59 protein-coding genes and 1 pseudogene (2 of these 60 running past the window's edge) are annotated in these 56542 nt (G+C 71.8%); 38 read left to right on the top strand and 22 right to left on the bottom strand.

Annotation, left to right across the window (positions count from 1 at the left end):
- From clpB to V6V47_RS05090, 9 genes are all read left to right on the top strand, one after another.
- Positions 1–849, top strand: the 3' portion of a protein-coding gene (clpB, locus tag V6V47_RS05130; protein WP_334626794.1) for an ATP-dependent chaperone ClpB. The gene continues 1743 nt to the left of window position 1, outside the view; 849 of the gene's 2592 nt are visible here — the last part of the coding sequence; the start codon falls outside the window, past its left edge; the stop codon is at positions 847–849.
- Positions 850–962: 113 nt separating this feature from the next.
- Positions 963–1343: a hypothetical protein gene (locus V6V47_RS05125; RefSeq protein WP_334626793.1), complete on the top strand. Its 381-nt coding sequence runs from the start codon at positions 963–965 to the stop codon at positions 1341–1343.
- A 69-nt stretch (positions 1344–1412) separates the two neighbouring features.
- Positions 1413–2258, top strand: a complete 846-nt coding sequence (locus V6V47_RS05120) for a hypothetical protein (RefSeq protein ID WP_334626792.1) — start codon at positions 1413–1415, stop codon at positions 2256–2258.
- An 82-nt stretch (positions 2259–2340) separates the two neighbouring features.
- Positions 2341–2955: a DUF4178 domain-containing protein gene (locus V6V47_RS05115; protein ID WP_334626791.1), complete on the top strand. Its 615-nt coding sequence runs from the start codon at positions 2341–2343 to the stop codon at positions 2953–2955.
- A 90-nt stretch (positions 2956–3045) separates the two neighbouring features.
- The gene (locus tag V6V47_RS05110) at positions 3046–3897 is read left to right on the top strand and encodes a hypothetical protein (RefSeq protein WP_334626790.1); all 852 of its coding nucleotides are present in this window, start codon (positions 3046–3048) and stop codon (positions 3895–3897) included.
- A 72-nt stretch (positions 3898–3969) separates the two neighbouring features.
- Positions 3970–4635: a hypothetical protein gene (locus V6V47_RS05105; protein WP_334626789.1), complete on the top strand. Its 666-nt coding sequence runs from the start codon at positions 3970–3972 to the stop codon at positions 4633–4635.
- A 9-nt stretch (positions 4636–4644) separates the two neighbouring features.
- Positions 4645–5454 carry an SDR family NAD(P)-dependent oxidoreductase gene (locus V6V47_RS05100; protein WP_334626788.1) on the top strand — a complete coding sequence of 270 codons (810 nt, stop codon included), beginning with the start codon at positions 4645–4647 and terminating at the stop codon, positions 5452–5454.
- 169 nt (positions 5455–5623) lie between these two features.
- Positions 5624–6163, top strand: coding sequence for an orotate phosphoribosyltransferase (pyrE, locus tag V6V47_RS05095; protein ID WP_334626787.1), 540 nt, complete (start codon positions 5624–5626; stop codon positions 6161–6163).
- A gap of 57 nt (positions 6164–6220) precedes the next feature.
- Entirely contained in the window at positions 6221–6598 is a 378-nt protein-coding gene (locus tag V6V47_RS05090) for an ArsR/SmtB family transcription factor (protein WP_007454255.1), read from the top strand.
- 168 nt (positions 6599–6766) lie between these two features.
- Here the strand turns inward: V6V47_RS05090 and V6V47_RS05085 are convergent, their stop codons facing one another.
- Together V6V47_RS05085 and V6V47_RS05080 are read right to left on the bottom strand one after the other, a co-directional pair.
- Positions 6767–7588 carry a DedA family protein gene (locus V6V47_RS05085; RefSeq protein ID WP_334626786.1) on the bottom strand — a complete coding sequence of 274 codons (822 nt, stop codon included), beginning with the start codon at positions 7586–7588 and terminating at the stop codon, positions 6767–6769.
- Positions 7589–7710: 122 nt separating this feature from the next.
- Positions 7711–7827: an LPXTG cell wall anchor domain-containing protein gene (locus V6V47_RS05080; protein ID WP_334626785.1), complete on the bottom strand. Its 117-nt coding sequence runs from the start codon at positions 7825–7827 to the stop codon at positions 7711–7713.
- A 168-nt stretch (positions 7828–7995) separates the two neighbouring features.
- On the opposite strand from V6V47_RS05080, the gene V6V47_RS05075 reads away from it, so the two are divergent.
- Together V6V47_RS05075 and V6V47_RS05070 are read left to right on the top strand one after the other, a co-directional pair.
- Positions 7996–8475, top strand: a complete 480-nt coding sequence (locus tag V6V47_RS05075; RefSeq protein WP_334626784.1) for a SigE family RNA polymerase sigma factor — start codon at positions 7996–7998, stop codon at positions 8473–8475.
- Positions 8476–8477: 2 nt separating this feature from the next.
- Positions 8478–9548: an LCP family protein gene (locus V6V47_RS05070; RefSeq protein ID WP_334626783.1), complete on the top strand. Its 1071-nt coding sequence runs from the start codon at positions 8478–8480 to the stop codon at positions 9546–9548.
- A gap of 17 nt (positions 9549–9565) precedes the next feature.
- Here the strand turns inward: V6V47_RS05070 and V6V47_RS05065 are convergent, their stop codons facing one another.
- A complete protein-coding gene (locus tag V6V47_RS05065; RefSeq protein WP_334626782.1) occupies positions 9566–9778 on the bottom strand; it encodes a hypothetical protein in 213 nt (70 codons plus the stop codon).
- A gap of 123 nt (positions 9779–9901) precedes the next feature.
- On the opposite strand from V6V47_RS05065, the gene V6V47_RS05060 reads away from it, so the two are divergent.
- Entirely contained in the window at positions 9902–10285 is a 384-nt protein-coding gene (locus tag V6V47_RS05060) for a phage holin family protein (protein ID WP_334626781.1), read from the top strand.
- A gap of 146 nt (positions 10286–10431) precedes the next feature.
- Complete coding sequence (gene fbaA, locus V6V47_RS05055) at positions 10432–11457, top strand: class II fructose-bisphosphate aldolase (protein ID WP_334626780.1); 1026 nt, start codon at positions 10432–10434, stop codon at positions 11455–11457.
- Positions 11458–11508: 51 nt separating this feature from the next.
- Here the strand turns inward: fbaA and V6V47_RS05050 are convergent, their stop codons facing one another.
- The gene (locus V6V47_RS05050) at positions 11509–12702 is read right to left on the bottom strand and encodes an LOG family protein (protein WP_334626779.1); all 1194 of its coding nucleotides are present in this window, start codon (positions 12700–12702) and stop codon (positions 11509–11511) included.
- A 247-nt stretch (positions 12703–12949) separates the two neighbouring features.
- Between V6V47_RS05050 and V6V47_RS05045 the strand changes: the two genes are divergently transcribed.
- The gene (locus V6V47_RS05045) at positions 12950–13378 is read left to right on the top strand and encodes a DUF3151 domain-containing protein (protein ID WP_334626778.1); all 429 of its coding nucleotides are present in this window, start codon (positions 12950–12952) and stop codon (positions 13376–13378) included.
- A 49-nt stretch (positions 13379–13427) separates the two neighbouring features.
- On the opposite strand, the gene V6V47_RS05040 is transcribed toward V6V47_RS05045, so the two are convergent.
- Complete coding sequence (locus V6V47_RS05040) at positions 13428–15608, bottom strand: MinD/ParA family ATP-binding protein (protein WP_334626777.1); 2181 nt, start codon at positions 15606–15608, stop codon at positions 13428–13430.
- Between the two features lie 70 nt (positions 15609–15678).
- Positions 15679–16761: a diacylglycerol kinase family protein gene (locus V6V47_RS05035; protein WP_334626776.1), complete on the bottom strand. Its 1083-nt coding sequence runs from the start codon at positions 16759–16761 to the stop codon at positions 15679–15681.
- 124 nt (positions 16762–16885) lie between these two features.
- On the opposite strand from V6V47_RS05035, the gene V6V47_RS05030 reads away from it, so the two are divergent.
- The 4 genes and pseudogenes from V6V47_RS05030 to purD all read left to right on the top strand — a co-directional run bounded on the left by V6V47_RS05030 (position 16886) and on the right by purD (position 20673).
- Positions 16886–18175, top strand: coding sequence for an adenylosuccinate synthase (locus V6V47_RS05030; protein WP_334626775.1), 1290 nt, complete (start codon positions 16886–16888; stop codon positions 18173–18175).
- Between the two features lie 203 nt (positions 18176–18378).
- Positions 18379–18522, top strand: a pseudogene (locus V6V47_RS05025) (type IV toxin-antitoxin system AbiEi family antitoxin domain-containing protein); the annotation flags it as partial.
- A gap of 216 nt (positions 18523–18738) precedes the next feature.
- On the top strand, positions 18739–19308 hold the full coding sequence (locus V6V47_RS05020; protein WP_334627069.1) for a DUF559 domain-containing protein: 570 nt from the start codon (positions 18739–18741) through the stop codon (positions 19306–19308).
- A 114-nt stretch (positions 19309–19422) separates the two neighbouring features.
- The gene (gene purD / locus V6V47_RS05015) at positions 19423–20673 is read left to right on the top strand and encodes a phosphoribosylamine--glycine ligase (RefSeq protein WP_334626774.1); all 1251 of its coding nucleotides are present in this window, start codon (positions 19423–19425) and stop codon (positions 20671–20673) included.
- Positions 20674–20766: 93 nt separating this feature from the next.
- On the opposite strand, the gene V6V47_RS05010 is transcribed toward purD, so the two are convergent.
- From V6V47_RS05010 to V6V47_RS05000, 3 genes are all read right to left on the bottom strand, one after another.
- Positions 20767–22329, bottom strand: coding sequence for an AMP-binding protein (locus V6V47_RS05010; RefSeq protein WP_334626773.1), 1563 nt, complete (start codon positions 22327–22329; stop codon positions 20767–20769).
- A 107-nt stretch (positions 22330–22436) separates the two neighbouring features.
- Positions 22437–23651 carry an acyl-CoA dehydrogenase family protein gene (locus V6V47_RS05005; protein WP_334626772.1) on the bottom strand — a complete coding sequence of 405 codons (1215 nt, stop codon included), beginning with the start codon at positions 23649–23651 and terminating at the stop codon, positions 22437–22439.
- 1 nt (position 23652) lies between these two features.
- Entirely contained in the window at positions 23653–24105 is a 453-nt protein-coding gene (locus V6V47_RS05000; RefSeq protein WP_334626771.1) for an SCP2 sterol-binding domain-containing protein, read from the bottom strand.
- 68 nt (positions 24106–24173) lie between these two features.
- Between V6V47_RS05000 and V6V47_RS04995 the strand changes: the two genes are divergently transcribed.
- Positions 24174–24812, top strand: coding sequence for a TetR/AcrR family transcriptional regulator (locus V6V47_RS04995; RefSeq protein ID WP_334626770.1), 639 nt, complete (start codon positions 24174–24176; stop codon positions 24810–24812).
- A gap of 9 nt (positions 24813–24821) precedes the next feature.
- Here the strand turns inward: V6V47_RS04995 and V6V47_RS04990 are convergent, their stop codons facing one another.
- The 7 genes from V6V47_RS04990 to V6V47_RS04960 all read right to left on the bottom strand — a co-directional run bounded on the left by V6V47_RS04990 (position 24822) and on the right by V6V47_RS04960 (position 31793).
- Positions 24822–25433, bottom strand: coding sequence for a DedA family protein (locus V6V47_RS04990; RefSeq protein WP_334626769.1), 612 nt, complete (start codon positions 25431–25433; stop codon positions 24822–24824).
- A 75-nt stretch (positions 25434–25508) separates the two neighbouring features.
- Positions 25509–26771: an adenylosuccinate synthetase gene (locus V6V47_RS04985; RefSeq protein ID WP_334626768.1), complete on the bottom strand. Its 1263-nt coding sequence runs from the start codon at positions 26769–26771 to the stop codon at positions 25509–25511.
- Complete coding sequence (locus tag V6V47_RS04980) at positions 26768–27727, bottom strand: hypothetical protein (RefSeq protein ID WP_334626767.1); 960 nt, start codon at positions 27725–27727, stop codon at positions 26768–26770. The genes V6V47_RS04985 and V6V47_RS04980 overlap by 4 nt, the downstream gene beginning before the upstream one ends.
- Before the next feature lie 9 nt (positions 27728–27736).
- Positions 27737–28711: a serine/threonine protein kinase gene (locus V6V47_RS04975; RefSeq protein ID WP_334626766.1), complete on the bottom strand. Its 975-nt coding sequence runs from the start codon at positions 28709–28711 to the stop codon at positions 27737–27739.
- Positions 28708–29463: an NUDIX hydrolase gene (locus V6V47_RS04970; protein ID WP_334626765.1), complete on the bottom strand. Its 756-nt coding sequence runs from the start codon at positions 29461–29463 to the stop codon at positions 28708–28710. The genes V6V47_RS04975 and V6V47_RS04970 overlap by 4 nt, the downstream gene beginning before the upstream one ends.
- Positions 29464–29556: 93 nt before the next feature.
- Entirely contained in the window at positions 29557–30423 is an 867-nt protein-coding gene (locus V6V47_RS04965; protein WP_334626764.1) for a MaoC/PaaZ C-terminal domain-containing protein, read from the bottom strand.
- Positions 30423–31793, bottom strand: a complete 1371-nt coding sequence (locus V6V47_RS04960; RefSeq protein ID WP_334626763.1) for a 3-oxoacyl-ACP reductase — start codon at positions 31791–31793, stop codon at positions 30423–30425. The genes V6V47_RS04965 and V6V47_RS04960 overlap by 1 nt, the downstream gene beginning before the upstream one ends.
- Positions 31794–31848: 55 nt before the next feature.
- Here V6V47_RS04960 and V6V47_RS04955 point away from each other — a divergent pair, with 55 nt between their 5' ends.
- The 6 genes from V6V47_RS04955 (at position 31849) to purB (ending at position 39380) form a co-directional block, all read left to right on the top strand.
- The gene (locus V6V47_RS04955) at positions 31849–33141 is read left to right on the top strand and encodes an acetyl-CoA C-acetyltransferase (RefSeq protein ID WP_334626762.1); all 1293 of its coding nucleotides are present in this window, start codon (positions 31849–31851) and stop codon (positions 33139–33141) included.
- Between the two features lie 98 nt (positions 33142–33239).
- Positions 33240–34058, top strand: a complete 819-nt coding sequence (locus V6V47_RS04950; RefSeq protein WP_334626761.1) for a TNT domain-containing protein — start codon at positions 33240–33242, stop codon at positions 34056–34058.
- A 15-nt stretch (positions 34059–34073) separates the two neighbouring features.
- Entirely contained in the window at positions 34074–34325 is a 252-nt protein-coding gene (locus V6V47_RS04945; RefSeq protein WP_334626760.1) for a hypothetical protein, read from the top strand.
- 223 nt (positions 34326–34548) lie between these two features.
- Complete coding sequence (locus V6V47_RS04940; RefSeq protein ID WP_334626759.1) at positions 34549–35532, top strand: glycosyltransferase family 2 protein; 984 nt, start codon at positions 34549–34551, stop codon at positions 35530–35532.
- Positions 35525–37888, top strand: coding sequence for a hypothetical protein (locus V6V47_RS04935; RefSeq protein ID WP_334626758.1), 2364 nt, complete (start codon positions 35525–35527; stop codon positions 37886–37888). The genes V6V47_RS04940 and V6V47_RS04935 overlap by 8 nt, the downstream gene beginning before the upstream one ends.
- A gap of 67 nt (positions 37889–37955) precedes the next feature.
- Positions 37956–39380 carry an adenylosuccinate lyase gene (gene purB / locus V6V47_RS04930; RefSeq protein WP_334626757.1) on the top strand — a complete coding sequence of 475 codons (1425 nt, stop codon included), beginning with the start codon at positions 37956–37958 and terminating at the stop codon, positions 39378–39380.
- A 173-nt stretch (positions 39381–39553) separates the two neighbouring features.
- Here purB and V6V47_RS04925 read toward each other — a convergent pair whose 3' ends face one another.
- Positions 39554–40117: a YbjQ family protein gene (locus tag V6V47_RS04925; protein ID WP_334626756.1), complete on the bottom strand. Its 564-nt coding sequence runs from the start codon at positions 40115–40117 to the stop codon at positions 39554–39556.
- Between the two features lie 23 nt (positions 40118–40140).
- Complete coding sequence (locus V6V47_RS04920) at positions 40141–40824, bottom strand: S1 family peptidase (protein WP_334626755.1); 684 nt, start codon at positions 40822–40824, stop codon at positions 40141–40143.
- A 354-nt stretch (positions 40825–41178) separates the two neighbouring features.
- On the opposite strand from V6V47_RS04920, the gene purS reads away from it, so the two are divergent.
- From purS to V6V47_RS04895, 5 genes are read left to right on the top strand one after another with little or no spacing between them, the layout of a single operon-like run.
- Positions 41179–41442, top strand: a complete 264-nt coding sequence (purS, locus tag V6V47_RS04915) for a phosphoribosylformylglycinamidine synthase subunit PurS (protein ID WP_334626754.1) — start codon at positions 41179–41181, stop codon at positions 41440–41442.
- Positions 41439–42122, top strand: a complete 684-nt coding sequence (purQ, locus tag V6V47_RS04910) for a phosphoribosylformylglycinamidine synthase subunit PurQ (RefSeq protein WP_334626753.1) — start codon at positions 41439–41441, stop codon at positions 42120–42122. The genes purS and purQ overlap by 4 nt, the downstream gene beginning before the upstream one ends.
- Positions 42119–42253 (top strand): hypothetical protein, encoded by a 135-nt coding sequence (locus V6V47_RS04905; protein WP_334626752.1) that lies wholly within the window; start codon positions 42119–42121, stop codon positions 42251–42253. The genes purQ and V6V47_RS04905 overlap by 4 nt, the downstream gene beginning before the upstream one ends.
- Positions 42250–44928, top strand: coding sequence for a phosphoribosylformylglycinamidine synthase subunit PurL (purL, locus tag V6V47_RS04900; RefSeq protein WP_334626751.1), 2679 nt, complete (start codon positions 42250–42252; stop codon positions 44926–44928). The genes V6V47_RS04905 and purL overlap by 4 nt, the downstream gene beginning before the upstream one ends.
- On the top strand, positions 44867–45688 hold the full coding sequence (locus V6V47_RS04895) for a 2-phosphosulfolactate phosphatase (RefSeq protein WP_442934185.1): 822 nt from the start codon (positions 44867–44869) through the stop codon (positions 45686–45688). Before purL ends, V6V47_RS04895 begins: the two co-directional genes overlap by 62 nt.
- A gap of 96 nt (positions 45689–45784) precedes the next feature.
- On the opposite strand, the gene V6V47_RS04890 is transcribed toward V6V47_RS04895, so the two are convergent.
- Positions 45785–47875, bottom strand: a complete 2091-nt coding sequence (locus V6V47_RS04890) for a hypothetical protein (RefSeq protein WP_334626750.1) — start codon at positions 47873–47875, stop codon at positions 45785–45787.
- Positions 47876–47977: 102 nt separating this feature from the next.
- On the opposite strand from V6V47_RS04890, the gene V6V47_RS04885 reads away from it, so the two are divergent.
- The 5 genes from V6V47_RS04885 to amcA all read left to right on the top strand — a co-directional run bounded on the left by V6V47_RS04885 (position 47978) and on the right by amcA (position 52743).
- Positions 47978–48331 (top strand): sterol carrier family protein, encoded by a 354-nt coding sequence (locus V6V47_RS04885; protein WP_334626749.1) that lies wholly within the window; start codon positions 47978–47980, stop codon positions 48329–48331.
- A 168-nt stretch (positions 48332–48499) separates the two neighbouring features.
- Positions 48500–50038 (top strand): amidophosphoribosyltransferase, encoded by a 1539-nt coding sequence (purF, locus tag V6V47_RS04880; RefSeq protein ID WP_334626747.1) that lies wholly within the window; start codon positions 48500–48502, stop codon positions 50036–50038.
- A gap of 61 nt (positions 50039–50099) precedes the next feature.
- Positions 50100–51254 (top strand): phosphoribosylformylglycinamidine cyclo-ligase, encoded by a 1155-nt coding sequence (gene purM / locus V6V47_RS04875; RefSeq protein WP_334626746.1) that lies wholly within the window; start codon positions 50100–50102, stop codon positions 51252–51254.
- A 180-nt stretch (positions 51255–51434) separates the two neighbouring features.
- Positions 51435–52538 (top strand): cyclophane-forming radical SAM peptide maturase AmcB, encoded by a 1104-nt coding sequence (gene amcB / locus V6V47_RS04870; RefSeq protein ID WP_334627067.1) that lies wholly within the window; start codon positions 51435–51437, stop codon positions 52536–52538.
- Entirely contained in the window at positions 52507–52743 is a 237-nt protein-coding gene (amcA, locus tag V6V47_RS04865) for a multiple cyclophane-containing RiPP AmcA (RefSeq protein ID WP_334626745.1), read from the top strand. The genes amcB and amcA overlap by 32 nt, the downstream gene beginning before the upstream one ends.
- 143 nt (positions 52744–52886) lie before the next feature.
- Here the strand turns inward: amcA and V6V47_RS04860 are convergent, their stop codons facing one another.
- The gene (locus tag V6V47_RS04860) at positions 52887–53102 is read right to left on the bottom strand and encodes a DUF3073 domain-containing protein (RefSeq protein WP_334626744.1); all 216 of its coding nucleotides are present in this window, start codon (positions 53100–53102) and stop codon (positions 52887–52889) included.
- 301 nt (positions 53103–53403) lie between these two features.
- On the bottom strand, positions 53404–54486 hold the full coding sequence (locus V6V47_RS04855; protein WP_334626743.1) for a Glu/Leu/Phe/Val family dehydrogenase: 1083 nt from the start codon (positions 54484–54486) through the stop codon (positions 53404–53406).
- Between the two features lie 194 nt (positions 54487–54680).
- On the opposite strand from V6V47_RS04855, the gene V6V47_RS04850 reads away from it, so the two are divergent.
- Entirely contained in the window at positions 54681–55520 is an 840-nt protein-coding gene (locus tag V6V47_RS04850) for a hypothetical protein (RefSeq protein WP_334626742.1), read from the top strand.
- Between the two features lie 251 nt (positions 55521–55771).
- Complete coding sequence (locus V6V47_RS04845; protein WP_007073996.1) at positions 55772–55981, top strand: BldC family transcriptional regulator; 210 nt, start codon at positions 55772–55774, stop codon at positions 55979–55981.
- 95 nt (positions 55982–56076) lie between these two features.
- Here V6V47_RS04845 and V6V47_RS04840 read toward each other — a convergent pair whose 3' ends face one another.
- Positions 56077–56466, bottom strand: coding sequence for a PPOX class F420-dependent oxidoreductase (locus V6V47_RS04840; RefSeq protein ID WP_334626741.1), 390 nt, complete (start codon positions 56464–56466; stop codon positions 56077–56079).
- Positions 56467–56520: 54 nt separating this feature from the next.
- Between V6V47_RS04840 and V6V47_RS04835 the strand changes: the two genes are divergently transcribed.
- Positions 56521–56542, top strand: partial view of a class I SAM-dependent methyltransferase gene (locus V6V47_RS04835; protein WP_334626740.1) — the beginning only. Its footprint extends 758 nt past the window's final position; only the first 22 of its 780 coding nucleotides appear in the window; its start codon is at positions 56521–56523; its stop codon lies off the right edge, out of view.

The following is a 56542-nucleotide window of genomic DNA, read 5'->3' as shown; positions in this document are numbered from 1 at the left end:
GTCGGCGCGGTCTCCGACGCGGTACGCCGGGCTCGGGCGGGCGTCGCCGACCCGGACCGCCCGACCGGCAGCTTCCTCTTTCTCGGCCCGACCGGTGTGGGTAAGACCGAGTTGGCCAAGGCGCTCGCCGAGTTCCTCTTCGACGACGAGCGGGCGATGGTCCGCATCGACATGAGCGAGTACGGAGAGAAGCACTCCGTCGCTCGCCTGGTCGGCGCCCCGCCCGGCTACGTCGGCTACGAGGAGGGCGGTCAGCTCACCGAGGCGGTGCGTCGCCGGCCGTACTCGGTGATCCTGCTGGACGAGGTGGAGAAGGCCCACCCGGACGTCTTCGACGTGCTGCTCCAGGTGCTCGACGACGGTCGACTGACCGACGGCCAGGGCCGCACGGTGGACTTCCGCAACGCGATCCTCATCCTCACGTCCAACCTCGGGTCGTCGGTGATCAGCGACCTGACGCTGGCCGAGGAGCAGCGCCGGGAGGAGGTCCTCGCGGTGGTCCGCGCGCACTTCAAGCCGGAGTTCCTCAACCGGCTGGACGACATCGTGGTCTTCGCCGCTCTGCACGGTGACGATCTGCGCTCCATTGCGGACATCCAGCTCGACCGTATGCGGAACCGTCTCGCGGACCGCCGATTGGCGCTGGACGTCACCGAGTCCGCGCGTCAGTGGCTCGCCGAGCATGGCTACGACCCGATCTACGGTGCCCGTCCCCTCCGCCGCCTGGTCCAGACGGCCATCGGCGACCAGTTGGCGAAGGCTCTGCTGTCCGGAACGATCCGCGACGGCGACACGGTGAAGGTCGACCTCGCAACCCAGACGAACACCCTGTCCGTGACCCCCGCCTGACCCTCCGACCGCTCCCGGCACCGGTGGTCAAGAGGTTTGCGTCAAGTCTTCCCATGACGCAAACCTCTTGATCAACAGGGTGGGGCGGGTGCGGACGGGGAAAGGATGGGGGCATGTTCGGCATCGGAAAGAAGTGGGAACGGGAGTTGGGCGCCGCGGTCGACGAACTGGCTGCGGCCGACACGCTCGCCTTTGGCGGGGTGGGCTTCGCCGGCACGCTGCTGCCGGTGACCGAGGCGTACCACCGGGTCGAGGCTGCCCTCGACGAGCACCCCGAGGAGGTCCGCCGGCAGCTCGACCGGCTGCTGGCCGAGGGCTCACCGGCCGGCCGGGCGTACGCGGCCAGTCTGCTGGAGCGCGCCGACCCGGATGCTGCCCGAGCGGCCTGGGCGTCGCTGCGGGACGACCCGACCGAGTTCACCACCTTCGTCGGCTGCGTCATGGGGCGCGAGACCCTCGGCGGCTACGCGACCCAACGACTCGACGCAGCATGATCCATTCGCCGGCCGGGGCTGCCCGATCGGTCCTCCCGGCGATTGCCAGCCCCTCGTACCTTGCGAATCATGAGCGCGCCGGCACGCCCACCCCGCCCCGGCACCGTGACCGTCGCCTTCTGGCTGCAACTCACGATGGTGCTGATCCTGGTCGCCCTGGCCGCTATGGCGGTCGCCGAGGCGGTGCACTTCGACGACGAGATCAGCCGCGCGGCACGGCTCGTGTCGGACGCCGACCCGGCCGAGGTGGCCGGCGAGCGGAAGAGCAACGTCGCGATAACGCTCATCATCGCCGTACCCGCGCTGTTGCTCGCGGGATGGCTGGCGGCCACGGCCGGCCCGGTCCGGCGGGGCCGCAACACCGCGCGGATCATGGTCTTCGTCGCCAGCGGCGCTCAACTGCTGGTCTGTTTCGCCCAGTGCTGCTCCGGTGGGCTCATCGTGCCCACGTTGTTCCAGCCGGAGACCGTGGCGGAGCCCGGTTCGGACGACGTCTGGCAGGAGTCCAGGTTCTACGACACGCTCTACTCGAACGCCGACCCTCTCGACAACCTGTTCGTCCCGGCGGCCGGGGTGACCGTGCTCGCCGTCCTGATCATGACCGCGGCCCTGGTGCTGCTGCTGGCGCTGCCGCCGGCTCACCGCTGGTTCGTGCCACGTGCCGCATCCACGGAGGGGCCACCCGCCCCGGTCGCCCTGGCCTGGTCCCCACCGTCCTACCCGGCGATCCCGGCATATCCGTTCGTGCCGCCGGCACACGGCACGCCCGGCTTCCTTCCGCCGGGGCAGCAGCTGCCACCCGGTCACCTGATCTGCCCGGATCCGGCCGCGCACCTGACGCCGGCCCCGCCCGAAGCGTGGGCCGGGGAGTCGTCCACGGTGGTGCCCGGCGATGCGTCGGAGTCCTCCCGGTAGCTGAGCGTTCGGCCACAACGCGCCCCACCCGGATACCGGGGATTGTTACCGTTCGCGCCGACGTACCTGGGGGGGTGGTCGGGTGGACGCGTCGGTGACGTACCTGGTGGCGGCCGTGTCCGTACTCGCGGTGGCCGTGGCGGCGACCGTCGTGCGGGCCCGGCGGCGGGCGGTGGCCCGACCCGGCGGCGAGCAGCCCGGCGGCCGGCCGGCACGCGGAACGGTGACGGAGACGCCGCGCGGCGACCCGCAGCGTCTGGCCCCGGGCGACCGCGTGCGGATCCGGGAGCGGGAGTACGTCGTCGACGGCACGGTCCGACTCGTCGAGGGGGACTGGAGCTGGGTGCAGCACCTGCTCGGCACCGGCACCGGCATGTGGCTCTCCGTGGAGGGCAACCCCGACCTGGAGTTGGTGCTCTGGACCGCCGAACCCGGCGCGACGGTCACCCCGGGCGCCCCGACCATCGACCTCGGCGGGCGGCGCTACACCTGGTCCGAGTCCGGGCAGGCGCGCTACACCGCCGCCGGAGTGACCGGGCTGCCACCGGCCGGCACGATGCGCTACCACGACTACCAGTCCGGTGGCGCCGCACGGCTCGCTTTCGAGGCGTACGGCGAAGAGGGTTGGCGGGTCGCCCGCGGTGACCTGCTCGACCCGGCTGAGCTGGCGATCCAACCTCCGACCGGGGAGCGCTGAGCCGGAAACGGCGGGCCACCCGGCCTGCCACGGCATGCCAGAGTGGCCGGTTGTCGATACGGTGTGGGCGCGATCTAGGGAAGGAGAATCGTGGTCGATTCCCAGAGCACGCCGGCCCGCCAGCGGCCATCCACCGTGACGATTTCCAGCTACCTGCTCTTCGTGTTCCTGGCGTGCCAGGTGATCAGTCTGATCCTCACTCTCAGCACCATCGGCAAGACCCGCGACGTGCTCCGCGAGGCGTACGAGGGCAGCACCGTCGAGGGCGCCGAGCAGGTGGCGGACTTCTTCTTCGCCTTCGGCCTCGGCAGCAGCATCCTGCTGCTGGTTCTCGCGGTCGTGTTGGGCGTCCTGGCCATCTTCAACAACCAGGGCCGCAACGGCGCCCGGATCACCACCTGGATCGTCGGCGGCCTCATGGTCTGCTGCGTGGGTGGCACCCTGCTCAGCGGGGCGGCCGGCAGCTTCACCACCACCGGCGGTGGCGACAGCAGCGGTGACATGCCGAGTGGCGAGGAGATCCAGCGTCGGCTGGACGAGGCGCTGCCGTCCTGGCTCACCCCGGTCAGCATCGTGATTGGCGTGATCAGCCTGCTCGCGCTGCTCGCCGCGCTGATCCTGCTGGCACTGCCGAAGTCCAACGAGTTCTTCCGTAAGCCGGCGGCCGCCTGGGAGCCGCCGACCCCGGGCGCCAGCTACCCGGGTTACCCGCAGACCACCGCTCAGCCCGGCTACCCGCAGACGCCCGGCTACCCGTCGAGTGGCGAGCCGAGCTACCCGACGACGCCGGGCCAGGCTCCCGGGCCGGAGCAGCAGGGTTACGCGCCGCCATCCTCGTCCGGGTCGGGCACCGACCGCCCGGCCGAGACGCCGCCGACGGACCGGCCGGACGACGCGCCGCCGACGGACCGTCCGGGCCCGACCCCGCCGTCAACGAGTTGACCGCTCGATAACCACGACGCCGACGATCCCTCCGAGTAGGTTGCAACCCGACGCCTACCGGAGGGATTCGTCGTGTCGTACCCGGAATCGGCACCGGCCCGCCGGCCCGTCGTGGTCCTGCTGGCCGCGGCGGTGCTGTTGCTGATGGCGGTCGCCGCACTCGCGTACACCGTCGTCGACCTGGTGGTGCTGGGGCGAACGGTCGACGCGTTCCGCTCGGCCGCCCGTGACACCTCGGGCAGCCCACAGGAGATCGACGACGTGGTGACCCTGCTGCGCGCGTCGGCGGCGCTGTCGGCGGTGCTGGCGGCACTCTCCGCGGTGCTGGTCGCTGGCCTGGCCCTCGGGCTGCTCAGCGGTCGCGCCGGCGTCCGCGTCGCCGCCTGGGTGGTCTGCGGGGTCGGCCTGCTCGCCGGCTGCTGCAGCGTGGCGGTGCTGATCGGCGAGCGGGCCGCACCGCTGCGGTTGGGTGCCGACGAGCGGGCCACCGCCGAGTTGCTGAACCTGATCGGTGACGCGTACCCGGCCTGGTGGATTCCGCTCAACGCCGGGCTTTCCGTCGGGCAAGGGCTCGGTTACCTTGTGGTGGCCGCGCTGCTGGCCCTGCCGGCGGCGAACGCCTGGTTCGGTCGGCACCGCCAGGCGACTCCGATCGTGCCGTCCGCCCCGCCCGCGTTCATGCCCGCCCCGCACCCGCCCCAGGCGGCACCGCCCGCGCCCCCGTACCCGCCCAGGTGAGGATCGCCCGTGACGCTCGACCCCACGACCACCGAGCGACGGGCCCTGATCACCGGTGCCACCGCTGGCATTGGCGCGGCGTTCGCCCGTCGGCTGGCGGCGGACGGCTGGCACCTGGTGCTGGTCGCCCGGGACGCGGGCCGGCTGGCCGAGTCGGCCGCCGAGCTGGGGTCGCTGCACGGCCGTCCGGTGGAGACCATTCCGGCTGATTTGTCCACGGACGACGGCTGCGCCGCCGTGGAGCAGCGACTCGGCGACGGCAGCCCGGTGCATCTGCTCATCAACAACGCAGGAGTCAGCCTGAACAAGCCGTTCCTCCGTTCGTCGGCGGAGAACGAGGCGCGTCTCCTGCGGCTCAACGTGCACGCGGTCATGCGGCTGACCCTGGCGGCGTTACGGCCGATGACCGAAAGGCGGGACGGGGCAGTGATAAATGTCTCTTCGGTTGCCGGATTCGGTACGGCGATGCCCGGGTCGACCTACTCGGCCAGCAAGGCGTGGGTTACCAATTTCAGCGAGTCCGTGGGCCTGTCGACGCGGCCTCTCGGCGTCCGGGTGATGGCCCTCTGCCCCGGCTACACCCGCACCGAGTTTCACGATCGAGCCGGCATCAACATGTCGAAGACGCCGGAGTGGCTGTGGCTGGAGGCCGACTACGTGGTCGCTGAAGCCCTGCGTGACCTGGGCAAAGGTAAGTCGGTCAGCGTCCCGTCGTGGAAGTACAAGGTGGCCGTTGCCGGTCTGCGGCACGCGCCGCGTCGGCTCCTCGAGGCGTTCACCCGGGACACCCGCGGCCGGATCGGTCGCGACGAACGCTGAGCCCCGACAGGTCGCCCTCGTCGGAGACGTCCGCGCCGCGACGTTGGCGCGCCGCAACCGGTCCGGTCGCTGAGCGTAGTCGTACATCGCCAACCATCGGTCCCCCGCCGGGCTGATCAGGGTGGACCCCGCATACGGCGCTCAGACTTGCGCAGTAACCTCTATCGCCATGGGGGACCGCGACGACCTGCGTAAATTCATTACCGACCTGGCTGTGGTCCACGGCCGGGTCGTGCTCTCCTCGGGGCGCGAGGCGGACTGGTACGTCGATCTGCGACGTGTCACGCTCCATCACCAGGCCGCCCCGTTGGTCGGTCGGGCGTTGCTCGACCTCACGGCCGATTGGGAGTACGACGCTGTCGGCGGGCTCACCCTGGGCGCGGACCCTGTCGCGCTCTCGATGCTGCACGCCGCCGCTCCGAGCGGTCGGGCCCTGGACGCCTTTGTGGTGCGCAAGGCGGGCAAGGCCCACGGTTTGCAGCGTCGGATCGAGGGACCGGAGGTGGCCGGCCGCCGCGTGTTGGCGGTCGAGGACACCTCGACGACGGGCGGAAGTGTGTTGACCGCGGTCGAGGCGCTTCGTGAGGCCGGGGCCGAAGTCGTGGGCGTGGCGGTTATTGTTGATCGAGGCGCCGGCGACGCGGTGCGAGCCGCCGGATTGCCGTACCGGGCCGCCTATACGTTGGCTGACCTCGGCCTTGTGGCGTAAAAATTTACCGATTCGGATCTGCTGATATGCAGGCGGATCGATGCTGCTGGTGGAAGGATGGAATACGTGGGAACTGCGTTGGCCGAAATGACTATGCCTCAGATCTCGCCGCTTGCCGGTGAGCCGATCGAACGTGCCGACGCCGAGCGTCTGGCGGGGGTCCTCAAGGCCCTTGCCGATCCTGCTCGGTTGCGGCTGCTCAGCCTGATCCAGTCGGCCCCCGAGGGCGAGGCGTGCGTCTGTGACCTGACGGCGCCGCTCGGCCTCTCTCAGCCGACGGTCAGTCACCACCTGCGCATCCTCACCGAGGCCGGCTTGCTGGAGCGGGAGAAGCGCGGTGTCTGGGCGTACTACCGGCTGGTCCCGAGTGCGATCGCGACGATCGCCGACCTGCTGACCCCGCCGCGTAAGCGGGCCACCAAGAAGGCCCGCTGAACTAGGCAGTGCACATCGTCCCGCGCCGGGACGGTGTCCGGTGGCGAGCCAGGGGTGGCGCCATCGGTCGATAACCTCTGCTCGTCCCCGGCCGCACCGCCGGAGGCCGGGTCCGAACATGCCGACGGCCGACCCCCAACCGGGGGCCGGCCGTCGTCGTACCCGAGGTCAGTGCTCCTGGCCGTGCTCCGGCCGCCGACGGTCGTGCGGGTGCTCGTCGTGGTCGAACGCCTCGCGGACCGCGTCCACCGCGCCGACGGCGCTGGCTGCCGCGACCACCGCGACCGCCTCGCCGCGCTTACGGGCCCGCCGGTCGCGGAGGAACTCGAAGAAGATCGGCAGCACCGAGATCACGATGATCAGGGCCACCACCGGCAGGATGTAGTGGTCGATCTTGTCGCCGATCGCCTGGTAGATCTGGTCGGCCAGCAGGTAGCCGATCAGCAGGATGCCGTCCACCCAGAGCACCGCGCCGACGACGTTCCAGAGCAGGAACTGTCGGGCCGGCATGCCGAGCGCGCCGGCCACCGGGTTGAGGAAGGTGCGGACGATCGGAATGAAGCGGGCCAGCACCACGGCCTTCGCCGGGCCGAACTTCTGGAAGTAGTACTCCGCCTTCTCCACGTACTCCCGCTTGAAGAGCCGGGAGTTCGGCCGCTCGAACATGCGCCGGCCGAACCGCGCGCCGAGCCAGTGGCCCAGCTGCGCTCCGATGATCGCGCAGATCGGCCCACCGATCAGCAGGCCGATCAGGGAGAGTCGAGTGCCGTCGCCGAAGATCGCGTCCGCCACCGGCGAGGCCGCCACCCCGGCGAGGAACAGCAGCGAGTCGCCGGGGAAGAAGAAGCCCACCAGCAGGCCGGTCTCGGCGAAGAGGATCACCCAGACGCCGATCAGCCCGAAGGTCTGCAACAGATCCTTGGGATCGAGCGGGTTCAGGGCGACGCTCTCCGTGAGAGCCCGGGTCTTCTCAGCTGTGTCCACGGCCACAAAGGGTACCGAAGCCCGGTCTCGTGCCGCGTCGGACCGGGCCCCCGACCACCCGGTCGGCGCTCAACGGACGATGCCCCGCCGACCAGGTGGTCGACGGGGCACCGGCGGTGCGGGGTGGATCAGGCGACGAAGCGGGTCCGCCGACGCTTGGCCACCAGGTAACCGCCGACGCCGGCGGCGAGCAGCAGCGCGCCGAGGCCGGCGACCAGGCCGACCGACTGGCCGGTGACCGGCAACGAGCCGCCGCCGCCACCCTGACCGCCAGCACTGTCACCCGCGCTGGTCGGATGGCTGCCGTCTCGAATGTCACGCTGGCATCAGGATCGTCCGAAAGGTTGATCAGCGCTGCCGCAACGTTCGGGCCACCCGCTCCCGTCATCTGAGGCAGGAGCTCAGGAGGTGCAGTGACGTACGAGGAGTTCGCGGACACGCGACTGGCCCCGCTACTGCGGTACGCGGTGATGCTCACCGGCGATCCGCACCAGGCACAGGATCTGCTGCAGGAGACGATGGTCCGGGTCCAGCTCAACTGGCGACGGGTCGCCCGAGCGGACTCGCCCGAGCGCTATGTGCGCCGGATGCTGACCAACCAGTACGTCGACTGGCGGCGTGGCTCCTGGATGCGCCGGGTGCTGCTGCGCGCGGAGCCCGACGAAGGGGTGCCAGCGCTTGCCGACCACGCCCAGTCCGCCGTGGACCGGGACCAGATCTGGTCCTGGCTGTCCCGGCTGCCGCGCCGACAGCGGGCCACGCTGGTGCTGCGCTACTACGAAGACCTGCCGGACGCCGAGATCGCCGACATTCTCGGCTGCGCCGTCGGCACCGTACGTTCGTCCATCTCCCGGGCTCTGGCCACGCTCCGGGCCGAATACGTGGAGGCCTGATCATGATCGAGGACGACCTGCGTGCCGCCTTCGCCCGGCACGAGCCGCTGACCCCGCCGACCGGCCCGCTGCGGGCCGCGATCGACCGGCTGGTCGCCCGCCGTCGTCGCCGCCGCCAACGTTGGCAGGCCGGGGGCGCGGCACTGGCCCTGCTCGGCGTGCTGGGGATCGGGGTGCCGCTGCTCACCCCGGAGCGCTCCGGGCCGCCGCAGGCCGCCGAGTTGCTCGCCGAGTCGGCTCGCCCGGTGCCGAAGGGGGCGGTGACCATCCTGCTGGTCGGTGTCGACGGCAACGGCACGCCTTCAAGCCCGCCGCGGACGGATTCGGTGCTGCTGCTGCACGTCCCGGCCGACCGCAGTCGCCCGTACCTGATCTCGCTGCCGCGCGACTTGGAGGTGCCGGTCCCGGGCCACGGCAGCCAGAAGCTGAACGCCGCGTTCTTCTTCGGTGCCAGGGATGACCGTTGGGACCTGCCCAACGGTTACGACCTCGCTCGTCGGACGGTCACCGACCTGACCGGTGTCGAGGTGACGGCTGGGGTGGTGCTGACCTATCCCGCGCTGCGCAAACTGACCGACGCGGTCGGCGGGGTGCCCGTCTGCCTGCCTCAGGAGGTGCGTTCCATCCACACGAAGCGGGTCTTCCCGGCCGGCTGCCAGCGCGTCGAGGGCGCCGCGTCGGTCGACCTGCTCCGTCAGCGGCGCGGGCTGCGCGATGGCGGTCAGGACCGGGATCGCAATGCGCGCCTCTTCGCCGCCGGGCTGATCCGTCAGGCCACCGACCAGGGCGTGCTCACCAACCCGGTAGCGCTCGCCAAGCTACTGAGCGCAGTGGGCTCGGATCTCGTGACGTCACCCGACCGGGCTGCCCTGCTCGACCTGATGCGGCTCGTGCCGACGCTCCGAACGCTGGAACCGGTCGGGCTCAGCCTGCCGGTCACGGAGCTCCGGGGGCCGCAACTGCACCTGGTCGCCGATCCGAAACTCGCCCCGGAGCTTCTGGCCGCGCTGCGGGAGGACCGGCTCGCTGACTGGGTGGCCCGCCACCCGATGTTGGTCGACGCTGCCCGGTGAGGTGACGGGGCGTCGCGTCAGCGGTAGTCGTCCTCGTCTCCGGTGACCACCCGGGCCTGTTCCATAGCGTCCCAGTCGTTGACCTCCAGGCCGCGGTGCGGCTCGGCGTCGACGTCGGCGGGGCCGACCACCGCGGCCTGCTCGACCGCGTCGGCCGGCTCCGCCTCGGGATCGCGTTCGTCCGGGGTGAGGTGGTCGCCGGGGATGAAGTCCTCAACGGGCTGGCCCATCGTCTCTCCCGGGTGGGTCGGTGCACGGTCACCACCACCGTACGGGCTGCGTCGGCGTCGCGCGCGCAAGCCGAGTCGGCGGAATCACCCCGGGGCGGCGTGGCCCGGTGCCAGGATGGTGCCGTGGGCTTCCTGATCCGGCTGCTGATCACGGCCGTCGCGTTGTGGATCACCACGTTGATCGTGCCCGGCGTCGACGTGAACGGCCGCTCGGGTGGCAACACCGTGCTCACGCTGATCGTGGTGGCGCTCATCTTCGGCGTGATCAACGCGGTGCTCAAGCCGGTGATCAGGGTGGTCGGCTGCGTGTTCTACCTGCTGACCCTGGGCCTGTTCGCGCTCGTCGTCAACGCGCTGCTCTTCCTGCTCACCGACTGGATCGCGCACGGGCTCGACCTACCGTTCCAGGTGGACGGTTTCTGGGCGGCGTTCTGGGGAGCCATCGTGATGACCATCGTCACCTGGTTGATCAGCGTCATCGTGCCGGACCGCTGGGACAACCGTTGACCGGTGCGGCCAGCCGGTCCGGACCGGGTCGGTTGTGTCGGCGCACCTCACCTACGGGATACTTCCGGGCGGAGGACAGCGCGGTCCGGCGCACAAATGAACAACAGCGGCCAGCACGGCCGAGAGGTAAGTAAGGAGCGTTCGATATGCCCATCGCTTCCCCCGAGGCCTACGCGGAGATGCTGGACCGCGCCAAGGCTGGCCGGTACGCGTACCCCGCGATCAACGTGACCTCTTCCCAGACGCTGAACGCGGCGCTCAAGGGCTTCGCCGACGCCGAGAGTGACGGCATCATCCAGGTCTCCACCGGCGGTGCCGAATACCTGTCCGGTCCCTCGATCAAGGACATGGTCACCGGCGCGGTGGCGTTCGCCGCGTACGCGCACGAGGTGGCCAAGAAGTACTCGGTCAACATCGCGCTGCACACCGACCACTGCCCGAAGGACAAGCTGGACGGCTTCGTCCGCCCGCTGATGGGCATCTCGCAGGAGCGGGTGAAGCGCGGCGAGGAGCCGCTGTACCAGTCGCACATGTGGGACGGCTCGGCCGTGCCGGTCGCAGAGAACCTGCAGATCGCCAGCCAGCTCCTCGACGAGGCCGCCAAGGCCAAGATCGTCCTCGAGATCGAGGTCGGCGTCGTCGGCGGCGAGGAGGATGGCGTCGAGAACGCCATCAACGACAAGCTCTACACCACCACCGATGACGGCCTGGCCATGGTCGAGGCGCTCGGCCTCGGCGAGAAGGGCCGCTACATGGCGGCGCTGACCTTCGGCAACGTGCACGGCGTCTACAAGCCGGGCAACGTCAAGCTCCGTCCGGAGATCCTCAAGCAGATCCAGGACGCGGTCGGCGCCAAGTACGGCAAGGACAAGCCGCTCAGCCTGGTCTTCCACGGCGGCTCGGGCTCCCTGCTCAGCGAGATCCGCGAGGCACTGGACTACGGCGTCGTGAAGATGAACATCGACACCGACACCCAGTACGCCTTCACCCGGCCCGTCGCCGACCACATGCTGCGTAACTACGACGGCGTGCTGAAGATCGACGGTGAGGTCGGCAACAAGAAGCAGTACGACCCCCGTGCCTGGGGCAAGGCCGCCGAGGCCGGCCTCGCGGCCCGGGTCGTCGAGGCGTGCGAGCACCTGCGCTCCACCGGCACCACGATGGCCAAGTAACGACGTTCCACGACGGCCGGCTCCCGCTCGGGGGCCGGCCGTCGTCGTTCCTCAGGTCGTCAGCAGCCGCACGGCTTCGCGTACGTCGTCGGTCAGGTGGATCGTCGCGGAGAGGTCACCGAACGGCGAGGCGGTCAGCAGCGGGCGCAGCAGCGCCTCCACCGGCAGCTCCTCGGTCCAGTACGTGCGGTCCAGGAAGACGTACGCGCCGCTGGCCCCGTCGGTGCCGTAGTAGGTCTTGGTGGCCGCCTGGAAGACCTCCTGCACCGTGCCCGCCCGCCCCGGCGCGAAGACGATGCCGCCCCGAGCGAGCCGCAGGATGGTGTCCTCCCGGATCGCGTTCGAGAAGTACTTGGCGATCCGCCCGGCGAACAGGTTCGCCGGCTCGTGGCCGTACAGCCAGGTCGGAACGGCCAGCCCGCCGGCCCGCGCCCACCCCGCGTCGGCGCCCCGCTGCCGCGGCAGGCCCGCGTACCGCTGCCGGACGGTCAACGCCGTGGCCGTGTACCGGTCGTGGTCGGTGAAGTCGGGCGCCGTGGCCAGCAGGTCGATCGCCGAGGTCACCTCGGCCGCCGGCTGGTCGGCCAGGTAGGCGCCGAGGTTCGCCGCCTCCATCACCCCGGGGCCGCCGCCGGTCACCACCAGCCGGTCGGCCCGGGCCAGCTCCCAACCCAGCACGGCCGCCATCCGGTACGCCGCGCTGCCGCGCCGCACGGCGTGCCCGCCCATGATGCCCACCACCGACTGCGGGCCGTACTCGGCCAGCCAGGCCCGGGTGGCGTCCGCCAAGGCGTTGTCGACTCCGTGGTCGTGCAGCCGCTGACCGAGCGCCTCCTTGACGTCGGGCAACGCGCCGCCGTGCGCCCGGTAGTGCTCGTACACCCGGTTGTCGTACATCCCGGCGAACCCGCCCTCGACGAACCCGGCGGCCAGGTCCTCCGGGGTGTAGAGGTGCGCCGGCTGGGTCGGGTACGGCAGCCCGGAGAACGGCGGCACCACGTTCGCGCCGCGCCGGACCAGGTCGGCGCCGACATCCCGGGAGGCGAACCGGCAGCCCACGAAGAGCGTGCCGGCGACCTCGACGCCGGTCAGGTCGGGCACCGGGGCCAGGTCGAGGCGCAGCCCCTGCACGGTCAGCCCGGTCAGTCGGCCGTCGGCCAGCCGCCGGTCGAACTCGTCCCGGGTCTGGATCTCGTCGGTGTGCGGTTGCGGCTCGATGACGTCCGCGGGAGGTGGGGTCGGCACCGGGCCATCCTGCCCCTGCGGGAGGGCCAGCCAAACCCCGGCCGGGGTGGAAACGACAGGAGCCCGGTGGTTGTGGCCACCGGGCTCCTGCTTAACCGGTTCCTGGGGAGGCTCCGGACCAATAGTTGTAGTGGAAATCACCTGCGGGCGGCATAGGCCGCAGGCGTGACCAACTCCTCAGCCGTTCAGGCGGGCGCATCGGCCGACCCGCTCGCGTGTCGCCCTGTCCAGCGGGTTGAATGGGACGATGCAGAACCTGTTGCCAGAGCCACCGGCCACCCTCCTGCCCGCGCACGTTGAGGCCGACGCCGCCCTGGCCGCCGCCGAACAGGCCGGCAGTGACCAGGCGTACGCCGAGGTGGCCGCCCGTTTCCCGACCTACAGCGCCGCCTGGGCGGAGCTCGCAACCCGGGCGTTCGCGCAGGGCCAGGTGGTGGCGGCGTACGCCTACGCGCGCACCGGCTACCACCGCGGCCTGGACCAGCTGCGCCGCAGCGGCTGGAAGGGCCACGGGCCGGTGCCGTGGTCGCACGAGCCGAACCGGGGCTTCCTCCACTGCCTCTACGTGCTCTCCCGGGCCGCCGACGAGATCGGCGAGGCGGACGAGGCGGCCCGCTGCGCCCAGTTCCTCCGCGACTGCGACCCGGCGGCGGCCGACGCGCTGGCCAGCATCTGACACCGGCCGGACGGCCGGTCCGGCACGAGGCCGGGCCGGCCGCCGGCGGTCACAGCCCTTCGGCGACCGAGGCGGCGATCTTCAGCCAGGCGTCCCGGGTGGCCGAGGAGAGCCCGCCGTACCGGATCGGTTCGCCGGTGTCGATGAGCCGCTCGTACGGGGCCAGCAGCACCGCCCTCGTCCGGGCCGCGAAGTGCTCCTGGATGGCCGGCAGGTCGATCTCCTTACGGGACGGCGGCATCGACACCACCGTCACCGCCTGCCGGACGAGCCGCTGCCGGCCGCTCTGCTCCAGGTGGTCGAGCATCCGGGCGGCGGTCTCCGCCGAGTCGTTACGGGCGGACATGGTGACCACCAGCTGGTCGGTGGCGTCCATCGAGGCCTGCCAGTTCTGCGCCCGGACGTTGTTGCCGGTGTCCACGAAGATCAACTTGTAGAACCGGCTGACCACCTCGCGGATCTCGGCGAACGCGGCCGCGGTGAGCATCTCGCCGCCGGTTGCCGACTCGTCCGAGGCGAGCACGTCGAACATCCCCTCGCCCTGCGAGCGGACGTACTGGGACAGGTCACCGACCCTGCCGTGCGCACCCTGGAACTGCCCGAGGTCACGCAGCATGTCCCGTACCGTGCGGGAGTGGAAGTCCTGCTGGGCCCGCATTCCCAGGGTGCCCTGGGTCTCGTTGTTGTCCCAGGCCAGCACGTACCCGCCGCGCTTCTGACCGAAGGTCATGGCGAGCAGCAGGATGGCCACCGTCTTGCCGGCACCGCCCTTCGGGTTGACCACGGTCACCTGCCGTAGCCCGCCGAAGTTGCGGCGCACCATCTCGATGTCCCGCTTGAGCTCCTGCTCGTGCCGCCCGGGCGCGAGCCGGAGCAGGCCCATCTTGTTGACGACCGCGCGGACACCCGTGGTGGCCACCGGATCGGCGGGGCGGACCTGCCGACGTCGGGCGAAGTCCTCGGCGGTCGGTGCCGCGGTGGTCTCCGGTGTCCAGGTCGCGTCCGGATAGTCGGTGGAGGGAACCTGGGCGACTGCGTCCGCCTCTTGGTACGGCTGCTGCGGTGGTGGTGGCGCGCCGGGCGTGCCCTGCTGCCACGGCGGCGGATACCAGCCCGGCGACGGCGGGAACGGCCCCGGCGGCGGAGTCACCGGCGGAGCCTGCTGCGGTGCCGGGCCGCCGAATTGCGGGGCGCCGAACTGCGTCGGGTCCGGTGGCGAAGGGATGGGCACCTGGCCGGGAATCACCGGAGCCGGCGGCGTCTGGCCGGTGCCGGCGTGCGGGGCGGCCGGGTACGGCGGCTGCGGCTGCGGGCCGGGCGGGTACGGCGGCTGCCGTTGCGGACCGGGCGGGGCGGGGATCGGCGGCGTCGCGGCGGCGGCCTCGTCGTGGGCGGTGCCAGCCGGGCGCTGCGGCGGCTGGGCCCAGGGCGACTCGGTCGTCGGCCGAGCCGTCCCGACGGCGGGCCCGTCCTCGACGGCGCTGGCACCGACGCCCCTTTCCGCCGCCGAGTCCGTCGGTGCGGGCTCACCGGGATCCGCCGGGCCGGGTGGGTCTGCCCCGGGGTCGGTCGCTGCGCGGACCGGCGGTGTGGATTGACCCGTCGAAGGGTCGGTCGCTGCGGGATCGGCGGGCACGGTCGCCGCCGGTTCGATCGGAGCCGGACGGTCGGCGGGCGCGGGTGCGATCGGAGCCGGACGGTCGGCGGGCGCGGGTGCGATCGGAGCCGGACGGTCGGCGAGCTCGGGTGCCGCCGGGGTGGTGCCGTCGGCGGGTGCGGCCGGGCGGTCGAGCGAGAACGGCAGGTCCAGGTCGACGCCCGCCGTCGGGGCGGGTGCCTCGGGTGCCGGAGGAGTCGGCGGGTCGGCCGGCGGCGTCCAACCCGGCTGCGGCGTGGCCCAGCCCGACGCGGTGCCCGACGGCCCGGTGGCTCCCCAACCGCCAGGTGCCGGAACGCCGGTGAGCGACGGGTAGTCGGACGGCGACGGTGGGGCCATGGCTGGAGCCCCCGGCTGGCCGGGAACCGGCGGACGGCCGGTCGGTGCCGGCACCGGCGGCGGCACGACCGACGGCGGCACCGCTGGCGGTGGGCCACCCCGCTGATCGGCGACCGACGCCCACGGCGGCACCACGGCACCGGCACCCGGATCGGGTGGCCAGAGTGGTTCGATGTCCCGCTCCGGCACCGGCTGCTGGCCGGGCACCTGAGCCCGGTCGGCGTTCTCGTCCATTACGGTTCCTCCCCAGTCCCTTGCGAGGATATGCGCACCGGACGACGACGGCCGGCCGGCGCAGCCAGGGTCAGATCGACCAGACCGCCCAGGCGCCCGGCTCGATCCACCAGGACCGCTTCCGGGTCAGCTCGCCCTCGACACCATCGTCGAGGTAGGGCACCTTTCCCTCCCGGGGCAGCACCGACACGGCCCGGCCGCGAGCCCGCCGCACCTCCAGGCGTACCCGTTTCCTGCCCAACGCCGAGCGGACGACCACCGGGACAGCCACCGCGACCTCGACCTGGCCGTCGGCCGGGTCCGGTGCGGCCAGCAGCGTCACGTCGCCGAGCGTCGCGTAGCCGCCGGCATTGCCGACCGCGCAGGCCAACAGCGGCTCGTCGCCGTTGGTGAGGATGGCGTCGTCCACCTCCACCCGGGCCCGCCAGTGCAGCGGCCGGCCGGAGTCGTCGGCGGCGCCGAGCAGCGCGCCGTCCAGGGTCACCGAGCCGCCGTCGTTGCGCAGCAGGTCCAGCCGGCGCGGCGTGCCGTCGAGCACGGCAGCGGCGACCGCCGCCGGGTCGCGTGGCAGCCCGAGCTGCGCGACCAGATCCTGGTGGGTGCCACCGCGTGCCGGGTCGAGCGGCAGTACGGCCACCGGCGGCAGGTCGGGCAGCGTCCGGTCACCGGGCAGGTCCGCCGGACGGCGGCTCGGCGCTGGCGCGTACCGCCGGACCAGCCGGCGCAGCACGGCGCGCAACTGCCCGTCGCTGGCCGTGGCGACGACCAGCCGGGTCTTGCTGTCCGGATCCGGCCAGGTGAGCCCGTCCGGGCGGGCCGGACCGTCGAGCCGGGCCAACACCTCGTCGATCTCCGCGTCGGAGCGGGCGGTGACCGTCTCGACCCGGGCGCCCCGGGCGTTCAGGGCGTCGACGCAGGCCAGCACCGGCACCCGGGGCCGCTCGGTGGCACACCGGTCGGCGTCGCCGCTGCCGGTGTGCCCGGTCGGGCCGGCGCTGGGCTCCGTCGGATCGGCGCTGTGTGCGGTCGGGTCGGTGCCGGCTGCCGGCTCGGTCTCGGCCTCGGTCGCACCGCCGCAGCAGGCACCGCCGCTGCCGCAGCCCCCGGGAGCGTCCCGCTCCGAACCGAGGGTGAGCAGCACCACGTCGTACACGGAAGGAGCCTCCTACCTCTCGCCGCGACCCCTGCCGGCCGCGCCGTCACTACTTGTTAACCTGACACCCCGGGCTCGCCAACCGGTCGCCACCTGGCACCCGAGCCTTCTGGAGGCGGAAAAGATGCCAGCGATCGTGCTCATCGGCGCTCAGTGGGGCGACGAGGGCAAGGGCAAGGTTACCGACCTGCTGGGTGAGCGGGTCGACTACGTCGTGCGCTACTCCGGTGGCAACAATGCCGGCCACACGGTGATCACCCCGGACGGCCAGAAGTACGCGCTGCACCTGATGCCGTCCGGCGCGCTCTCGCCGAGCGCGATGATCGTCATCGGCAACGGCGTGGTGGTCGACCCGAAGGTGCTGCTCACCGAGATCGACGGCCTGGCCGAGCGGGGCGTCGACGTCTCCCGGCTGCGCATCTCCGGCGACGCGCACCTGATCATGCCGCACCACCGGGCGCTGGACCGGGTGATCGAGCGGTACCTCGGCTCGTCCCGGATCGGCACCACCGGCCGGGGCATCGGCCCGGCGTACGGCGACAAGGTCGCTCGGATCGGAATCCGGCTCCAGGACCTGCTCGACCCGGGCATCCTGCGCAAGAAGCTGGAACTCGCGCTGCGCGAGAAGAACCAGATCCTGTTCAAGGTCTACAACCGCAAGGCGATCGACCTCGAGGCGACCGTCGAGGAGTACCTGGCGTACGCCGAGCGGCTCAAGCCGTACATCGCCGAGACCCGGGCCATGCTCTGGGACGCCCTGGACCGCGGCGAGACGGTGCTGCTGGAGGGTGCCCAGGCCACCATGCTCGACATGGACCACGGGACGTACCCCTTCGTGACCTCGTCCAACCCGACCGCCGGTGGCGCGTGCGTGGGTGCCGGCATTCCGCCCACCGCGATCAAGCAGGTGATCGCGGTGAGCAAGGCGTACACCACCCGGGTCGGCGCCGGACCGTTCCCGACCGAGCTGTTCGACGCCAACGGCGCGCACCTCCGCAAGATCGGCGCGGAGTACGGCACCACCACCGGCCGGGAACGCCGGTGCGGGTGGTTCGACGCGGTCGTCGCCCGGTACTCCTGCCGCCTGAACGGCGTGACCGACCTCGTCATCACCAAGCTGGACGTGTTGACCGGGCTGGCCAAGGTGCCGATCTGCGTCGGTTACGAGATCAACGGCAAGCGGGTCGACGACATGCCGATGTCGCAGACGGACTTCCACCACGCGAAGCCCATCTACGAGGAGCTCGACGGCTGGTGGGAGGACATCACCAAGGCCCGCACCGCCGAAGACCTGCCGGAGAACGCCCGCCGCTACATCGCCCGGGTAGAGGAGCTCTGCAACACGAAGGTCAGCGTCGTAGGCGTAGGCCCCGGCAGAGACGAAAACGTAGTCCTCCACCCCCTCCTCCCCTAACCCCCCACCCAGCCCCGCCCCGCCCCACCCCGCTCTTGCCGGTGATCAAGAGGTTTGCGTCAGGGATCCGCTCGGGATTGACGCAAACCTCTTGATCACTGAGGCGTGGCCGAGGTGTATCCAGGCGTAGGGGTGAGTTATCCACAGGGGTCCGATGTTGTCCACAGGGGCTTCGGCCGGGGTGGGTCGGTTGGCAGTGTGGGGTGGTGGGACCACACCAGCTTCTTCGCACTGTTGCCGCCGGGCAGGACGGGATGGTCACCCTGGCGCAAGCGCTGCGCGCTGGCCTGACCCGGGATCAGGTCCGACAGCTACATCGGTCCGGCAGGTGGCAGCGGCTCCTCCGCAGCTGTTTCCTACCGACGGCAGAGGTTACCGACTCGGCACTACGACGGGCACGGGTCCGGGCGGCAGTCACGAGTCTTGGCCCGAGCGCCTTCGCTGTCTTCGGCACCGCGCTCGAGTTGCACGGCATTGCGGGTCTCCGCCGGACTTCGCAGGTCCACGTCTCGGTGCCGGTTGGTCGGCCCCGGCCCCAGCGCGTTCTGGCACCGTGGTTGATCGTGCACCAGCTGAGTGTCGGTCCCGGTGACGTCGCCAAGGCTGGGGGTGTTCGTGCGACCTCCCCGCTTCGGACGGTCTCGGATGTCATTCTCGGAGTTGATCGTTACTCGGCGGTCTCGGTTCTCGACTCCGCGCTCAACCAGGACCGGATCACCGCAGGGGACTTGGCGCTGATCCCGAACCTGATCTGCGGTCGACGGGGTGCGGTTGCCGCGCGGTCCCATCTGGCCGAGGCGGACGGGCGCGCGCAGTCGCCGCTGGAGACGCGCGCTCGGCTGCGGTGTGTGGACGGCCGAGTGCCTCCGGATGCGCTCCAGTTGGAGCCGCGCGACGACGACGGGTACCTGCTCGGCGTTGGCGACTTGGGCTGGCGCGCCCCACGGGTGATAGCTGAAGCGGACGGGCGGAGCGCGCACGACACGCCGCAGGCGGCCTTCGCCGACCGCCGCCGCCAGAACCGCCTGGTCAACGCGGGCTGGGCGGTCCTCCGTTTCACCTGGGCCGACACACTCCAACCCGACTACATCCCCCAAACGATTCGCCAAGCAATCACCCGCCAACCCCTCTGAGAACTTTGTGATCAAGAGGTTTGCGTCACAAGCAGCCCCACCGTTGACGCAAACCTCTTGATCACTGGGCTGGTCAACAAGGCGGGGGGTGGTGGGGCAGTAGGATGCGGGGTCGTGCGGGTTCTTTTGGTGGGTGGTGGAGGGCGGGAGCATGCGCTCGCGCTCGGGTTGGTTGCTGATCCGGCCGTGGAGGCGCTGATTGCCGCGCCCGGTAACCCGGGGATCGCCGGGGTTGCCGAGTTGCGACCGGTCAACGCCACGGAGCCGGCGGCGGTTGCCGCGCTGGCCGTGGAGACCGCAGCCGACCTGGTGGTGATCGGGCCCGAGGCGCCGCTGGTCGCCGGGGTTGCCGACGCCGTCCGCGCCAAGGGCATCGCCGTGTTCGGTCCGTCGGCCGAGGCCGCCCGGCTGGAGGGCTCGAAGGCGTTCGCGAAGGACGTGATGACCGCCGCCAACGTGCCGACCGCGCGGGCGTACGTCTGCACGGACGACGAGAGCACCGCGCGGGCGCTCGACGAGTTCGGTGCACCGTACGTGGTGAAGGACGACGGGCTCGCCGCCGGCAAGGGCGTCGTGGTCACCGACGACCGGTCCGCCGCGTTGGCGCACGCTCGGGAGTGTGGCCGGGTCGTGGTCGAGGAGTTCCTCGACGGCCCGGAGGTCAGTCTGTTCGTGGTTACCGATGGTGAGGCGGCGCTGCCGCTGCTGCCGGCCCAGGACTTCAAGCGGCTCGGCGACGGCGACACCGGCCCGAACACCGGCGGCATGGGCGCGTACGCGCCGCTGCCGTGGGCCCCGCCGGGTCTGGTCGACGAGGTCATGCGTGACGTGGTGCATCCCACCCTGGCCGAGCTGCGCCGTCGGGGCACGCCGTTCTCCGGTCTGCTCTACGTCGGGTTGGCGATCACCGCCGCCGGCCCCCGGGTGATCGAGTTCAACGCCCGCTTCGGTGATCCGGAGACCCAGGTGGTGCTCGCGCTGCTGGAGACCCCGCTGGGCGGGCTGCTGCACGCGGCGGCCACCGGCACGCTGGCCGAGCATCCGCCGTTGCGGTGGCGGCCGGGCGCCGCGGTCACCGTGGTGCTGGCCGCGCCGAACTATCCGGCCGCGCCGCGTACCGGCGACGTGATCACCGGGGCGGATCGACCGGGCATCATCCACGCCGGCACCGCCCGCCGGGCCAGCGACGGCGCGTTGCTCTCCGCCGGCGGCCGGGTGCTCTGCGGTACGGCCACCGGCGCCGACCTGGCCGCTGCCCGCACCGCCGCGTACGCGCTGGTGGACGGGGTGGAGCTGGCCGGCTCGCAGCACCGCACCGACATCGCCGCCGCCGCTGTCGACGGCCGGATCACGATTCCCGGCTGACGCCGGACGACTCCCGACCGCCCCCGCTGCTGATTCACCGGTGAGGTGAGGTGGAGCGGCTCCAGCGCGGGGCCGGCCCTCCGAACTGGGCGGTCAGCCGTAGTAGCGGCGGAGTTCGCGGGTGAGCACCTTGCCGGTGGCGTTGCGGGGCAGGTACTTGACGTAGATCACGTCACGGGGCACGGAGAAGCGGGCGAGGTAGTGCCGGACGTACTCGCGGACCGCCTCGGGATCGAGCGCCTCGCCCGGGTGCAGGGCGAGGAAGGCGGCGAGCCGCTGGCCGTACTCCGGGTCCGGCACCCCGATCACTGCGGCCTCGCGGACCTGCGGCAGTCGGGCGAGCAGATCCTCCACCTCGGAGGGGAAGACGTTCTCCCCACCGGAGACGATCATGTCGTCGGCGCGTCCGTCGACGAAGAGCAGGCCGTCGGCGTTTAGGCGGCCGAGGTCGCCGGTGTCGAGCAGGCCGTCGCGGGTCTCCCGGGTCGCCCCGGAGGTGTAGCCCTCGAAGAGCATTTCGTTGCCGACGAAGATCCGGCCGACCCGGCCGCCGGACACCGGGTCGCCGCGGTCGTCGACGATCTGCAACCGGGTGCCGTGCGGCGGTCGGCCTGCGGTGGTGGGTGCCGCCCGCAGGTCGGCCGGCCCGGCGATGGAGGCCCACGAGACCTCGGTCGAGCCGTACAGGTTGTAGAGCACGTCGCCGTAGACGTCCATGAACGCCGGGGCCAGCCCGCCGGGCAGTGCCGAGCCGCTGACCGCGACCACCTTGAGGGGCGGCCGTGGGTCGGGCGGAGGCACCTCCAGCAGTCGTTGCAGCATCACCGGTACGGCGAAGAGGGCGTCGCAGGAGTGCGTGGCGAGCGCGGCCAGCGTGGCGGCCGGCTCGAAGCGGCGGTGCAGCACGATGGTGGCCCGCAGCGCGAAGGACATCTGGAGCGCCGCGTACCCCCAGGTGTGGAAGATCGGCGCGGCGATCAGCACGGTGTTACGGACGTGCAGCGGGATCCGGTCGATGATGGACACCAGTGGGCCGAAGCCGTTCGGTGTGGGCCGGCGGGCGCCCTTGGGGGTGCCGGTGGTGCCGGAGGTCAGCACGATGATCCGGCCGTCGTGTTCCGGTGGGCGCAGTTCTCCCGGCAGTGCCCCGGCGATCAGTTCCGCGTGGGCGCGCTCGTCGACCCGGTGCAGCTCGGCGGGGACCCCGAGGACCAGCTCGGCGAACTCGTCGTCGTGCACCAGCACCCGCAGCCGTTGCTCCTCGGCGACGGCGGCGAGCTGCGCGGCGGACAGGCCAGTGTTGACCAGGACCGCGTCGGCGCCGAGCAGGGTGGCGGCCACGATCGTCTCGATGAGGCCGTGGTGGTTGCGGCAGAGCACCCCGATCCGGTCGCCGGGCTGCACGCCGAGTGCCGCGCGTAGCGCGCGGGCCAGCCGTTCGGCCCGGTCGAGCAGCTCCTGGTAGGTCAGTTGGGTGCCGTGCTCGTCGAGCACCGCGGGCCGGCCGGGATCCCGGGCGGCGGCCTGGCGCAGCTCACCGGCGAGACTCCAGCCCCAGGTGCGCAGAGCGTTGAGCTGTGACGCGATCCGGACGGGCCGGCCGGGGGTGAGCAGTCCGCGCCGGGTCAGCGTGGCGACGACGAACGGCAGGTCCATGCCGTCTGACCTCCTTCGTGGGTGCACGGAAGGGCCCCCGGAGGGGCCCTTCACCAGGCTTCCAGTCGATCATGCACTGGATTCGCCGTGCCGCCTACCTGGTGTGATCAGCGGATCTGCATTCCGGAGATCGCCCGAGAGATGACCAGCCGCTGAATTTCCGAGGTGCCTTCGAAGATCGTGTAGATCTTGGCGTCCCGGTACCAGCGTTCGACCGGGTGGTCACGCAGGAAGCCGGCCCCACCGAGCAACTGCACCGCCTTCTCGGTGACCGACACCGCTACCTCGCCGGCCTTGAGCTTGGACATCGACCCCTCGCCGGCGGTGAACGGTCGGTTGTTACGACCCATCCAGGAGGCCCGCCAGACCAGCAGTCGCGCTGCGTCGATCTCCATCCGCATGTCGGCCAGCGCGAACGCGACCGCCTGGTTCTCGATGATCGGCCGGCCGAACTGGACCCGGTCCTTCGCGTAGTCCAGCGCGTACTCGTAGGCGGCGCGGGCCACGCCGAGAGCCTGCGCGCCCACCGTGGGTCGGGACAGCTCGAAGGTGCGCATCGCGGCCTGGCCGATGGCCCGCTGTCCCGAGCGGGCCCGGTCGAGGCGTTGCAGCAGGGCGTCCCGGCCACCGAGCAGACACCGCCCCGGCACCCGTACGTCGTCGAGGAAGACGTCGGCGGTGTGTGATGCCCGCAGACCCAGTTTGCGCAGCTTGCGGGTGGCGGCCAGGCCGGGGGTGCCCGGCGGTACGACGAACGCCGCCTGCCCCCGGGAGCCGAGCGTGGGGTCGACCGAGGCGGTGACTACGTGCACGCCGGCGATGCCGCCGTTGGTGGCGTACGCCTTCTGCCCGGTCAGCACCCACTCGTCGGCGGCCTCGTCGTAGACGGCCCGGGTCCGCATCGCGCCGACGTCGGAGCCGGCCTCCGGCTCGGAGCTGCAGAACGCGGCGACGCTCGGCGAGTCGATGTCGCCGAAGCACTGCGGCACCCACTCGACCAACTGGTCGGGTGTGCCCGCGCCGTAGATGGCGGCGACGGCGAGCGAGGTGCCGAAGATGCTCAGCCCGATGCCGGCGTCACCCCAGAAGAGCTCCTCACTCGCGATGGGCAGCGAGAGCCCGGTCGGGTCGGCCCAGCAGGTGGCGAGGAACTCGAAGCCGTAGAGGCCGACCTTGGCGGCTTCCTGGATCACCGGCCACGGGGTCTCCTCCCGTGCGTCCCACTCGGCCGCGGCCGGGCGCACGACCTCGGCCGCGAAGCCGTGCACCCAGTCGCGCAGATCCCGCTGTTCCTCGTTCAGGTCGAGCGAGAACTCAGTCATCTCAGGCCTTGGGGATGTCGAACAGGTTGGCGATGTTGGCGGCCAGGCCGAGGTCACCCTTGGCCTTCAGCTTGCCGGTCATGAACATCATCACCGGGTTGGCGCCACCGGAGACAATCTTCAGGAACTCCACCGGGCCCATGGTCAGGCTCAGCTTCGGGTCGTGCTGCGGGGTCTCGTTCACCTCGCACTTGCCGTCGGCGATGACCACCTCGTAGGTGTCGCTGCCGCCGTCCGGGCGACCGGTGATGACCCAGTGGATGACCGCGTTCGTGGAGCCGGCCCGGTCCGCGCGGAACAGCGACGGCATCCGGCCGAACACCTCGCCCAGGACCTTGCCACGCAGCTCGCCGGACATCACCTGGGCGATCTTGTCGTCCGGGGTGGACTTGACCAACTGGGCGAACTCCTTGGGGCCGACGTTGGCGAAGGTGGCCGGGTCGAAGTCAGTCATGAGGTGCCCTTCCGGGAAGATTTGGTTACTGTGGCGTAACCTTACGCACGAGTAGGTATGCTCGCAAGGTGTCCACCCCTCCCGCCTTCAAGCGCCTGCCACGGGCCGTCCGTGAGCAGCAGATGCTCGACGCGGCCGTCAAGGTCTTCTCCCGGCGCGGCTTCCACGCCGCCAGCATGGACGAGATCGCGGAGGACGCCGGCATCTCCAAGCCCATGGTCTACGCGTACCTCGGCACGAAGGAGGAGCTCTTCGTCGCCTGCCTGCACCGGGAGGGCACCCGGATGATGCACGCCATCGCGGGCGCTGCCGCTCCCGACCTGCCGGCAGACGTTCGGCTCTGGCGGGGATTGAAGGCGTTCTTCGGGTTCGTCGGCGCGCACCGCGACGGCTGGGCGGTGCTCTACCGGCAGGCCCGGGGCGAGCAGCCGTTCGCCGGTGAGCTGGCCACCATGCGGGCCCGGCTGGTCGAGGTGGTCGCCGGGATGCTCGACCACGCGCTGCGCACCGAGGGGCGCGAGGTGGCCGGCACCGATCTGGAGGTCATCGCGTACGCGCTGGTCGGCGCCACCGAGTCGCTGGCCGACTGGCTCGCGGACCACCCGGAGGCCGACCCGGAGCGGACGGCCACCCGGATGATGAACGCGGCCTGGCTCGGTGCCGGTCAGCTCCTGCACGGCGTCACCTGGCGCCCACCGAGCGACTGACGCCGTAGGTCAGTGGCGGGCGGCCCTGCGGCGGCGGCGGACCCAACGGACCCCCTCGATGCCGAGCGTGACGACCACCGAGAGCCCCACGCCGAGCAGGACACCCCGCACCGGGTCGCGTTCGAAGGCCCGCCCGCCGAAGTAACCGAGCAGCCCGCAGTACAGCGCCCAGGTGACCGTGGCGATGCCGTCGAACAACAGGAACGACCGGCGCGGATAGCGCACCGCGCCCATGGTGAGGGTGACCGCGGTCCGGCCGCCCGGCACGTACCGGGCGGTGGCCAGGATCAGCCCGCCACGCCGTTCGACCGCGCGTCGGGCCCAGTCGGAGCTGGCCCGCCGGCGGCTGCCGACGGGCAGGCGGGCCAGCCGCCTCGCGCCGCCACCCCGCCCGATGGCGTACGAGATGTGGTCGCCGGCCAGCGCGCCGAGCGCGGCGCTGACGATCACCGTGACCAGGTTGGGATGGCCACCGTCGGCGGACAGCACCGCCGCGGTGATCACCGCCGCCTCGCCCGGCACCGCGGGGAAGAACCCGTCGACCGCGGTGAGCCCGAAGATCACCAGGTACACCCACGGTGAGGTGACCGTTCCCCGGAGCACGTCGAGCAGGCCTTCCATGCCCTCATGCTCGCCGGGCGCGACCCCTCCGGTGGTCGAGTCGCTGGATCACACCCGCTATCGGACCCCGACGTGTCAGGCCGAGCAGACCAGGGCCGGCGGGGCGAGCAGCGGGCCGTGCGGGGTCTTGTCGTCGGCGGTCGGACCCCGCGAGGTCAGCACCACCGGTGTGCCCAGCTCCGCGCGCACCGCCTCGGCCCAGTCGGGCGGCGGGTCGTCGTACAGCGGGCGGGAGCGCAGCAGGCGGGCGGTGAGGGTGGCCTGCCGGTCCAGGTCCCCGGGCGGGCCCGGGGTGAGCCGGTCGGTGGTGTCGTAGCGACGGCAGATCCGCAGCCCGGGGCCGGCGAGGTCGAGGTGGGTCAGCGCAAGGCCGTCGACGCCGCCGGCCGCGGTGAGGGCGTACCGGTGGGCGACGGCGTCGAAGTGGCCGAACCGGAATCGGCCCTGCCATGGGTTCGTCGGGTTGTACGGGTCGGCCAGTGGCAGGTTCGGATTCTCGGTGACCAACGGGCCGGGCCCGTGCCGGGTGGTGACCAGTCGGAGCACCCCGATCCGGGTCGCGCCGCCGGGCAGGCCCGCCTCGGCGAGCAGGCTCTCGGCGTTGGCGAACGTGGTGGTGCTCCACGTGGTGTACGGGTGGAAGCCGTGCCACTCGTCGAGCAGCACCCCCTGCGCGCCCTCGAAGACGCAGGGCCCTTCGCGCAGCGCCCCGGCGAGCCACTCCCGGTCGACGATCGCGACCCGCCCGGCGAACCCGGTGAAGGCGGGCAGGCAGTCCTCGATCGGTGGGGCGTCCAGCGGGCCGAGTTCGGCGGTCAGCCGGTCCCGCAGGGCGGTCAGCCTGCGGCGCAGCAGCGCCGGGCTGTGGCAGTCGGCGACCCGCGGCGCGTCGTCGGGGTGGGCGAGACCGTACGCGACGGCCTCACCCACCCCCAGCCCGCAGGAGCCGTGCCGGTCGGCTCCCCGGGCGATCTCCCGCGCTCGGTTGGCGGCCCGGTGGTACGGGGTGGCGAGGAGAGCCTCCCCGTCGACGGTCAGCCGGTCGAGCGCGTCGGGCACCCCGACCGTGGCGAGGTGGTCGGCCTCGGCGGCCAGCGCCAGCGGGTCCACCACCACGTGCCGGGACAGGTGCGTACGAACCCCGGGGTGGAACGTGCCGGCGCCGAACTGTGCGAACGTGTGGTGCCGCCCATCGCGCAGCACGACGTTGTGCGCCGCCTGCGCGCCCCCGTTGAAGCGGATCACGGTGTGCACGGGCCGGGTGGCGCAGAGCCAGTCCACCACCGTGCCCTTGCCCGCGTCGCCGTAGCCGAGGTCGACCACCGCCACGTGGTTCACAGCCGGGTCACCCCGCTGGCGGTGTCGCGGAACGCCGGCAGCGTCGACACCTCGGCCCGCCGTTCCCGGCCGAGGCGCGCCAGCGCCTTCGACACGGTCCCGGTGGCGCCGGAGCCGGCGCGGTCCAGGTCGCGCAGGCCCTCGTCCAGGTCGATGGCCTGTTCGCCGAGGCCGATGGTGAGCGCGATGGTCTCGCAGACCGCGTCGAGGTCGTCGAGCACGACGGCGTTCTGCCCGAGCAGGTCCCGCCAGAAGTCGAGCACCTTGGCGTTGCCGGCGTAGTGGCTGCCGGCGGGGAGCAGGTAGTAGGTGTCCCAGTGGCGGGTCACCTCGTCGACGATCTGCCGCAGCGGGATGTCCTCGGCCAGGTCGTCGCCGATAAGGCTGGCCACTTCCCGGGCCTTCACCTGCGGGTACGCCAGTTCGTCGCCGATGATGAACAGGTAGCCGCGTCGGCCGCGCTTCTCCCAGCTGTCGGTGACCGTGTGCCGGGCCATGAAGTACATGGCCAGCTCGTACGACTCGGTCATCTGCCCGCCACCACCGCCCTCCAGCACGAACCGGCCGAGGTCGTCGTCCATCCGGTTGTCCGACTCGAACTGGCCGACCTGCAACGGCACCCGGTCGCAGGTGGCGTCGCCGATCGCGCCGAACATGATCTGCGGGTCGCTGGCGTAGCCCTGCCGTTGCAGCAGCCCGAGCAGCTGCGGCAGCTTGGTCTGCAGGACGCGCGGCACCCTGCGCATCGAGCCGGTCACGTCGAAGAGCACCGCGACGGGGGTGGACCGGGGGTGCTCGTCGGAGTCACGGCTCTCGCGCATCGCGTCGCGGGGGTCGAGCGCGGTGTGCACGGTGCGTGCCCCGCTGTCGCTGTAGGAGAAGGCGCTCTTGCCGGTGGACCGGCGGTAGCGGTCGGCGGCGTCGTACACGTCGGTGGACCAGATTCCACTGCCCATGACAGCTCCTTAGGGGGTGAGGGTGAAGGGGCGGAAGGTGCGTGGCCCGTACAGCCGGTCCAGCACCTGGTCGAGTTCGCGGAGCAGGCGCCAGGCGTCGTCGGGTCGGGCGTCCAGGGACCGCTGCCGGCAGCCCTGCGCGAAGTCGTGCAGCTCTCGGGGCGCGCGTGGCCCCATCAGCCAGCTCATGCAGCGGCTGGCCATCGCGATGTCGGTGCCCGGACCACAGGGCCGCCTGCCGGGGACCTCCTCCGGGTACCAACCCGCGTCGTGGCCGGGCACCAGCGCCGGGATCGTGCCTCCGACGGGGGCGGAGAAGCACCAGTCGACCAGCACCACGCCGTGGGCGTCCGGCTCGATGAGCACGTGTCGCGGCAGGACCGCGCCGTGCACCACGCCCGCCCGGTGGGCCAGACCGAGGACCACCAGCAGCCGCCGCCACATCCAGGCCACGTCCCGGGCGTCCAGCCCGTCGGGGTACGCGCGCCGCACCTCCTCGAGGTCGTGCAGGCCGGGTGCGGTGGCGAGCACGGTGATCCGCCGTTCGGCGCCGCTCGCGGTGTCCCGGTGCCGGAAGTCGTCGACGAGTCGGGGCACGTACGGCAGGTAGCGCGGGTCACCGCGCTCGGCGATGGTGTGCAGGGCGTGCGCCTCGCGGGCCATCAGGTCGTTGTCGGTGGGCTGTCGGGGGAGCTTGAGCAGCCGATCGTCACCGACGTCGTAGAGGTCGGCCAGGTCGCCCGAGTGGGCCGGCGCGCCGAGGCGGTAGTCGCCGAGGACGGTGACCTGCCGGGCCTGCCACCGGGTGGTGACGTGGATGAACGCGTCGAGGGCCTCGGCGCGTACCGCCGGGTCGGCCGGGAGACGGTCGGGGTGCAGGGCCGCGACCAGCTCGCGGTAGCGCCGGGCTGGCTGGTCCGTGCCGAACAGGTCGGCGTCGGTGCGGGCGTCGGTGACCAGGCGGATGGCCGCCGCGGTCCTCATCGCACCGTCTCCTCGCGGGCGGGGCGTAGCAGCGCCGGGTGCAGCAGCCGGGCGTCCCCGGCCCGGTAGAGCCGGGCGCGCGGGCCGCCCCGGGCGCCGCCGCGCTCGGTGCTGGTGCCCGTGCTCTCCACGAAGCCCGGCACGGAGAGCACCTTGCGGTGGAAGTTGCCGGCGTGCAGCGGGTGGCCCCAGACCGTCTCGTAGACGGCGCGCAGCTCACTGATCGTGAACTCGGCAGGGAGGAATCGGGTGGCGAGCGGGGTGTATTCGAGCTTGGACCGGGCCCGCTCGAGCGCGTCGTCGATGATCCGGCCGTGGTCGAAGGCGAGCTGCCGGCTGGTCAGCGCGGTCACCGGCAGCCAGATCGCCGCGTCGGCGTCGGTGCCGGCGGCCGGATCCGGCAGGTCGGGGGCGAACGCGAGGTGGGCGACCGACACGATGCGCATCCGCGGGTCCCGGTCGGGGTCGCCGTAGCTGCCCAACTGCTCCAGGTGTACGCGGCGCAGCCCTGCTCCGCCGAGCCCGGTCTCCTCGGCCAACTCGCGTCGGGCGCCAGCGGTCAGGTCCTCCTCGGGGCCGACGAAGCCGCCGGGCAGTGCCCAGTGCCCCTCGAAGGGTGGTTGGCCGCGCTGGATCAGCAGCAGGTGCAGTAAGCCGTCGCGAATGGTCAGCGCCACCACGTCGACGGTCACGGCGACCGACGGGTAGGCCCGGGGGTCGTACGCGGCCAGAAACTCCTGCTCGTCAACCATGTCTCTCTCAATCTGAGAACATCTCGCTGTGAGAACAACTTAGCGCACGAGAGCACCCCTGCCAAGCCCGGGAATCCGGTCGGCAGGGATGCGTCAGCGCACGAGACCCGCCAGGTGTGGTCGGCCGAGCGAGTCGTGCAGGGTGAACCCGCCGTCCGACAGACGGGTGAAGCTCACCGTGCCCGGTAGCGGTACCGGCAGCTTGAAGGCGACCTCGACGGTGTAGGCGTCCGGCAACCGATTCTCGAACGCGGCCAGGCAGCGGGCCTTGCTCCACATTCCGTGTGCGATCGGCCGGCGAAAGCCGAACAGTCGCGCCCCGAGCCGGGAGGTGTGGATCGGGTTGTGGTCGCCGGAGACCCGGGCGTAATCCGTGCCGACCCGGGTGTCGGCCCGCCAACGGGCGGTGGCGGCCGGCGTCGCGGGCCGGTCACCCTCATCGCGCCGGGCGCCGCCGCCGTCGCCGCGCTCCCGGCTGAGGTACGTGGCGACGCCGCGCCAGACCTCCGCCCCGGCGACCGAGGCGACGAGCACCACGTCGAGCTGCCGGCCCCGGTCGTGCGGGCGCAGGCGCTCGGCGTACGCGCTGAAGTCCAGCAGCTCACCGGCGAGGATCGCGCGGTGCGCGGTGATCCGGTTGGCGACGTGCACCAGGCCGGTCACCGGGAACGGGAAATCCGGCGCGGTCATCAGCCGCAGCGCCAGCGGAAAGCCCAGCACGTGCGGGTACGTCACCGGCAGCCGCTCGGTCAGCGGAAATCCGCAGACCCGGTCGTAGTCGGCCAGGTGCCCCCGGTCGACCTGGACGCCGGCGACGGTCAGCGTGGTCGCCGGCAGCGTGGGATCCCGGCGGCCGCCGGGCAGCACACCGCGCAGTGCCCGTCGGTACAGCGGGCCGGTGGCCGGCAGTCGGGAGAGGACGACGGTGGTCCGGGGAGCCCGATCGTCCGCGCCGCCCATCACGCCCCCAGCAGGCTCTGGCCGCAGACCCGGACCACGTTTCCGCTGACCGCACCGCTGGCCGGCCACGCCAACCAGCCGATTGTCTCGGCCACGTCCACCGGCAGCCCGCCCTGGGCCAGGCTGTTCATCCGCCGGCCGGCCTCGCGGACCACCAGCGGGATGCGCGCGGTCAGTCGGGTCTCGATGAAGCCGGGGGCCACCGCGTTGACGCTGATGCCCCGGTCGCGCAGGGCCGGGGCGAGCGAGTCGACCAGCCCGATCACGCCGGCTTTGCTGGTCGCGTAGTTGGTCTGCCCCCGGTTGCCGGCGATCCCGGCGATCGAGGACACCGCGACGATCCGCCCGCCGGCCGAGATCAGACCCCGCTCCAGCAGGAGGTCGTTGATCCGTTCCTGGCTGGACAGGTTGACGTCGATCACCTGGTCCCACCGGTCGGCGTCCATCCGGCCGAGCGTCTTGTCCCGGGTGATGCCGGCGTTGTGCACCACCACGTCGACCCGACCGTGTCGGCTGGCCAGATGGTCGGCGAGCCGGGTCGGTGCGTCCGGCGCGGTCAGGTCGAGCTGGACGGCGGTGCCGCCGATCTCGTTCGCCACCGCGGCCAGCGCGTCCCCGGCGGCCGGGATGTCCAGTGCCACCACCCGCGCGCCGTCACGGGCGAGCACCCGGGCCAGCGCCGCGCCGATGCCCCGGGCGGCCCCGGTGACCAGCACAACCTGCCCGTCCAGCGGGCGGTCCCAGTCGGCCGGGGCACTCGCCCCGCCGGAGCCGACCCGGACCACCTGCCCCGAGACGTACGCGGACCGGCCGGACAGGAGGAATCGGAGGGTCGACTCCAGGCTCGTGAGTGTGCCGGCGGAGAGATCCGCGCGGGTGACGTACACGAGTTGCGCGGTGACGCCTCGGCCGAACTCCTTGCCGATGCTGCGGACCAGCCCTTCCAGGGCGCGCTGGGCGGTCGCCTCCCGTGGTGTCGCGCACTCCTGCGGCGGGGTGCCCAGCACGATCACCCGGCCGCTGGGCAGCACGGCCCGTGCCCGCGGGTGGAAGAAGTCGTAGAGCTGGCGCAGGTCGGTCGAGTCGGTGATCCCGGTGGCGTCGAAGAGCAGTGCGCCGTACCGCTGCGGGGTGCCGCTGGGGTCGATGCCGGCGGCCGGGTCGGCCAGCTCGACCTCGGCGGAGGCAAGGATCTTGGCGATCGGTTCGGCGAGCCGGCCGCCGGTGGCCGCGCCGAGCAGCGCCGGCCCGGAGAGCAGCGGGTCGCCGGGGGCGTGCCGGCGCAGTCGCGGAGGGTCGGGCAGCCCGAGGCGCTTGACCAGCGCGCGGCCGGCGGCCGATTGGACGAAGCTCGCGTACCTGTCGGTCATGGGCGTAGCCTACTGGCGAGTAGGGTTCGAGCAACACATGTCGAGGAGGCGGATCGTGCAGAGCATTCGGCGGGTCGCGGTCGTCGGGGGCAACCGCATCCCCTTCGCCCGCTCCAACTCGCGCTACGCCGACGCGTCCAACGCGGACCTGCTCGGCGCGGCGCTGGACGGCCTGGTCGCCCGGTACGGGTTGGCTGGGCAGCGGGTCGGCGAGGTGGTGGCCGGGGCGGTGCTCAAGCACTCCCGCGACTTCAACCTCACCCGTGAGGTGGTGCTCGGCTCCCGGCTCGACCCGCACACCCCGGCGTACGACATTCAGCAGGCCTGCGGCACCGGCCTGGAGGCGGCGATCCTGGTCGCCAACAAGATCGCCCTCGGGCAGCTCGACGTCGGCATCGCCGGCGGCGTCGACACCACCTCGGACGCGCCGCTCGCGGTCAACGAGGAGATGCGCCGCACACTGCTCAAGCTCAACTCCGCCCGCACGCTGGGCGAACACCTCCGGGTCGCCGCGAAACTGCGCCCGCTCCAGCCGTTCAAACCGGAGATCCCGCGCAACGCCGAGCCGCGGACCGGCCTGTCCATGGGTGACCACGCCGCCCGCACCGCGCTGCGCTGGGACATCGACCGAGGCTCCCAGGACGAGCTGGCGCTGCGCTCGCACCAGCGGCTGGCCGCCGCGTACGACCGGAACTTCTTCGACGACCTGATGACGCCGTACCTGGGGCTGACCCGCGACCAGAACCTCCGGCCGGACACCAGCCTGGAGAAGCTCGGCTCGCTCAAGCCGGTCTTCGGCACCCGGGGCTCGGACGCCGAGCGCGCCACGATGACCGCTGGCAACTCCTCACCGCTCACCGACGGCGCGTCCACCGTGCTGCTGGCCAGCGAAGAGTGGGCGCGTACGCACAACCTGCCGGTGCTGGCCTGGTTCAGCTGGTCGGAGACGGCGGCTGTGGACTTCGTGCACGGTGACGAGGGGCTGTTGATGGCCCCCGCGTACGCGGTGCCCCGGATGCTGGCCCGGGCCGGGCTGACGCTTCAGGACTTCGACTACTACGAGATCCACGAGGCGTTCGCCTCGCAGGTGCTCGCCACGCTCGCCGCCTGGGAGTCGCCGGAATTCTGCAAGGACCGGCTCGGCCTGGACGCCCCGCTCGGTGCGATCGACCGGGACCGGATCAACGTGAACGGCTCGTCGCTGGCCGCCGGCCACCCGTTCGCCGCCACCGGTGGACGGATCGTGGCCACGCTGGCCAAGCTGCTCGCCGAGAAGGGCAGCGGGCGCGGGCTGATCTCGATCTGCGCGGCTGGTGGCCAGGGGGTCACCGCGATCCTGGAGCGGTGAACGTCAGCCTCTCGGTGTAAATAGCGACAAAAGCGCAGCTTTACTACCAAATCTCCCGAAGATGAAGGCACTGGTCGTCCTTCATCCGGAGGTTTGTCGTGAAACCCAGTCGTTGGCTCCTCACCGCCCTCTCGGGTGCGGCGCTGGTCCTCCTGCCCGGCGCGGCCCACCAGGTGCCGGTGCCGACCGCGCTGGCCCAGGCCGCGACGCTCGTCGAGGACGGCCCGAGCCGCAGCGGCGGTCAGTCCGGTGGCCAACCACAGCCACCGCCGCAGCAGCAGAGCCTCTGCCGCCCCGGCCTGCCACCGAACGCGTCGGCGACCACCCAGTTCCTCGACAACAACCGGATGCTCGGCCCCGTTCAACTGCCCACCGCGAGCCCGGTCGGGCCGCTGCTCGCCGGCTACCAACGGTTCGGCGCGCAGACCCAGGCCCAGTTCCTGCGCAACTACACCACCGGCTCACCGGCCACCTACTTCTTCCCGCCCCAGGACGGCTACGTCCTCGGGCCGCACGGTGAGCCGATCAAGACCCGGCAGACCATGCTGGCCGGGTACCGCCTGGACCGCTTCGGCTTCCCCGGCGGCAGCTTCCTGGCACCGCTCGGCACCCCGTTCAGCGCCCGCTCGCTGCCACCGCAGAACCTGAACACCCCGCCGGTCCCGCCGCCGCCCCCCAATGTTCCGCCCGCGGCGCCGCTGGCCAACTACCACACCTACTGCGTGCTCAAGCCGTTCGACCTCGACTCGGGCCCGATCGCACCGTGGTTCGCCCAACCCGGCATGGGCACCCAGTTCCAGTTGAACCCGGCGTACCTGCCGCAGGCCGGTGCGACGCTGAACGTCCAGTGGCTGATCGACAACAACTTCCTCGTCGAGGAGTTCCTGGACGGCACGGGCCCCGTCCCGGTCCACTGACGACCGGAGGCGGTCGTGGACCGGCGCGAGTTGCGGGACGCCCTGCTGACCGCCGGGCTGTCACCGGAGGCCTTCGAGGTGGAGGGCGTACACGAGCACGCGTCGGTCCCCACCGACTTCTGGTTCCTGCGGCGGTCGTCGGGCGGAGGATGGGAGGTCGGCGCGTACGAGCGCGGCAGGTACGACGTGCGCCAGGTCTTCGCCAGCGAGCAGGAGGCGGCAGCGTTGCTGTGGCGGGCGCTCACCGGGCGACCCGCGCCGCCCTGACCGCTGGTCGATGCGCACCGCGTCCTATCGTCCCGAGCCGCCCGAAGTCGGGACACCGGAAAGCAGACGTTAACGATTCGTTCAGGGCCTGGCCCGCCGATGGAGACGTCACCGGGCCAGGGTGATCGTCTCCACGTCCACGACGCGGAGATGATCGCTCCTGCGCGCGGAACGGGGCCGTATCACCATGGAGCCCGGCATTCCTGGAACGCCCACCCTCTCGGTGGTCATTCCGATGTACAACGAGGCCGCCGTCATCCCAGTCCTGGTCACCCGGTTGCGGCCGGTGCTCGACGCGCTCAGCGTCGTCTACGAGGTGGTCGCCGTCGACGACGGCAGCCGGGACGACACGGTGTCGATGCTCTCCGACCACGCGCGGGACTGGCCGCAGCTTCGGGTCGTCCGGTTGCGCCGCAACAGCGGCCACCAGGCGGCGTTGACCGCCGGACTGCACCGGGCCGCCGGCCGGTGGGTGGTCAGCCTCGACGCCGACCTTCAGGATCCACCGGAGATCATCGCCGAGATGCTCCGCGCGGCCCGGGAGGACGGCGTGGACGTGGTCTACGGCGTACGAGGCGACCGCAGCACCGACACGCTGTTCAAGCGGAACACCGCCCGCGCCTACTACTGGCTGATGCGTCGGCTCGTCGGCGCCGACCTGCCCGCCCAGGCTGGCGACTTCCGGCTGCTCAGCCGGGATGTCATCGAGGTGCTGCGCCGGCTGCCGGAGCGCGCCCCGGTCTACCGGCTGCTGGTGCCGTCGCTCGGCTTCCCCAGCGCCGAGGTGCGGTACGTCCGCGCGCGGCGGGCGGCCGGCGAGACGAAGTACCCGCTGCGGCGGATGATCGCCCTGGCCTGGGAGAGCATGGCCAACTTCTCGGCCGCGCCGCTGCGTCTGGCCACCTGGCTGGGGATGTCCAGCTTCCTGCTCTGCCTCGCGCTGATCGTGTTCGGGATGGTCGCGTACGTCGCGGGGGCCACGATCCCCGGCTGGACCTCGATGTTCGTGGCGGTGCTGCTGCTCAGCGGGGTGCAGTTGGTCTGCCTCGGCCTGCTCGGCGAGTACGTGGGCCGCATCTACGCGGCCGTACAGGACCGGCCGTCGTTCCACATCGGGTCCGACTCGCGCGACGGCAACACGAGCACCGGGGCGGACCCGACCGGTGCCGAGTCGCGCTTCGCGCCGGCGGTCGGCGCCCGTGGCTGACACCCTGCTCGCCGAGCGGGTCGACGCCCCGGCACCCGCGTCCCGTCGGGTCGCCCTCCGGCCGGCTCTCAGTGCGTTGCCCTGGGCGCTCGCCATCGCCGCGCTGTTCCTGGTCTGGTGGCGCGGCGGCGTGCCGATCCCCGACCTCGCCCGGTACGCCGGCTACTGGGCCCTCGCCCTGGTGCTTCCCGGGACCCTGGTGCACCGCGCGCTGCGCGGCAGCCGGGGCAATCTGCCGGAGGACCTCGCCCACGGTGCGGCCACCGGTCTGCTGCTCGAGCTTGCCGCCTGGGCGTCGACCGCGGCGACCGGCCAGCAGCCGATGTTGCGCTGGTGGCCGCTGCCGGTGCTGGTCGCCTTCGCCGTCGTCCCGAGGCTGCGCCGGCACTGGCGGATCGGTGAGCGCCGCCCGTTGCCGCTCGGCTGGCACTGGGGGATGGGCGCCGCGCTGCTGCTGGTGCTCGCCTGGGGGTACACCCAGTGGCGGATGGTGCCGCTGCCGCCGGTGAACGGTGGCTACTACCAGGATCTGCTCTACCACCTGGGGTTGGTGCAGGAGCTGACCCGGGCGATGCCGTTCGAGCTGCCGCACGTCGCGGGGGAGGAGTTGCGGTACCACTACCTCTCCGACGCCCACCTCGCCGCCAGCAGCATGATCACCGGCATTTCGCCGCCGGTGGTGTTGCTGCGGCTCTGGCTGGTGCCGGTGATCGCGACGGCGGTGCTGCTCGCGGCCGGGCTGGTCCGTGACCTGAGCAGCGCCGCCTGGACCGGCCCGGTGGTCGCCGTCGCCGGCTTCCTCGGGGTGACGGTCACGCTCGCCTCGCCAGCGGCCGCGCCCGGCGAACTGCCGCTGTCGTACGCCAGCCCGTCCCAGACCTACGTGCTGGTGCCGTTGCTGCTGCTCGCCGGCCTCTGCGTCGACGTGGCCCGCGGGCGGGGCCTCGGTGCGGCCTGGCCGCTGGTCCCCGCGCTCGGGCTGGCCTGTGCCGGTTCGAAGTCCAGTGCCCTTCCGCCGCTGATCGCCGGCCTGGGTCTCGCCGCGGCCGTTGCCTGGTGGCGGGAGCGGCGGGTGCCCCGCCCCGCACTGGTGGCGCTGGCCTGCCTGGTGGCGGCGATGGCGGTCGGCTTCCGGCTGTTCGCCGGTGGCGGTGCGTCCACGCTGCGGGTGCAGGGGTTGGCGCTGCTGCACTTCATCGCCCCGTACGCCGAGACCCTCGGCCGGGGGGACGGGATCTGGCCGGCCGCGCCACTGCCGCCGGGCATCGACGACGGTGGCGCGACCGGGTGGCTGTTGGCGTTCGCCGTGCTGGGGTGGTGGGTGCTGGCCCAGGCGCCCCGGATGGTGGGGATGATCCTGCTCGTCAGCCGGGGGCAGCGGAGCGATCCGGCCGTCTGGCTGCTCGCCGGCACGGTGCTGGCCGGGGCCGGCGCCACCTGGGTGTTCCAGCACCCGTCGGTCAGCCAGATCTACTTCTGGATGGGCGTCATCCCGGTCGGCGTCGTGCTGACCGTCTGGTCGCTGGCCGCGACCCGTACACCCTGGCCGGTGCTGATGGCGACCGCCGCGGCCGGCGGGCTGGTGGCGTTCGTGGCGGTCGGGGCGCTGGCGGAGCTTCCCGTACCGGTGATCGCTCGTCCCGCTCCGAGCGTCGGCGGCTGGTTGTGGGCGCTGGGCGGCTCGGCGGCCCGGTACGGCCTGTTCGTGGTGTTGGCTGCGGCTTTGGCCGTCGGGGTGGCCGCTCGCCGGAGGCGGCGGGTCCCGGCACCGACGGGTCGGCGACGGACGGCGGCGGTGGCGGCGGCCGGGGTCACGGCGGCGCTGCTGGGTGCCAGCGTCACGATCGGCGTGGCCGGGACGCTGCACGCGGCGGTGCGGGAGCCCGCCGCGACGAGCGGGCCGCAGCCGTACGCGCTGACCATCGACGAGATGCGCGCGGCGCTCTGGCTGGACGCGCACGCCGCCGACGAGGACGTGGTGGCCACGAACGTGCACTGCCGGCCGACGCGGACCACCCCGCACTGCGATGCGCGGGCTTTCTGGGTGACCGGCCTCGGTGGGCACCGGGCGGTCGTCGAGAGCTGGGGTTACACCGACGCGGCCGTGGCCGCGCACGGCGTCCACAACCTGGGGTACGCCCGGCAGGCCTTCCCCGACCGGGAATTGTTCGATCTCAACGAGCGGGTCTTCACCGCGCCGAGCCAGGCCGACCTGGACCGGCTGTGGACGCAACACGGGGTCCGATGGCTCCTCGCCGACACCCGGGCGGGCGCGGTGTCACCGGCGCTGGCCGGGCTGGCCCCGGTCCGGCTGGTCGCCGGATCGGTCACCATCCACGAGCTGAACGGCCCCTGACTGGCCGCTGCGGATCATCCTCGGCCCGGTCCGGGTGCTGGTCAGCACGTGCGGGAGAATGAGGTACGTGACGACGATCCCGAACGTGCTCGCCAACCGGTACGCCTCGCCCGAACTGGTCGCCCTCTGGTCACCGGAGGAGAAGGTCCGGATGGAGCGGCGGCTCTGGCTCGCCGTGCTCCGCGCTCAGCGTGACCTCGGCGTGTCGGTGCCGGACGGCGTGGTCGAGGCGTACGAGCGGGTGCTCGACCAGGTCGACCTCGCCTCCATCGCGGAGCGGGAGCGGGTCACCCGGCACGACGTGAAGGCCCGGATCGAGGAGTTCAGCGCGCTCGCCGGGCACGAGCACGTGCACAAGGGGATGACCTCGCGGGACCTCACCGAGAACGTCGAGCAGCTCCAGGTGCGCGCCTCACTGGAGCTGATCCGGGATCGGGTGGTGGCCGCCCTGGCCCGGCTGGCCTGGCTCGCGCACGAGCACACCGAGGTGGTGCTGACCGGCCGCTCGCACAATGTGGCGGCGCAGGCCACCACGCTGGGCAAGCGCTTCGCGTCGGCCGCCGAGGAGCTGCTGATCGCGTACGAGCGCCTGGAGGAGTTGATCGCCCGCTACCCGTTGCGGGGGATCAAGGGCCCGGTCGGCACCGCGGCGGATCAGCTCGACCTCTTCGACGGCGACGCCGACAAGGTGGCCGAGCTGGAGCGGCGGGTGGCCGAGCACCTCGGCTTCAACCGGGTGCTGGACAGCGTCGGGCAGGTCTACCCGCGCTCGCTCGACTTCGACGTGCTCGCCGCGCTGGCTCAGACCGCCGCCGCGCCGTCGTCGCTGGCCACCACGATCCGGCTGATGGTCGGCCAGGAGTTGGCCACCGAGGGCTTCAAGCCGGGCCAGGTCGGCTCCAGCGCGATGCCGCACAAGATGAACACCCGCTCGTCCGAGCGCGTCAACGGCTTCGCGGTGATCATCCGGGGCTACCTGTCGATGGTCGGCGAGCTGGCCGGTGACCAGTGGAACGAGGGCGACGTCTCCTGCTCGGTGGTCCGTCGGGTGGCTCTGCCGGACGCCTTCTTCGCCGCCGACGGGCTCTTCCAGACCTTTCTCACCGTGCTCGACGAGTTCGGCGCGTACCCCGCGGTGATCAACCGAGAGCTGGAGCGGTTCCTGCCCTTCCTGGCCACCACGAAGATCCTGGTGGCGGCGGTCCGGCGGGGCGTCGGCCGGGAGGTCGCGCACGAGGTCATCAAGGAGCACGCCGTCGCGGTGGCGCTGGGCATGCGGGAGAAGGGCAACCCGGAGAACGACCTGTTCGACCGGCTGGCCGCCGATGGTCGCCTCGGCCTGAGTCGCGCCGACATCGACCTGCTGGTCGCCGACCGCAGCGCGTTCGTCGGCGCTGCTCCGGCCCAGGTGGCAGCGGTGACCCGCCGCATCACCAAGGTGGTTGAAACCCACCCCGAAGCAGCCACCTACAGCCCACCCCCCATCCTCTAACCCCCACCCCACCCCACCCCGCCCCGCCCCGCCCCGCCCCACAAGCTTGCCGCGCCCCCGCCTCGTGCCGGTGATCAAGAGGTTTGTGTCATCGTCGATCTCCTGGATGACGCAAACCTCTTGATCACCGGGGTCAGGGCGGCGCAGCGCAGGGCCTGGCGGGCGGGGGTGGGTTAGTCGCCGGTGGGGGTTTCGGCGGCGGTGCGGAGGTTGGGGGCGCTGGCCGGTTCGGCGATGCCGCCGGGGGCCTCCACGACCTCCGCCTGGTGCGCGGTCTCTGCCGCGACCGCCGGCTGGTCGGCGGGCATGACGTCGGGCATGACGGGTACGACGATCACCGCCGTGCCGTACGCGCAGATCTCCATCCACATCTCGCCGCAGTCCCGACTGTCGAACCGCATGCCGATCACCGCGTTCGCGCCCAGCCGCAGGGCCTCCTCGCCGAGGCGGGCCACCGAGTCGGTGCGCCACCGGGTCAGGTTGTCCGGTGCCATCGGGTCGTACGCCCCGCCGCGCAGGTTCTTGACCCCCTCGCGGTAGGGGTTGCGCGTCCTGGCCATCGATGACACCACCTCACCGAGAATCTGGCGGATCTCGTAGCCGGGCAGTTGCTCCGTCGTCACGACCAGCACGTTTCCGATGCTGTCAGGAGCAGCGCGACCCGATCGTGAGCATTGTTCACCTGATCGGATGCTGCAAAACAACGCGGCGCGGACGGTCGGCACGGGGCCGACCATCCGCACCGCGCTGGCGTTAACCGTCAGACACCGGCCGTCGAGGTGATCCAGGCCCGGTTGTACGCGACGCTGCCGTAGTTCTGGATGCTCGACCCGTCGGCCGTCGAGGCGACCCCGACCTGCTGGCCGTTGTAGAACTGCGGGCCACCCGAGTCGCCCCGCCAGGCGTTGCCGTTGACCCGGGTGCTGCGGATCGCCTGCCCGCCGTACGCGTCGGTGGCGCTGTTGCTCGTCACCCGGACGGTGGCGGTCTTGAGCTGGCTCGACGCGGAGCAGCCGCTGTAGCAGGTCATGCCCCAGCCGTAGATCGAGTTCGTCGAGTTGATCGGCGGGTTGCTGCTGGCCAGGCTCACCGCCGAGGTGCTGACGGTGCTGGAGAGCCGCATGAGGGCGAGGTCGTTGCGGGTGTAGGTGGCGCTCACGGTGCGGGTGACCCCGCCCGAGGCGCGGTAGACGCTGCCGACGCGGACCGACATGGTGCCGCTGATGCAGTGGCGGGCGGTGAGCACCCACTGCGAGGAGATCACGCTGCCGGAGCAGGTGAACGAGCCGTTGCTGAACACCGCCGCGGCCCAGGGGGCGGACGACACGGTGCCGCCGCCGATGATGGGTTGCGGGCCGGCCGGGGCGGCGGCTGCGCCGGAGGCGGCGCCGAGGACGCCGACCAGTGCGGTGCCGAGCAGGGCGAGCAGGGGACGGATGCGCATCGGGGGGACTCCTTGGACGGACGGGCCCGGGGTCGCCGGGCTCGGGAGGGCGTCGGCGAGGGTCCCCGCCAACGCTGACATCGAACACTGTCGATGTAGATTAGGGCCCGAGCCCGCCAATTTCAAGAAATTGATCGAGGTGAACCAATGTAACGATTCGGCTACCCGCTGTGCCGTATATGCCCTGGTGGGGGCCTGTGTATCGACGTTCGACCCGTCTGACCCGCCGGTTATGTCGATCACTGCCTGAACTGCACCCGGCCGGTGCGTCCGCGGCGTTAACTGCCAGGTACGCTGGCTGCGCTCGCCCCTTGTGGGTCGGCACCCAACTGCGTACACAGTCAGGAGTGCCCAGTGCCTCGCGTCGTCGTCGACGTCATGCTCAAGCCCGAGATCCTGGATCCGCAGGGCCAGGCCGTCGCAAACGCGCTGCCCCGGCTCGGCGTCACTGACGTCGCCTCGGTTCGAATCGGCAGGCGGATCGAGATCGAGTTCACCAGCGAACCGGACCTGGACCGGGCCCGGGAGATCGCTGACAAGCTGCTCGCCAACCCGGTCATCGAGGACTTCACCGTCCGCCTGGTCGAGGCCGACGAGACTGCGGACGCCCGCTCGTGACCGCCCGGGTCGGTGTGGTCACGTTCCCCGGCTCGCTCGACGACGGGGACGCCGCCCGGGCCGTCCGGATCGCCGGCGCCGAGCCGGTCCGGCTCTGGCACGGTGACCCGGAGCTGCACGGGGTGGACGCGGTCGTGCTGCCCGGTGGCTTCTCCTACGGTGACTACCTGCGCTGCGGCGCCATCGCCCGGTTCGCCCCGGTGATGGAGTCGATCGTCGACGCCGCCCGGGGTGGTCTGCCGGTGCTCGGCATCTGCAACGGCTTCCAGATCCTCTGCGAGGCGCACCTGCTGCCCGGGGCGCTCACCCGTAACCAGCACCTGCACTTCCGCAACCGGGATCAGGTCCTGCGCATCGAGTCGGCCGGCACGGCCTGGACCAATGCGTTCCAGCCCGGCCAGGAGGTGCTCGTCCCGGTCAAGAACGGCGAGGGCTGCTACGTCGCCGACACCGCGACGCTGGACCAGCTGGAAGCCGAGGGTCGGGTCGTCGCCCGCTACGTCGGCGGCAACCCCAACGGGTCGCAGCGCGACATCGCCGCGATCACCAACGCCGCCGGCAACGTGGTCGGCATCATGCCGCACCCCGAGCACGCGGTGGAGGCGTTCACCGGTCCGTCGCTGGACGGCCTCGGCTTCTTCACCTCGGTCCTCAAGCACCTGGTGGGGGCGCCAGCGTGAGTGCGAGGAGCGAGCCGGGTCTGCGAGCCCCGCAGTCGCGAACGAAGAGCGACGCGGTGACCGGCGGGACGATCATCGGTCAGCTCAACCGCCGTTCCGGCGGGCACGAGCGCAGCGAGGAGAGGTCATGACCACCCATCCGGACCCGGTACGGGACACACCGGAGGCGTACTCCGCCCCGGCGCAGCCGACCGAGCCGCTGGCGCAGCCCACCGCCCCGGCGCCCGCTCCCGTCCAGCCGGCCACCGCCGACTGGACCGATGGCGTGGACACCGTGCCGCGCGCCGGTGGCACCCCGGGCGAGTTGCAGCCGTACACCGAGCTGGGGCTCCGCGACGACGAGTACGACCGGATCCGACAGATCCTCGACCGTCGCCCCACCCAGTCCGAGCTTGCGATGTACTCGATCATGTGGAGCGAGCACTGCTCCTACAAGTCGAGCAAGGTGCACCTGCGCCAGTTCGGCGAGAAGGCCCCGCACAGCGACCGGCTGCTCGCCGGCATCGGCGAGAACGCCGGCGTGGTGCAGGTCTCCGACGAGCTGGCGGTGACCTTCAAGGTCGAGTCGCACAACCACCCGAGCTTCGTCGAGCCGTACCAGGGTGCTGCGACCGGCGTCGGCGGCATCGTCCGGGACATCCTCGCCATGGGCGCCCGCCCGGTCGCGGTGATGGACCCGCTGCGGTTCGGTGCCGCGGATCACCCCGACACCGCGCGGGTGCTCACCGGCGTGGTCGCCGGCGTGGGCGGCTACGGCAACTGCCTCGGCCTGCCCAACATCGGCGGCGAGTTGGTGTTCGACCCGTCGTACCAGGGCAACCCGCTGCTCAACGCGCTCTGCCTGGGCGTCCTGCCGGTCGACCGGCTGCAGAACAAGGCCGCCGCCGGCCCCGGCAACGTGGTCGTGCTGATGGGCGCCAAGACCGGCCGGGACGGCATCGGCGGCGTCTCCGTGCTGGCAAGCGCGACCTTCGACGAGGGCAGCGAGGCACGCCGCCCGGCGGTGCAGGTCGGTGACCCGTTCACCGAGAAGCTGCTCATCGAGGCGTGCCTCGAGCTGTACGACGGCCAGTTGGTGGTCGGCATCCAGGACCTTGGCGGCGCCGGGCTGACCTGCGCGCTCACCGAGACCGCCGCCGCGGCCGGCACCGGCATGCGGGTCTGGCTGGAGCGGGTGCCGCTGCGCGAGCCGTCGATGGACCCGCACGAGATCCTGGCCAGCGAGTCCCAGGAGCGGATGCTGCTGGTCGTCGAGCCGGACAAGCTCGAGGCGGTGCTCAAGACCTGCGAGAAGTGGGGCGTGCTCGCCACCGCGATCGGCGAGGTCACCGCACCGGAGCCGGACGGCCGTCCGGGCCGGCTGCTGATCACCTGGCAGGACCACCTGGTCGTCGACGTGCCGCCGGGATCGCTGGTCGACGACGGCCCGGTCTACGCCCGGCCGATGCGTGAGCCGGCCGACCTGATCCTGCTCCAGGCCGACCGGGCCGAGACGCTGCCGCGCCCGGCCGACCCGGAGGCGCTGCGGGAGACCGTGCTGCGCATGATCGCGTCGCCCAACCTGGCCGACAAGACCTGGGTCACCGAGCAGTACGACCGCTACGTGCTGGGCAACACCGTGCTCGCCCAGCCGGAGGACGGCGGCGTGATCCGGATCGACGAGCGGACCGGGCTCGGCGTGGCGCTGTCGGTGGATGGCAACGGCCGGTACGCCCGGCTCGACCCGTACAACGGCACCAAGCTGGCGCTGGCCGAGGCGTACCGGAACGTGGCGGTGACCGGCGCGAAGCCGATCGCCGTGACCAACTGCCTCAACTTCGGCTCCCCGGAAGACCCGGGTGTGATGTGGCAGTTCGCCGAGGCCGTGCGCGGCCTGGCGGACGGCTGCCTGGAGCTGGGCATCCCGGTCACCGGCGGCAACGTCAGCTTCTACAACCAGACCGGTGCCGCACCCATCCACCCGACCCCGGTGGTCGGCGTGCTGGGCGTGCTGGACAACGTCGCCGACCGGGTGCCGATGGGCTTCGTCCCGCGCACCGGCAGCGAGCACGACCAGCTCTACCTGCTGGGCGAGACGCACGTCGAGCTGTCCGGCTCGGAGTGGGCCTGGGTGACGCACGAGCACCTGGGTGGTATCCCGCCCCAGGTCGACCTTGCCGGCGAGAAGGCGCTCGCCGACCTGCTGGCCGAGGCTGCCCGGGTGGGTCACCTCAGCTCGGCGCACGACCTCTCCGACGGTGGCCTTGCGCAGAGCCTGGTCGAGTCCTGCCTGCGTCGCGGCGTCGGTGCCCGGATCGCGGTGCCGGAGCAGTTCGCCGGCGGCTCGATGCCGTTCGTCTACCTGTTCAGCGAGTCGGCCGGCCGGGCGCTGGTGTCGGTGCCGCGTGGCCACGACAAGGCGTTCGCGGCGCTCTGCGCCGAGCGGGGGGTGCCGTTCGAGCTGATCGGCGTCACCGACCCGACCGCCGGCGCGCTCGAGGTGCACGGCCAGTTCCGGATCGGCCTGGACGAGCTGCGTGTCGCGCACACCGAGACGCTCCCGCGTCTCTTCGGGGGTGCTGCGGCCGTCGAGGTTCCCGCTCCGGCGGCTGGCGTGGCGGGCGCGGTCGAGGCCGTGCCGCTGTCGGTCGAGCAGGCGGCACCGGTGGACCCGGCGGCGGTGGCCGCCGAGCCGATCGCTGCGGCCGGGCCGTCCCCGCGGACGGGGGCCGTCGAGCCCATCGCCGAGGCGCCGGCCGAGCTGGATGGCGGGTCATCCGAGTCTGACTCCGGTGCCAGCGAGCCGTCGCCGCCTGACGAGCGCTGAGGCGTTGGCGGCCGCCGTCTACGGCCAACCCGGCTCGGGTGCCCGGTTCGACTGGGGCCTGACCGGGGCGGCCGAGCTCGGTCGGGTCTGCGCGGCGCTGGTGGTGGTGGACGTGCTCTCGTTCACCACCTCCGTGGAGGTGGCCGTCGGGCGCGGCATGCGGGTGCACCCGTTCCCGTGGGGTGAGCAGGCCGCCGAGTACGCGCTGCGGGTCGGCGCGGTGGCCGCGGTGGGCCGTCGACGAACGACAGCGGAGCATCCGTGGTCGCTCTCGCCGGCGGCGCTGAGCGCCGCACCGGTGGTTGCGGATCTGGTGCTGCCCTCGCCGAACGGTTCAGCGATCAGCGCGGCTGCCAGCGCCACCGGACTGCCGGTGGTCGCGGCATGCCTGCGTAACGCCCGCGCCGTCGGGCGTTGGCTGCGCCGCCAGGGGTACGGGACGACGGACGCCCCGATCGGCGTGATCGCTGCCGGGGAGCGGTGGCCGGACGGGTCGCTGCGCCCGTCGGTTGAGGACCAGCTCGGCGCGGCCAGCGTGCTCGACGCCCTCTCCGGTGTGCCGGGTGGGCTCTCCGTGGAGGCAGCCATGGCGCTCGCCGCGCTGGCCAGCACTCCGGACGTTCCCGCCGCCGTGCGGGGCAGCGTCTCCGGTCGGGAGCTGACCGAGGGTGGCTTCGCTCAAGACGTCGAGATCGCCGTGCGCGTCGGCGTGTCGGATGTCGTTCCGGTGCTCCGGCAAGGCGTGTTCTCCGCCGCCTGAGCGCTCCCGACTCCCGACCACCACAGACTTACGCGAAAGGGGCGCCCGGAGATCCGGGCGGCCCTTTCGGCGCGTGCTGGGCTGATGCCCGGTGGGTCAGTCGTCCAGCCAGTCGAGGCGTCGACCACTCCGCTCGGTCGGCGGCGGGCTGTCCGGCCGGGGGTGGCCGGTCTGCTGGCCGTACCCGCCCTGGTCGTAGCCACGGTCGTCGTAGCCGCCCCGCTGCTGCGCGGGCTCCTGCCCGTAGCCGCCCTGGTCGTAGCCACCGCCCTGTTGGCCGTAGCCACCCTGGTCGTAGCCACGGTCGTCGGAGCCGCCGCGCTGCTGCGGGGTCTGCTGCCCGTAGCCGCCCTGGTCGTAGCCGGCGGGCTGCTGGCCGTAACCGCTCTGGTCGTACCCACCGGCCGGTTGGCCGTAGCCGCCCTGGTCGTACCCGCCGCTGGCCTGCGGGCTGTAGCCGCCGGCCGGCTCGGCGGCCCGACCGCCGTACGGAGCCGGGTCGGACTGGCCGTAGCCCTGGCCCTGCTCCGGCTGGTAGACGCCGGTGGCGTACGGGTCGGCCGGAGCCGGGTACTGCGTGCTGTCCCCGGTGTAGCGGCCGGTCGGTTCGTCGTAGCGCTGCTCGCCGTAGCCCGCAGCACCGGCGGGTGCCGGCGGGTAGCCCGCAGCATCGGCCGGAGCGGTGTAGTCGCGGCTGCCGTACCCGTCGGCGGGTGCGCCGCCGTAGCCGCCACCGGACGCCGGCGCGCCGCCGTAGCCCGCGCCGGAACCGGGTGCGGCGCCGTAGCCGTCACCGGCCGCGCCGGCACCGTAGCCGCCGTCGGGGGTCGCCGCCGTGCCGTAGCCACCGCCCGAGGCGGGGGCGTTGCCGTAACCGCCGGCGCCGTAGCCGCCGGACGCCGGCTCGTCGCCGTAACCGGCACCGCCGTACCCGGCACTGCCGTAGCCCTGCTGGCCTGCGGCGCCGTACGGCTGCGCGGGCGCGCCGTACGGGTCCGGCGGAACGTCGTCGACCACCGGGCGGTGCATCATCGTGGGTGCCTCGCTGAGCGCCGCGCCGCCGACCATGGTCGGCTCGGGGCCGCCGCCGACCCGGTTGACGACCCGGGTCTGGTCGCTGGCCCCACGGGGGCCACCTCGAGGTGCGGGCCCTCCACCGGAACCGGGCGCGTCGTCATCGTCGTCGCCGCTGTCCTTACGCTTCATCCAGAGCAGCACGATCGTGCCGACGCCGGCGGCCACCAGCAGACCACCGAGCAGGATGATGACGTAGGAGCTGATGCCGCCGCCGTCGTCCTCCTTGCTGGCGTTCGCCTGGGCACCGGGGCTGGCTCCCTCGGTGGACTCCGCCTCGGTGCCCTCCTCGGTCGTCTCCTCGGTGGGAACGGCCTCAGCACTGGCCGACGGGGTGGGGGTCGGGGTCGCGTTGACCTTGATCCCGAGGGCGATCCGCTGCCCGGTGACGGACTGCCCGGCGTTGGCGTTCAGGGTCTTGAACGCCTTGATCTCGTTGGAGGACGCACCAATGTCGATCCGGCCGGGGGTGATCGGGCTGCTCGCGCTTCCGTTGAACCGGAAGTTGCCGCTGCCGTCACTGATGGTGTCGTAACGATGGCCAGCGGTGTCCTGGAGGACCACGAAAGCGTTCGGCACCGCGTCACCGGTCGCCTGCACGACCACCTTGCCGGAGACCGACTTGACGGTCTGGTTCTGCGGCGGCGGAGGTGCAGCTGCGGCCTTGACTGTGACCCGGAGCGTGCGGGAGTTCGAGTCGCCCGACACCGTGATCTTCGCCTGAGTTCCGTTGGCCGCTGGCGCGTTGGCTGCTGCCGACAGGGTCAGGGTGACCGGCTTCGGGTCCCCTCCCGCGAAACTGATCGGCCCACATCCACCGCAGGTGACGCCGTCGGGCAAATCGGTCACGTCGATGTCGGCGGACGTCTCACCCGCGTCCGGCCTGACGACGACATTGATGCTGCTGCTCTTGCCGGCGTCGATCGTCACAGAGTTGTCAGCTGTGCTGATCTTGGCCGCCAAGGCTGGTGTGGCGGGAACGGCGAGCAGAGCGCCAGCAATCAGCGCTACGACCACACCGGCCCGCTGCTGCCAGGCACGTCGGTGTGTTGACACGTCCACCGCCTTCCGGACTGACTTCCCTGACCGGCGGGGCGCCGGGCCGGGGATCATCACGGTACGAATACGCCGTCGGCAACTATGCCTTGTCTCACTGGATCGGCGCGACCCAGGGCCGATGTCGGGGAGTATGCCTGCGGGTCGTATCGTCCCGTCGTGTCCTCTCCGCACATTAAGTCCGCTGCTGTTGTGGCGGCATTGTCGGCGCTTGACGAGGGGCGTACACCCGAACGGCCGGTCCTTCGGGAGGCGGTCCGGTCCTTGTTGGCCGTCCTCGCGGAGCGCGCCCCCGGCCGATCGGTGGAGGTGCGCGTCCCACCATACGGTGCGATCCAGTGCGTACCTGGCCCTCGACACACCAGGGGAACCCCGCCAAACGTGGTCGAGATGTCGCCCGAGACCTGGCTGCGGCTGGCGAGCGGTCGGATGGGCTGGGCCGAGGCTGTCACCGAGGGTCGCGTCCAGGTGAGCGGCATTCGAGCCGACCTCTCCGCCCATCTGCCCCTCTAGCTGCCCCGATGTCCGGGTGGCGGTGACCCTGAGCAGGGAAACCGTGACTTTCTGTATTGACGGCGATTCGCGTACACTGTCAGGCGACGACAGTGGTCCCGGCCCAGCAGTGTGGATCCGCCCCGTGATCCCGCCAGGCCGGTCCAGACCAGCATGAGGGAGCGGTAGGTGCCCCGAGGCGACGGCCGGCTGAGCCACGACCTTGACCCCCAACGACCCGGCCCGCAAGACGCCTGTGGTGTCTTCGGCGTCTGGGCGCCCGGCGAAGAGGTTGCCAATCTGACCTACTTCGGCCTCTATGCGCTGCAACACCGCGGCCAGGAGGCCGCGGGCATCGCGGTGAGCGACGGCTCCGGGGTGGTGGTCTACAAGGACCTCGGCCTCGTGGCCCAGGTCTTCGACGAGCCGACGCTGGCGAGCCTGCGTGGCCACCTGGCGATCGGGCACGCCCGCTACTCCACGACCGGCGCCTCGAACTGGGAGAACGCCCAGCCGACCATCCGGTCGACCAGCTCCGGCACGACCATCGCGCTGGCCCACAACGGCAACCTGGTCAACACCGCCGAGCTGGAGAAGGAGGTCGCCGAGCGCGGCCTCGTCGCGGACGGCTCGACGAACGACACCTCGCTGGTGACCATGCTGCTGGCCAGCCGACCGGATCTGTCGGTCGAGGCGGCCGCGCTCGAGGTCCTGCCGCAGCTGCGCGGTGCGTTCAGCTTCGTCTTCATGGACGAGGTGACGCTCTACGCGGCCCGTGACCCACACGGCGTACGCCCGCTGGTGCTCGGTCGGCTGGAGCGCGGCTGGGTGGTGGCCAGTGAGACGGCCGCGCTGGACATCGTCGGCGCGAGCGTGGTGCGTGAGGTCGAGCCGGGTGAGCTGATCGCCATCGACGAGAACGGGCTGCGCTCCACCCGGTTCGCCGCGCCGGAGCCGAAGGGCTGCCTTTTCGAGTACGTCTACATCGCCCGTCCGGACGCCACGATCGCCGGCCGCAACGTGCACGCGGCGCGGGTGCAGATCGGGCGGCAGTTGGCCAAGGAGCACCCGGTCGAGGCCGACCTGGTGATTCCGGTGCCCGAGTCCGGCACCCCGGCCGCGATCGGCTACGCCGAGGCGTCCGGCATCACCTATGGCGCTGGCCTGATGAAGAACCCGTACGTGGGGCGCACCTTCATCCAGCCGTCGCAGACCCTCCGCCAGCTCGGCATCCGGCTCAAGCTCAACCCGCTGCGGGAGAACGTTCGGGGCAAGCGGCTGGTGGTGGTGGACGACTCGATCGTGCGCGGCAACACCCAGCGGGCCATCGTGCGGATGCTGCGCGAGGCGGGCGCGCTGGAGGTGCACGTCCGGATCTCGTCCCCGCCGGTCAGCTGGCCGTGCTTCTACGGCATCGACTTCGCCACCCGGGCGGAGCTGCTGGCCAATGGTCTGGACAACGATGGCATCCGGCGTTCCATCGGTGCCGACACGCTGGGCTATGTCTCGCTTCCTGGCCTGATTGCCGCGACCGAGCAGCCGAAGACCCGGTTGTGTCGGGCGTGTTTCGATGGGGAGTACCCGATCGAGCTGCCGGCCGGCAACCTGATCGGCAAGCACGTGCTCGAAGGGGTGGGCCGACGGGTCGCCAACTCGACACCGGAAGCCCCGCCCACCAACGGCCCGCTCGTCGCCACTCCGGGCGGCGTGACCGCACACCGCCCGTAGCACCATCCGGTGCGGCCCGGCCACCGCCGGTGCGGCACCAAGAACCACAAAGGGGAGAACCGTGACGCACGTGTCCGAGCGCAGCGGCGCAGGTAGCAGCCCGACCGGCGCCGGCGGCGACCGCCAGCCCTGGACGGCCGGTGCCGGCCGTCAGGGGCGCAAACGCTCGGTCTCGTACGCCGACGCCGGGGTCTCCATCGACGCGGGCGACCGTGCGGTGGAGCTGCTCAAGTCGAAGGTGCGGGAGACCCGCCGCCCCGAGGTGCTGGGCGACCTCGGCGGCTTCGCCGGTCTGTTCCGCCTGGACACGAAGAAGTACAAGAACCCGATCCTGGCCTCCTCGACCGACGGCGTGGGCACCAAGCTGGTGATCGCGCAGCAGATGGACATCCACGACACGGTCGGCATCGACCTGGTCGCGATGGTCGTCGACGACCTGGTGGCCTGCGGTGCCGAGCCGCTGTTCCTGCTCGACTACATCGCCACCGGCGAGGTCGTACCGGACAAGGTCGCCGAGATCGGTGCGGGCATCGCGGACGGCTGCCGGTACGCCGGTTGCGCGCTGCTGGGTGGTGAGACCGCCGAGCACCCCGGTGTGCTCCGTCCGGACGAGTACGACATCTCCGCGACCGGTGTCGGCGTGGTCGAGGAGAGCGACATTCTCAGCCCGGAGCGGGTCGAGGTGGGCGACGTCGTGATCGCCATGCGCTCCTCCGGCCTGCACTCCAACGGCTACTCGCTGGTCCGGCACGTGCTGCTCGGCGCCGGCCGGATGCGGCTGGACGTCGTGATCGACGACTTCGGTCGGCAGCGGACCCTGGGTGAGGAGCTGCTCACCCCGACCAAGATCTACGCGAAGGACTGCCTCAAGCTGATCGCCGAGGCAGAGGTGCGGGCGCTCGCCCACGTGACCGGTGGCGGCATCCCCGGCAACCTGGTCCGGGTGCTGCCGGAGCACGTCGACGCGGTCGTCAACCGGTCCACCTGGAAGCCGCAGCCGGTCTTCGACCTGATCCAGTCCAAGGGCCGGATCGACGACCCGGACATGGAGTCGACCTTCAACATGGGCGTCGGCATGTTCGCGATCGTCTCGGCCGAGGACGCGGACCGGGCGCTGGCCACGCTGACCGGCCGTGGAGTCGAGGCCTGGCAGGCCGGCGAGATCATCGAGGGCACCGGCAACGTGCAGATGGTCGGCCAGCACACTCGCGGCTGATCACGGTCAGGCGATCGCACGGGCACCTCATCAGGGCTTCACCCGGGTGGCCAACGCCGCCTAGCCTGAAGGGCACCCTTCAGAGACGGTCGGGAAGCCGCGCGGCCCCGAGGCTCTCCGACCGCCTCTCAGGCTAGGCGGAGGAGGGCGATGGCTGCTCGGGGACGGTCGTTCAGCGGGATGCGCGGTCTGGCCGCTGTCCCGTCCTACGTCGTCATGCAGCCCACCACCCTGTGCAATCTCGACTGCGCGTACTGCTACCTGCCGTTCCGTGCCGTCGACCGGCGGATGTCGGTGCCGGTGGCCGAGGCGGTGGCGGCTGCGGTCAACCCGTGGGCGGCTGCCGGCCGGTTCTCCGTGGTGTGGCACGGGGGTGAGCCGCTGGCAGCCGGCCGGGAGCACCTGGCCGACCTGATCGCTCCGTTCGGGCCCGAGGTCGAGCACCATGTGCAGACCAACGCCACGCTGATCGACGACGAGTGGTGCGCCTTCTTCGCCCGGCACGAGATGCGGGTGAGCGTGAGCGTGGACGGGCCCCGGGAACGCAACGGCGACCGGGTCGGCCGGGGTGGTCAGCCGTCGTACGACCGGATTCTGCGCGGGGTGGCCGCGCTGCGCCGGCACGGGCTGCCGTTCTCCGCGTTGGCCGTGGTGTCCCGGCCGGAGCCGGGGCTCGCCACCGAGCTGTACGACTATTTCCTCGAGCTCGGCTGCGACGTGCTGGGCATCAACATCGAGGAGACCGAGGGCGTCAACACCCGCGACAACAGCCACGACCCCGCGGTGGTGACCGCGTTCTGGGCCGAGCTGGTCACGGCCTGGCGCCGGGAGCCGCGTATCCACCTGCGCGAGATCGAGTGGTCGCTGCGCTACGCCGCGGCGGTGCTCGACGGTGCCGCGGACGAGCTGCTGCCCCGCCGACTTGACCCGATCCCGACGATCGGGCACGACGGGTCGGTGACCGTGCTCTCCCCGGAACTGGCGGGCTTCACCGATCCGCGCTACGACGATTTCAGCAGCGGCAACGTGCTGACCACCCCGCTGGCCGAGATCCTCATCGGTGCCGCAGCGACCTCGTGGGTGGGCGAATTCCTGGTTGGGGTGGAGGCGTGTCGCGCGTCCTGCCCGTACTTCGGTTTCTGTGGCGGTGGTCATGCGGCCAACCGTTACTTCGAGCTGGGGCGTTTTGACGGTACGGAGACCGAGCACTGCCGCAACAGCAAGATCCGCCTATTGGAGGGAGTGTTGGAGCATGCCCGAGACCACCAGTCACCGGCGGCCTGAGCGCGACGCGGACGACGCTTCGAACGGACTCACCGAGCGGGTACGTAAGGTCGGCCCCGAGCTCGTCACGCTGCTTCAGGAGGCCGAGGACGCCCGGCGGCTGCGGGCGGAGGTGTCGGGCGGGGACGGTGCCGGCGCGGTCTGCGCCTGGAACCACTTCGAGAACATCCCGACCTTCTACAACTGGAACAACCGGCCGCGCTGAGGTTGGCCGCGGTCAGGGGCCTGTCGTACGGCCGGAGGTGTCTCCGGCCGGGCCAGGCCCCTGAACGTCGGCACCGGTACCGCTCCCGACGGGCACATGCGTGAGCACGCGGGGGTCACCGCGTGCTCAGCTGCGTCGAGAGGTCAGCGGGTCGGACGGACCCAGGGATCCGGGTCGTCGTCCGCGTGATTCTCATCATCGTCGTCGACGAACTCTTTAGAGTCGTCGACAGCGTTGTGCTCAGACTTACCAGCACCCGCCAGTTCGCGCTGCAAGGCGGTGAGGTCGGTGTTCGGGGAGTGGTACTTCAACTCCCGGGCCACCTTCGTCTGCTTGGCCTTAGCACGGCCGCGCCCCATGGCTCGACCCCCTCGCACAGAATGCGGGGCAGCCCGAAGGCGGGCCCCGATGACGTCAGGCATCTCTCGTGGCTCTTACGGTACATGGGGATGCCATCGTTCGGCACCTCGGGTTACCGTCAGCCGGCTCTGCGCGTCGCGTCGATCCGGCCGTCACCCAGTGTACCCGGTAAGGAGCGAAACGGAGAGCGCCCGTGACGCCGGACAAAACACGCCAAACTTGACCGGGCCTCAGCTTACCGAGCCGGGGCGGTAAAAAGGACCCGGAGGCGGATCCCGCCGATCCGCCTCCGGACCACGCTCAGCCCAGGTGGATCGTGCGCAGTCGGCCAACCTCGGCCATCCGCCGCTCGGCCAGCCGGTCCGCGGCCACCGCCGGCGGCACACCCTCGGCATCGGCCAGGTGCAGGATCTCGCGGGTGGTGTCGTAGATCCGGGTGGCGCGCAGCTTCGCCCGGTCGAAGTTGAAGCCCTCGATCTCGTCCGCCACCTGGATCACGCCGCCGGCGTTGACCACGTAGTCCGGGGTGTACAGGATGCCCCGATCGGCCAGCAGCTTCTCGATGCCCGGGTGGGCGAGCTGGTTGTTCGCCGCCCCGGCCACCACCTTGGCGCGCAGCGCCAGCACGGTGTCGTCGTTCAGTGCGCCGCCCAGCGCGCACGGGGCGTACACGTCGATGTCAGCGGCGACCAGCGCGGTGGCGTCGTCCACCAGGGTGACCTGGGGGTGGTTGGTGCGCACCCACTCCAGCGCCTTCGGGTTGACGTCGGTGGCCACCACCTCGGCGCCGTCCTCCAGCAGGTGACCGGTCAGGTACTTGCCGACCTTGCCGAGGCCGGCGACGCCGACCCGACGGCCGCGCAGGGTCGGGGTGCCCCAGACGTGCTCGGCGGCGGCGCGCATGCCCTGGAAGACGCCCCAGGCGGTCAGGATCGACGAGTCGCCAGCGCCGCCGTGCTCCACGCTACGGCCGGTGACGTAACGGGTCTCCCGGGCGATCACGTCCATGTCGGCCACGTAGGTGCCCACGTCGCAGGCGGTGTAGTAGCGGCCGGCCAGCGACTGGACGAAGCGGCCGTACGCGCGCAGCAGCGCCTCGCTCTTGACCTGCTCCGGGTCGCCCCAGATGACCGCCTTGCCGCCCCCCAGGTCCAGACCGGCGAGTGCGTTCTTGTACGCCATCCCGCGGGACAGGTCGAGCACGTCGGCGAGAGCGGCTTCCTCGCTGGCGTACGGGTAGAAGCGGGTGCCGCCCAACGCTGGCCCCAGCGCAGTGGAGTAGATCCCGATGATCGCCTTGAGGCCGCTCTGCTTGTCCTGGCAGAACACGACCTGCTCGTGACCGGTCGATACCGGGTCGTCGGTGCTCGCGAATACGCCCATGGCTGGCTCCTGGATTGGTGTGCGTCCTTGTGGGACGCGGCCCTGGTGAACCCCGGCGGGGATGCTGCCGGTGCGATCGAGCCTAGTATCGGCCGCCGTGCGGGTGTCCGACACGCTCCCGGTCGTCCCACGCTGCGGCGCGCGTGGTCCGGCCGCTGACCGCGCCTGGGGGTGGTTCGTGGGAGGATCGCGCCGTGCCGTCGCTCTTCGCTTCTTACCTGCGCGTGTACGAGCCGTTGACCGCCTTCGATCGGGACCGTCAGAGCTACTGGCGACGTTACGTCTCGGAGGGGCGGGCGGTGGCCCCGGTGGAGGGCCCTGGCCGGCAGCGGACGGCGGTGATCGAGGCGCTGGGCGCTGGCTGGACCCGGCTACCGGACCCGCCGGAGGAGGCGTACGTCCTGGAGACGGACGACAGCCTGCTGATCTGCCCATGGAATCTGCGGATCCGGGTCGCCGAGGCGGCGTTGAGCGCCCGGGACGGGGTGCCCTCGGTGCTCGCCGACGCTTTCGTACCGCCGGTGCTGGCCGGGCAGGCCAGGGCAGTGGTGGACGACTGGCGTAGTGGCGCCCACGTGCTGGAGCACGGGGTGCCCCGGGTGCACGAGCAGATCGCCACCTGGGGTGTTCCGCTGCGCTGGTTCGTGCTCTTCGACGCGACCGAGCGGGATCTGGTCACCGAGCCGGGCCGCCGGGCGCTGCGCTACCGCACCGAGATCTCCAAGGCCCGGCGCCGCTCGTCGCGGGCGCTGTCGGTGCTGCGCAAGTCGGTGGGCGAGGCGCCGATCACCGAGGCGGTGGAGGAGGCGGCCCGCTGGCTGGAGGAGTTCCACCCACGCTCGGTGGTGGAGCTGGACTACGGCGGCCTGGTCGACCTGCTCTCCGACGAGACGTTGACCGCGGACGACTCTCCGGAACTGGTCGCCGGCGGTCTCGCCGGGCTGGCTCGTGGCGAGGCCGAGGAGGCCTCCGCCGCGTACGACAAGCTGGTCGCGCGGTGGCGCGCGGTGCAGCTGCTGGAGCGGTGCAATTAGGGCGGATCGCCCCGCAGAGCGCTCCCAAGACGAGGTGTGCTCGTAGTTGACGCATCACGAACCGTGATCATGAGTCCGAATAAGGTACTTTCTGCCGTGTAAAAGTCGTAAAAATCGGGCATGGTTCATCCGTCCGTCTAGGGACCTTCATCCGTTCGGCCCATGTCGGACATCGGGGACTAGCCGGACCATGGGAGACGCGTCGGCCGGCGGGACCCCGGCCGATGTCTATAAACGTGGAGGAGTGACCGATGGCATCGCGAACGCACGAACCAGAGCCGCTACTCACACCGGCCGAGGTGGCGTCGATGTTCCGTGTCGACCCGAAGACGGTTACCCGGTGGGCCAAGGCTGGCAAGCTCAGCGCCATCCGCACCCTGGGTGGCCACCGTCGGTACCGCGAGTCGGAGGTCAGGGCGCTGTTGCAGGGGCAGATCCCGCAGCAGCGGCAGGGCGACTGAGTCGACAGCAGCTTTTCTGGTCAGGGGCGGCGGATCTCGATCTGCCGCCCCTTTCCATGTCCGAATGCCGTCACGTCACCGCAGCGGGCACGGCCTCAGGCCGGCCGATCGGGCAGCGTCAGCCGGATGCCGACCGTGCCGCCCTCACCGCGCCGTAGCCGGCTGCCGAGCAGGCTCAGCCGGCCGATCACCCGGTACTTGTGCTTGAGCAGGTCGCGTACCCGGCCGATCTCGCCGCTGGCGTAGAGCGTCGCGAACGCGGGCACCTCCGCGCCGTGCGGTCGGCCCCGCACGTCGCACGGCGCCACCGTCACCTCGCCGTTGCGGCGGATCCGCTTCACCTTGCCCGAGTCGGCGCGGGTCCAGACCGCCAACGCCTCGCCGTCGCGGACCGCCCAGACCGGCGTCGGCACCGCCCGACCGTCCTTGCGGAAGGTCGTGAGCAGGATGTACTTCTCGGCCGACAGCCTGTCCAGCATGGTCACGCCGCCAGGATACGGCCGGCACCGACCGCCGGTTGGCCAGATAGCGTGAACGTCGTGACAGGGGAACCACTAATCG

This window comes from Micromonospora sp. CPCC 205539, from assembly GCF_036906815.1.
GTDB lineage: Bacteria > Actinomycetota > Actinomycetes > Mycobacteriales > Micromonosporaceae > Micromonospora.
This window is presented reverse-complemented; position numbering and strand designations above follow the sequence as displayed.

Coding starts and splice junctions, on each gene's coding strand:
- V6V47_RS05125 (WP_334626793.1), top strand. CDS start 963: ATGTTCGGCATCGGAAAGAAGTGGGAACGGGAGTTGGGCGCCGCGGTC.
- V6V47_RS05120 (WP_334626792.1), top strand. CDS start 1,413: ATGAGCGCGCCGGCACGCCCACCCCGCCCCGGCACCGTGACCGTCGCC.
- pyrE (WP_334626787.1), top strand. CDS start 5,624: ATGGGGGACCGCGACGACCTGCGTAAATTCATTACCGACCTGGCTGTG.
- V6V47_RS05090 (WP_007454255.1), top strand. CDS start 6,221: ATGGAATACGTGGGAACTGCGTTGGCCGAAATGACTATGCCTCAGATC.
- V6V47_RS05070 (WP_334626783.1), top strand. CDS start 8,478: ATGATCGAGGACGACCTGCGTGCCGCCTTCGCCCGGCACGAGCCGCTG.
- V6V47_RS05065 (WP_334626782.1), bottom strand. CDS start 9,778: ATGGGCCAGCCCGTTGAGGACTTCATCCCCGGCGACCACCTCACCCCG.
- fbaA (WP_334626780.1), top strand. CDS start 10,432: ATGCCCATCGCTTCCCCCGAGGCCTACGCGGAGATGCTGGACCGCGCC.
- V6V47_RS05045 (WP_334626778.1), top strand. CDS start 12,950: ATGCAGAACCTGTTGCCAGAGCCACCGGCCACCCTCCTGCCCGCGCAC.
- V6V47_RS05040 (WP_334626777.1), bottom strand. CDS start 15,608: ATGGACGAGAACGCCGACCGGGCTCAGGTGCCCGGCCAGCAGCCGGTG.
- V6V47_RS05030 (WP_334626775.1), top strand. CDS start 16,886: ATGCCAGCGATCGTGCTCATCGGCGCTCAGTGGGGCGACGAGGGCAAG.
- V6V47_RS05010 (WP_334626773.1), bottom strand. CDS start 22,329: ATGGACCTGCCGTTCGTCGTCGCCACGCTGACCCGGCGCGGACTGCTC.
- V6V47_RS05005 (WP_334626772.1), bottom strand. CDS start 23,651: ATGACTGAGTTCTCGCTCGACCTGAACGAGGAACAGCGGGATCTGCGC.
- V6V47_RS05000 (WP_334626771.1), bottom strand. CDS start 24,105: ATGACTGACTTCGACCCGGCCACCTTCGCCAACGTCGGCCCCAAGGAG.
- V6V47_RS04990 (WP_334626769.1), bottom strand. CDS start 25,433: ATGGAAGGCCTGCTCGACGTGCTCCGGGGAACGGTCACCTCACCGTGG.
- V6V47_RS04980 (WP_334626767.1), bottom strand. CDS start 27,727: ATGGGCAGTGGAATCTGGTCCACCGACGTGTACGACGCCGCCGACCGC.
- V6V47_RS04975 (WP_334626766.1), bottom strand. CDS start 28,711: ATGAGGACCGCGGCGGCCATCCGCCTGGTCACCGACGCCCGCACCGAC.
- V6V47_RS04970 (WP_334626765.1), bottom strand. CDS start 29,463: ATGGTTGACGAGCAGGAGTTTCTGGCCGCGTACGACCCCCGGGCCTAC.
- V6V47_RS04965 (WP_334626764.1), bottom strand. CDS start 30,423: ATGGGCGGCGCGGACGATCGGGCTCCCCGGACCACCGTCGTCCTCTCC.
- V6V47_RS04960 (WP_334626763.1), bottom strand. CDS start 31,793: ATGACCGACAGGTACGCGAGCTTCGTCCAATCGGCCGCCGGCCGCGCG.
- V6V47_RS04925 (WP_334626756.1), bottom strand. CDS start 40,117: ATGGTCGGCCCCGTGCCGACCGTCCGCGCCGCGTTGTTTTGCAGCATC.
- V6V47_RS04920 (WP_334626755.1), bottom strand. CDS start 40,824: ATGCGCATCCGTCCCCTGCTCGCCCTGCTCGGCACCGCACTGGTCGGC.
- purL (WP_334626751.1), top strand. CDS start 42,250: ATGACCACCCATCCGGACCCGGTACGGGACACACCGGAGGCGTACTCC.
- V6V47_RS04895 (WP_442934185.1), top strand. CDS start 44,867: ATGGCGGGTCATCCGAGTCTGACTCCGGTGCCAGCGAGCCGTCGCCGC.
- V6V47_RS04890 (WP_334626750.1), bottom strand. CDS start 47,875: ATGATCCCCGGCCCGGCGCCCCGCCGGTCAGGGAAGTCAGTCCGGAAG.
- amcB (WP_334627067.1), top strand. CDS start 51,435: ATGCGCGGTCTGGCCGCTGTCCCGTCCTACGTCGTCATGCAGCCCACC.
- amcA (WP_334626745.1), top strand. CDS start 52,507: ATGCCCGAGACCACCAGTCACCGGCGGCCTGAGCGCGACGCGGACGAC.
- V6V47_RS04860 (WP_334626744.1), bottom strand. CDS start 53,102: ATGGGGCGCGGCCGTGCTAAGGCCAAGCAGACGAAGGTGGCCCGGGAG.
- V6V47_RS04855 (WP_334626743.1), bottom strand. CDS start 54,486: ATGGGCGTATTCGCGAGCACCGACGACCCGGTATCGACCGGTCACGAG.
- V6V47_RS04845 (WP_007073996.1), top strand. CDS start 55,772: ATGGCATCGCGAACGCACGAACCAGAGCCGCTACTCACACCGGCCGAG.